Consider the following 57,671-nt stretch of genomic DNA (forward strand, 5'->3'; position numbering starts at 1 on the left):
GGCCAGCTTCGGCTATAAACTGCTGTGGGTGGTGGTGTGGGCCAATCTGATGGCGATGATGATCCAGGTGCTGTCGGCAAAACTGGGTATCGCTACCGGCAAAAACCTCGCGGAACAGATCCGCGACCATTATCCGCGTCCGCTGGTCTGGTTTTACTGGGTGCAGGCCGAGATTATCGCCATGGCGACCGATCTCGCGGAATTTATCGGTGCCGCGATCGGCTTTAAGCTGATCCTGGGCGTATCGCTGCTGCAGGGGGCGGTGTTGACGGGTATCGCCACCTTCCTGATCCTGATGCTGCAACGACGCGGGCAGAAGCCGCTGGAGAAAGTGATTGGCGGTCTGCTGCTGTTTGTGGCGGCGGCCTATATTGTTGAGCTGATCTTCTCCCAGCCAGACTTCGTACAGTTAGGCAAAGGGATGGCGATCCCGAGCCTGCCTACCACCGAAGCGGTCTTCCTGGCGGCCGGGGTGCTGGGGGCGACCATTATGCCGCACGTGATCTATCTGCACTCCTCCCTGACCCAGAACCTGCACGAGGGGTCGCGGCATGAACGCTACTCCGCAACGAAATGGGACGTGGCGATTGCCATGACCATCGCCGGGTTTGTCAATCTGGCGATGATGGCCACCGCCGCGGCGGCCTTCCACTTCAACGGCCATACCGGCATTGCCGATCTGGATCAGGCTTATCTGACCCTGGAACCTTTACTCAGCCATGCGGCGGCGACCATTTTTGGCCTGAGCCTGGTGGCGGCGGGTCTGTCGTCGACAGTGGTTGGTACCCTGGCCGGGCAGGTGGTGATGCAGGGCTTTGTGCGCTTCCATATTCCGCTGTGGGTGCGTCGTGCCGTCACCATGCTGCCGTCATTTATTGTGATCCTGATGGGGCTGGATCCGACCCGTATTCTGGTGATGAGTCAGGTGCTGCTGAGTTTTGGTATTGCGCTGGCGCTGGTGCCGCTGCTGGTGTTTACCAGCGACAAGAAGCTGATGGGCGATCTGGTCAACAGCGTGATGGTCAAACGGGCAGGGTGGGCGATAGTGGTGCTGGTGGTGGCGCTGAATCTGTGGCTGCTTATCGGCACGGCACTGGGGTTATAAAAAAAGGCGCCGCGAGGCGCCTTTTTCATATTAGTGACGATGACCGTGTCCGCCATGACCGTGACCTTTACGGCCGCGATGGTCATCACGATCGCGCCAGCCTTCGCGGTAGCCGCGCTCATAGGCGTTACGTTTATCCCAGCCACGATGGTAGCCGTTGTCATGTTTGTGCCAGCGTTTATCACGCCATTCATAATTACGATGCCAGTAGCCGCGGTCACGCCAGCCGCCACCGTCCCAGTAGTTACCGTAATTATCGCGATCGCCAATTTGTAATTTTACGGATGGCAACAGGGTGATTTCGCCAGCATTAGCGACCAGCGGGGCTGAAGCCATTAATACTGCTGCCAGAATCAGGGACCTGAACATTATTATTCTCCTTCACGATCGGAGCCGTAACCGGCTTGTTAATGCAATTTTAAGGGGCGGTAAAGCCCCGGATAATCGCTTTAACTCCTAATTCAGAAGGCGTAGCACTTTTTGCTAAAAGTGCTTTTAATCTGCGCGGGTCAGGATTGATTCTATTTCGTTCAGCTCGTCAGGCGTGAAGTGACGATTCGCCAGCATGCCTACGGCATCTTCGATTTGCGTTGTTTTGCTGGCGCCAATCAGCACCGAAGTGATGGCCTCGTGATGTAGTACCCAGGCCAGCGCCATCTGCGACAATTTCTGGTTCCGGCGTTCAGCCAGTGCATTGAGCCTGCGCACCTTGACCAGCTTCTCTTCGGTGATCTGATCCGGGTTCAGGAAGCGGCTGCCGCTGGCGGCGCGGGAATCTGGCGGAATGCCGTTCAGATAGCGGTCGGTGAGCTGGCCACCCGCGAGTGGCGAAAAGGCAATGCATCCCACCCCTTTCTGCTTCAGCACATCCAGCAATCCCTCTTCAGGCGTGCGTTCCAGCATCGAGAATTTTGGCTGGTGGATCAGGCAGGGGGTGCCCAAATCGTCGAGGATTTCGATGGCCTGTCGGGCCAGCTCTGCCGGGTAGTTGGACAGCCCGACGTACAGCGCCTTGCCCTGACGCACAACATGGTCGAGCGCTTTCATGGTTTCCTGCAACGGCGTTTCCGGATCCGGGCGGTGGTGATAGAAGATATCGACATACTCCAGCCCCATGCGTTTCAGGCTTTGATCGAGGCTGGCGATCAGGTATTTACGTGAGCCCCAGTCGCCGTACGGCCCGTCCCACATGGTATAGCCCGCTTTGCTCGAGACGATCAGTTCATCACGCAGGTTGCTGAAGTCTTCCTGCAGGATCCGCCCGAAGTTACGCTCTGCCGAACCCGGCGGCGGACCATAGTTGTTGGCAAGGTCGAAATGGGTAATGCCCAGATCGAAGGCACGATGTAAAAGTTGACGGCTGTTTTCAATCAAGGTGGCATCGCCAAAGTTGTGCCACAGCCCGAGGGAGATGGCAGGCAGCTTAAGACCGCTGTGCCCACATCGTTGATAATTCATTGACTGATAACGATTTTGATCTGCCTGGTAAACCATGAGTTATATCCCTCTGCGTCAGATAGTCATTCAGTGTATACGTTTACACCGCGACCGGGGCACACAGATTAGCGCGCAAAAATACGTAAAGCATGGTTTCCATGATCAGATTATCCCCATTCCTGGACAGCTATCACGCTTCTTCAATACTCAAAGTGAAGTCAACATTATAAGGATAATAGTCATGCTTACCCCCTACACCGTCGCCGATTACCTGCTGGACCGCCTTACAGATTGTGGTGCCGATCATCTGTTTGGTGTGCCAGGCGACTATAACTTACAGTTCCTCGATAACGTGATCGCCAGCCCGGATATTGGCTGGGTGGGTTGTGCCAATGAGTTGAACGCCGCCTACGCCGCGGATGGCTATGCGCGCTGCAAAGGGTTTGCCGCGCTGTTGACCACCTTTGGGGTGGGCGAGCTTAGCGCCATGAACGGCATCGCGGGCAGTTTTGCCGAGCATGTTCCGGTTCTGCATATCGTGGGTGCGCCGGGAAGCGCCTCGCAAAAAAGAGGGGAGTTGCTGCACCATACCCTCGGTGACGGCGAGTTTCGTCACTTCTACAAAATGAGTGAACCTGTTACCGTCGCGCAGGCGCATCTCACTGAACAGAATGCCTGCTATGAAATCGACCGGGTATTAACGGAAATGCTCCGGGAGCGCCGTCCCGGCTACATCATGCTGCCAGCCGACGTGGCAAAAAAACCTGCCAGCCCGCCTGTCAGCGCGCTTATGGATCGTCTTTATGAGAGCGACAGTTTCCGCCTCGATGCCTTCCGCCAGGCGGCGGAGAAAAGACTGGCTGCGAGCGAGCGCACCGCGCTGCTGGCCGATTTCCTCGTTCTCCGTTACGGTCTGCAAAAACCGCTCCAGCGCTGGGTGGAGCAGACGCCAATGGCGCACGCCACGCTGCTGATGGGGAAAGGGATTTTTGACGAGCGTAAACCGGGCTTCGCGGGCACCTACAGCGGTTCCGCCAGCGCCGGGGATGTCAACGAAGCCATTGAAGGTGCCGATACGGTGATCTGCGTGGGAACCCGCTTCACCGATACGCTCACCGCCGGTTTTACCCACAAGCTCACGCATCAGCAGACGATTGACGTTCAGCCGCACGCCTCGCGGATCGGGGATATCTGGTACACCGGGATCCCGATGAGCCAGGCGATTGAGGTGCTCGCCAGCCTGTGCCATCAGTACGTTAACCCCACCACAACACCCCGTCCGGCCCGGCAGCTGCATGCGGTGCATCCCGGCTCGTTGACGCAGGACAGCTTCTGGAAAACCCTGCAAACCTTTATTCGCCCGGGAGATATCATTCTGGCGGATCAGGGGACATCGGCCTTTGGCGCGGGCGCGCTGCGGTTACCCGAGGATGTGAACTTTATCGTTCAGCCGATCTGGGGCTCGATTGGCTATACCCTTGCCGCCGCCTATGGCGCGCAGACGGCCTGTCCGGATCGTCGCGTGATTGCGATCACCGGTGACGGCGCGGCGCAGCTCACCATTCAGGAGCTGGGATCGATGCTGCGGGACAAACAGTGCCCGGTGATTATGGTCCTGAACAACGAGGGTTACACGGTGGAGCGCGCCATTCATGGCCCAAATCAGCGCTATAACGACATCGCGCTGTGGAACTGGACGCAGATCCCGCAGGCCCTCAGCCTGGACTGTCAGGCCGAGTGTTGGCGGGTGAGTGAGACGGTGCAGCTGGAAGAGGTGCTGGAGAGAGTGGCGCACCCGGAACGGCTTTCGCTGATTGAAGTCATGCTGCCGAAAGCCGATGTGCCGCCGCTGCTGAGCGGCATCATCCAGGCGCTGGAAGCGCGTAAAAGCGCCTGATTATTTCTCCTCGCGAGAGGCTGCCATCATCGGTCTGCCCGCCAGCAACAGCCAGGCGGGCAGCATCACGATACACAGCAGCGGCAGCAGGGTGGTGTCGGGCACCACCACTGCCGCCATGAACAGGCTCAGCCAGGCATCCCGGGTGACAACCAGCACCAGCCCCAGAATCGAACAGGAGATGGTGATCGCCGCCGGCACGGCTTCGACATGCTCATGCAGCATCAACCCCAACGCGGCACCGACAAACACCGCCGGGAAGATCCGCCCACCGCGAAAACCACAGGCCGCTGCCACCACCAGCGCCGCCAGTTTGATCAGCGCAAAGAGCAGGTAATCTGAAACGCTGAACAGCTGACCGAAGGCCATCTGCTGCATCTCATCCAGCCCTTTAAACAGCGTAATGTTGCCCCCGATAGCCCCGAGGATCCCCAGAATCAGTCCACCCATACCGAGGATTAGCACCGGATGCTTCAGGCGATGCATCAGCCGGTGCAGACGAGGCAGACACCACACCGCTACCATCCCCAGCGCAATGGCGATGGCGACGACAATCGCCCCGCTAAAGATGTCCACCAGCTGCATCTGGCTGTAGTGGGCAATGGGTAGCGAGAAGTGGGGATGGAAAAAGAGGCTGGTGGTCAGGGCCCCCGCGGCCGCGGAGAGCAGCGGGGCGAACAGGCGGTCCCAGAGGGGGATCTCGGTGTTGCCGCTCAGGGTCTGGGAAAAGATCAGCGCCGCCGCGACGGGGGTGCCGAACAGCGCGCCGATGGTGCCCGCCGAGGCGAGAATGGTCCAGTCCAGGGCATTCACCCGGGGGAAAATACGCGAGCCTACGGCAACGGCGAGGGCGATATTCACCGCCATCACCGGATGCTCCGGCCCGAGGCTGACGCCGCCCGCCAGGCCGATAATCAGGGCGATAATCAACCCCGGCAGGGCTGTGGCATCCACCGGGGCCCCAATCAGCGGCTCGCTCGCCGGGTCCGGCCCGGCATGACCCGGGCTGTAGCGGATCACCAGCCCTACGGCAATACCGGTCAGGGTCAGGGTTAAAATTACCCAGGTCGGCGAACTGGCGCTGAGGCCAACCGTAGAAGGTAATGACGTCCAGAGTATCGACTGTAATACTGAGGCGACTTTCATAATTACAATCAGAATCAGGCTGGAGGCGACGCCAATAATCAGCGCGGGTGGGGCCAACAGCAGCATCGTTCTGGCTCGCGGATGGAGCATGATGATTTCCTTGTAAAAAATGGCGGTCTTTACTTTGCACGCTCAGACTGATGCTAATAGTGCAAATGGTGCTGAAACGGTAAAGTTATTCTGTGACGAAGATCGACTATCCTGGGGTGCTTTTATTCAGGTCGTTGTTGTTATCGGGCCTTGAATTTAGAGTGTGCCAAAGAGTTATTTTGACTTTAGCGGAGCAGTAGAAGAATGACAAAGTATGCTTTGGTAGGTGATGTAGGAGGCACTAACGCGCGTCTGGCGTTATGTGACGTCAATACGGGGGAGATCTCCCGCGCCAAAACCTATTCCGGGCTGGATTATCCCAGCCTTGAAGCGGTGGTTCGTGTCTATCTGACCGAGCATGATGTCAGCGTGGAGGATGGCAGTATCGCCATTGCCTGCCCGATTACCGGTGACTGGGTGGCGATGACCAACCACACCTGGGCGTTTTCCACGGCGGAGATGAAAGCCAACCTCGGCTTTGCGCATCTGGAAATTATTAACGACTTTACGGCAGTGTCGATGGCGATCCCGATGTTAAAGCCGGAGCATCTGATCCAGTTCGGCGGCACCCAGCCGGTGGAAGGTAAGCCGATCGCCGTTTATGGCGCCGGTACCGGTCTTGGCGTCTCGCATCTGGTGCACGTCGACAAGCGCTGGATTAGCCTGCCAGGCGAAGGCGGTCACGTGGATTTCGCGCCCAACAGCGAAGAAGAGGGCATTATCCTTGAAGAGCTGCGAGCAGAGCTGGGCCACGTCTCGGCGGAGCGCGTGCTCTCCGGCCCGGGGCTGGTGAATCTCTACCGGGCCATCGTCAAGTCCGACGGCCGTCTGCCGGAAAACCTGCAGCCGAAAGACGTCACCGAACGCGCGCTGGAAGATAGCTGCACCGACTGCCGTCGCGCGCTGTCGCTGTTCTGCGTCATCATGGGGCGTTTTGGCGGCAACCTGGCGCTGAATCTGAGCACCTTTGGCGGGGTCTATATTGCGGGTGGGATCGTGCCGCGCTTCCTTGAGTTCTTCAAATCCTCCGGTTTCCGCGGCGGCTTCGAAGACAAGGGCCGCTTCCGCGACTACGTTCGGGACATCCCGGTGTACCTGATTGTGCATGACAACCCGGGCCTGCTGGGCGCCGGGGCGCATCTGCGCCAGACCCTGGGCCAGGTACTGTAACCCTTTCTCCCGGTGAACGTCCGTTCACCGGGGATCTCCCTTACAGGTGCATCAGCTGGCGAAACTCTTTCACCTTGCTGCGACTCACCGGCACCTGAAAATCCAGATCCTTTAGCCGCAAAATGTAGGTGTTGTTGAACCAGGGCTCGATCTCGCGGATCTTGTGCAGGTTGACGCAGAACGAACGGTGACAGCGGAAAAAATGGCTCGTTGGCAGCTTGCTGCAAAATTCGGTGATGTTCATCGGCATGACGAACGACTCGCGACGGGTATAGACAAAGGTCATCTTCTCATGCGCTTCGGCGTAATAAATATCGTCTACCGGCGTCACAATGATGCGCTCGTCTTTAATCAAATTAATGGTGTCGTTTTCGCGCGTGACCGTTGAGGCGGCGGCCTGCCCGGTGCCAGACTGATGCTGCCAGGCTTGCTCCAGCTTTTGCAGCATGCTGACGATCCGCGACTCCTGATACGGTTTCAGAATATAGTCGAAGGCTTCCAGCTCAAAGGCCTCCACCGCATGCTCTTTCCAGGCGGTGACAAAGACGATAAAGGGCTTAGTGGCGAACTGGCTGATGTTTTGCGCCAGCAGCACCCCGTCCAGCGACGGAATATTGATATCCAGAAAAATGGCATCAACTCTGTTGTGCTGAAGGTATTTCAGCACGTCCAGCCCGTCCTCAAAGGTGCCGACGATCTCCATCTGGCTGTGCTCTTTGATCAGCCAGCTCAGCTCCTGTTGCGCGAGTATTTCATCTTCCACAATGATGACTTTCATGGGTCACTCTCTCTACGGCAATAACAACGTCTGCGCATGAACGGCGGCGCGTTCATTAGGAATATAAAAGGCGATCTCGGTACCCGGCTCGAGGCGGCGAATGTGTAGCCCTTCACCGTAGAGCAGCTTAACGCGGTGGTGAACATTCAGCAGGCCGATTTTATTGCCGGGCATCTCGTTCGACTCCACCCGTTCAATCACCTTCGGATCGATCCCGTGGCCGGTGTCGCGCACTGCTACCCGCACGCGGTTGCCGCACTCCGCCACGCTTATCGTCACCACGCCCTTGCCCTTGCGCGGCTGAATGCCGTGGACAATGGCATTCTCCACCAGCGGCTGGATCAGCAGGCTCGGGATCACGCAGTTCACCTCCTCATCAATGTCATAGATGACGGTGAGCTTATCGCCAAACCGCGCCTGCTCGATGGCGATGTAATCCTTAATCTGGTAGAGCTCTTTTTTGATGTCGATCTGCTCGTCATCTTTCAGCTCAATGTTATAGCGCAGGTAGCGCGACAGATTGAAGATCAGCTGACGGGCGGTGTCCGGATTAAGCCGGATCGACGAGGAGATGGCGTTCAGGGCGTTAAACAGGAAATGGGGATTAATTTTACTTTGCAGGGCGCGCAGCTCGGCTTTATTTGCCATCTCCCGCAGCTGCTCGGCACGGGACACCTCCAGCTGGGTAGAGATAATCTGTGACAGCCCGACCGCCATCTCCTGTAAGGACGAGGTGATCTGGTGCGCGTGGCAGTAATAAATTTTTAGCGTGCCGGTGACGACCCCTTTTTCCCACAGCGGGATCACCAGCATGGAGTGGATTTCCGGGGTGCGGTGAGCTTCGTCGTTATTTTTGATGATGATTTTGCCGTCGCTGATGGCCTGGCGGGTAGTGGGGCTGACGGTATCGTCATTATCCCGGTAGTTATGCTCGCCCACGCCCACGTAGGCCAGCACCCGGTCAATATTGGTAATGGCGACGGCATCGGCGTGGATATCGCTGCGGATGATGTCGCACACCTGACGCAGGGATTCGGTATTAATATCGCGAAACAGCGGCAGGGTTTTATTGGCAATATCCAGCGCCAGCTTGGCCTGCCGCGCGGCACTGGCCTCTTTTTCGCCCTCCACGCTCTGCACCAGCAGCACGATAAAGCCGATGCAGACGGTGCCGAGGATCATTGGGATACCGATTTTCGATACAATATCCAGTCCCAGTTCGACGGTCGGTGCCCAGGCCACCACCAGGATCATGGTCATGCTTTCACAGACCATCCCACCGATAATTCCCGCCCGCCAGTGCTGCTTTTTGGGGAATTTACGGTTAATCCAGCCCGACATCACGCCCGCGATGACGCAGGTGATCAGGCAGGGAACCGCCGTCACGCCGCCGATATCGATCAGGTAACGGTGGAGCCCGGCGATGACGCCGGTGATGATCCCCACCCAGGGGCCAAACAGGATCCCGCCGGACATCACGGCAATTATGCGCACGTTGACCAGGGAGCCTTCCACCGGCACCCCGGACCAGGTGCTGAACAGGGCAAACATCGAGAAGATGACGGTCACCGCCAGCAGCTCTCGCGGCGAGTGGGCTGATTTATGCAGCAGCTCGCGGAACAGGCGGATCCGGATCAGGAAGAAGAGGCAAATCAGCATTAATGCCGCGCGATCGAAGACCGCCAGCAGCATATTGAATATTTCGTGCACGGGTGAACCTGGGAAAACGGGAAACAACCATGATAAAAAACCTGACGCCCAATGACCAGTTATCCGTCAATTTTATGAAATGGGGAGAGACCATACTTTTCAAAGGGGATAGTCTCAGGTTGACCTGAACAGGGCGCCTGGAAAAAAGACCACCCGAAAGTCGTAAATGTATTGATATTAAAGTGTTAACAAAAAGGCATTATTGATGCCTCTTTTACATTTCACTTCCCGTTTTAGCTGCAGCAGTGTTCCCGTTTTAGCGCTACGTTTTTTTTTATTATTGCCTCTCGACAAGCGGATTTTTTTCAGGTTATTTTCTAAGCACGCCACACACCGTGGCGACGTCGCTCGGACGGGTCCGGGCGCTAACGTAATCTGAGGAATTTATGGCTGACTCCAGTCCTGAACGCCGTTTTTCGCGTATCGATCGTCTTCCCCCGTATGTATTTAATATTACCGCTGAACTGAAAATGGCTGCGCGTCGGCGCGGCGAAGACATTATTGATTTCAGTATGGGCAACCCGGACGGCGCAACACCGCCGCATATCGTGGAAAAACTCTGCACGGTCGCCCAGCGCCCGGATACGCATGGCTACTCCACCTCCAAAGGGATCCCGCGTTTACGCCGCGCCATCTCGCGCTGGTATCAGGACCGCTATCAGGTTGATATCGATCCTGAGAGCGAAGCTATCGTCACCATCGGCTCGAAAGAGGGGCTGGCGCATCTGATGCTGGCGACCCTGGACCATGGCGATACGGTGCTGGTGCCGAACCCCAGCTACCCGATCCATATCTACGGCGCGGTCATCGCCGGAGCGCAGGTACGCTCCGTGCCGCTGGTGGAGGGCGTCGACTTTTTCAACGAGCTGGAACGCGCTATTCGCGAAAGCTATCCGAAGCCGAAGATGATGATCCTCGGCTTCCCCTCCAACCCAACCGCCCAGTGTGTCGAACTCGACTTCTTTGAAAAGGTGGTGGCCCTGGCGAAGCGTTACGACGTGCTGGTGGTCCATGACCTGGCCTACGCCGATATCGTCTATGACGGCTGGAAAGCGCCGTCGATTATGCAGGTCCCGGGTGCGCGCGACGTGGCGGTAGAGTTCTTCACCCTGTCGAAAAGCTACAACATGGCGGGCTGGCGTATCGGCTTTATGGTCGGCAACAAGACGCTGGTAAACGCCCTGGCGCGCATTAAAAGCTATCACGACTACGGCACCTTTACCCCGCTGCAGGTGGCGGCCATTGCTGCCCTCGAAGGGGATCAGCAGTGCGTGAAGGATATCGCTGCTCAGTACAAACGCCGTCGCGATGTGCTGGTCAAAGGGCTGCATGAAGCGGGCTGGATGGTTGAACTGCCGAAAGCCTCGATGTACGTCTGGGCAAAAATCCCTGACGCCTACGCCGGAATGGGTTCGCTGGAGTTTGCCAAAAAGCTGCTGCAGGACGCGAAAGTCTGCGTTTCACCGGGCGTAGGCTTTGGTGAGTACGGCGATACGCACGTGCGTTTCGCGCTGATTGAGAACAGCGACCGTATTCGTCAGGCGGTGAGGGGCATCAAAAGTATGTTCCGTGCCGACGGGCTGTTGCCGCAGACGACAAAAACCTCGCCAGAGCAGGCCGGGCAGTAAGCACCAAAAAAAACAGGCGCCGGGGCGCCTGTTTTTTTGACTGCATTTTCTTTGCTCAGTTCATCATCAGGGCAAACGTACCGACCCAGGCGAACAAAATCACTGAAAAACCCATCAAGAAATATTTCACGTTCATCGCTCCGCGTATTTCGTGATACGCATAAAAAAACAGAGTCCAACTGATTATAGAGAGATGAAGTCAGGCCAGGGCGGAAATGAGAATTATCCCCGTTATGGCGTCAACTCCAGCTCAGAATTCTGTGCTTTCAGGCTGCCAGACGGCGCTAATGTACGCTTAAATTTTAGGGGTGACAAGAGGCATTTTTTTAAATAATTTCCACGACTTACGAGTGTCGTGGAACGGCGACAGTTTAATTTCATCGGGTAATAAATTGCCCCTGAGCAACATAGCCTGCTAAAGATAAACCGGCGTGATTACAGGTGATTGAAAAGGTTAGTTTCATCAGGAAGCTAACCTTTAGCGGAGAGTTAGCTATAGAGGGATGACTCGCCTTCCGGACGGGTTTTGAAACGGCGATGCACCCACAGATACTGCTCCGGCGCACGCATGATCTCGCTCTCGATCACCCGATTGATGTAAGCCGCCGCGGCGACTTCTTCCTGCGGATAGTTTTCCAGTTCCGGCATGATAAACAGGCGATAACCGCTGTTATCGGTTTTTCTCACCATCGTCACGGTCAGCATCGCGGCTTTGGACAGGCGGGAAATCACAAATGTCCCGTTGGTGGTGGCGACATCTTTCACCGCGAAGAACGGGGCGAAGCTGCTGCCGTTGCGGCCGTAATCCTGGTCGGGGGCAAACCATACCGCTTCCCCTTTTTTCAGGGCGCTGACCAGCCCGCGTAAATTATTACGGCTGATCATCGCCTTATTGGAACGCATACGACCGCGGGTCTGCACCCACTCCATCAGCGCGCTGTTGTGCGGTCGATAAGTTGCCATCATCGGCTGGCAAAGCCCCATCACGCGGCCGCCCAGCTCCAGCGACATAAAGTGCACGCCGATCACCATCACGCCGCGGTTTTTGGCCTGCGCGCGCTGTAAATTTTCCAGACCTTCCACATCGAACCACTTGCGCACCCGTTCGTCCGGCCAGAACCAGGCCATTCCTGTTTCCAGTAACGCCATGCCGATGGATTTGAAGTTTTCAGCGATCAGATGTTCGCGCTCTTCAGGCGACAAGGCCGGGAAACAGAGCTCGAGGTTTCTGCGGCCGATGGATTCCCGGCGTTTCAGGAAACGACGCGAGAGGCTACCGAGGGTGGCACCCAGCCAGAGCAGTGCCGGGTAGGGAAGTTGTACGAGCAGCCACAGGACACCCAGACCAAACCACGTAAACCAGTAACGCGGGTGTAAAAGGGCGAGGGTGAATTTGCATTGAGACAAGATAAAACAACCTTTATGAAGAGTGTGTTGGTAGCGTCAGACGGGCGATGCGCCGTACTGATTATATGACCCGTATTTATAGTAATGGTTCCGGGCTGTTACCGTACAGGTCGACTGGTCTGATAATGCGAATTGCCGTTGGGCGGCGTAATGTAGCACTGAATATATCTTAACGGCTATCACTACTTTGTGCATAAAAATACAGCAATAAACAGGCCTGTTTATTGTCCATGAAAAGACCTTATTTTTCACGCGTTTCATAGCCAAAATCAAAGCCCATCAACAGATTCTGGCGTAGGGCGTGGTTGAGCGGATAGCTGTAACTTTGCCCGATGCTCACCGCATGAATGACCCGCAACAGCGTACCGCCGCTCAGCGCCGACGGCTCCCCGGTAATCGCCACGTCCGCCCCCTGTAAACCCTGGCGCAAGGCGTGATAAGCCGGTGAGGCCGTGATGCCGTTATTCATCACGCTGAACATCCCCAGCAGGAGGCAAATTAGCAGCACCGGGAAGGTCAGCGGATGGCGGTTAAGCAGGCGAACCGGACGCCACGAGGTGATATAGAGCAGGGCCGCGCTCAGGGGGAGCAGCAGCAGATAGAGCAGTTTTGCCAGATGGGTGAGGGCGCCGAGCAGCGAGAACATCAGCGCAATCGGCGGCACAAGTACCGCCCGCGCCGCATCCTCTCCCCGTTTTTCATTTACGCCTCCCGGGCCGTAGCTCGCCAGCGCGCCCTGCAGGCGCGGGAGCTGCTGTTGCACGGCGTAATCAAGATGGGGAGCCTGTAGCGCCAGCGCAAACTGTTTCAGGGCGTCATCTTTGGGGTATTCAGGACGAATCGTGCTCTGGCGGGGGAGGGACAGCCTGTCACGCAGCGTGGTCTGCACTCCCTCCAGCATGAAAAATGCCTCCCAGTCGAGTCGGGCAGGGATGACCTCCCCGTGATAACGCGTCTCTTTCTGTGAAACCTGGGCGTAGTGGAGATAGTCCTGATAAATTTCCGCACGCGCCGCCAGCCAGGCTTTGTAATAGCCGAGGATCCCCCCTTCCTGCACGCTGATGCTATCACGCAGGTTCTGCGCCGCCTCGCGCTCGAGCAGCGCGTGATAGCGGCTGACGGAACTCATCAGCAGCGGCAGCATCGCCAGAAACGCTTTCCCCGAGGGGCTGGTCCAGGTCTGCCGCTGTCCGCCGTCGGGATCCAGCGGGATACCTTCCAGCGTCTGCTGTCCGTCGATTAAGGATTGCTGGTAGAGCTGCGCCAGCAGCGACTTCTGCCGGAATTCGCCGGTACTTTGCGCGACCTGCTGCTCAATTACCCGCTCCACCGTCTGCCAGGTCACCACTCCGGTCAGCAGGCAGAGCGAAAACACCATGCTTGCCACGTACAGCGGGGGAAAATCGATGCCGCGTCTTTTCAGCCGGGCGTTGCCCGCCAGCACCAGCTGTAGTACCAGCAGAGCCGCGGCGATGGCGGTTAACGCCCGCCCATAGCGTTCCATGCTGTGGATTTCGTCAGGGGTGGAGAGGCTTCCCACCAGATCCAGCAGGCGCGAGTTGAAGGCCAGCTCGCAGATGAGGTAGGTGAGAGTGATGATAATCACCAGGCCGTTCTGCCAGAGCGGCAGCGTCGGGCGCTTAATCGCCGGACGGCTGCCCAGTTCACCGATGACGCGTTCGGTCATGATTTCAGCTCCAGACTCGTCTGGCGGGTTATCGCCGGTTGCCAGATCTGCTCGGGCAACGAATTATCCAGCACGGGAACCGCCCCTGGCTGACGTTGTTCCGCAGCCTGAACCTGCGGCCGTTTTTTCGCTTTCACCGGCGGCGGCGCCTCTTCTGGCGCGGCTATGTACGGCTCCTGCACGCGCTGGACGGGCATCGCCGGGGGCTGAACGTACCCGGGGCGATAATATTTTTGCACCGGTCGCCCCCGGGTGGCGGCATTGTCATGGGAAGAACACCCGCTGACGCCCAGGAGTAGCATTAACAGCATAAGCTTTTGCAGTGGCACGCTCATCAGTTTGTCCTGACCCTGTATCACAGCGAGGGGTGTCTCCTTAACTGTAATCGGGAATTCTCATTCCGGCAGTTATCTCGCCTGAAAATCCCCCTGTGCGCCGCTCCGTTTGGGCGGCGACAAGGTCAGTATGTATTCACCACCAACATTCACTCCTCATGATTTTGTCGTATTCCTTCCCCGCTCCTCGTCCGGGGGCATGAGACCAAAGCGGTCATCCAGTGCCATCACCAGCCTGCATTCGCCCTCCACGCTGACGGCGCGCCAGCCCGCGCCGCTCTCGTCAATCACCATGCCCTGGGATTTCAGCTGGGCGATCAGATCGGCAAACTCAGCCTCGTTAACCGGGCGCGGCTGCCAGAAGGTGCGCTTATTGTCGGTAAAAATCGGCAGGAGCTGGATCTGCGGCACCGGGTGACCGAGCAGCAGGCGGACAACAAAACCGTAGGCGGGCATGCCGCGCGCCTGATACTCGCCGTTACTGTTAAATACGGCGTTACCGATGCTGTAGACCACCAGGCTCTCCCCCAGCCGGGCGGCGTCGCCAACCATATGCGGCCCGGACCCGACGATCAGGTCGGCTCCGGCCTCGCTCAGCCGTTTCGCCAGCGCCCGCTGTCCGGCGGTGGTCCAGCGGTAGTCCAGCCCCCAGTGGGCCAGCACGATGGTGGTGGCCGGACGGGGACTCGCTTTCTCCTGACGCAGCTGTTCAATCAGCCCGCCGCTCAGGCAGGCGACGCCCGCGCGGCGTGGGCGGGCGTAGAAGGCGCACTCCTGTTCCATGTAGCGTCGATACCAGTAGGCGCTGAAAATCTTGTACTGCCTGTCGCCCACCGTCAGCACCAGCGGGGCATGCGACTGCCGGGCATTGAGACCGGCTCCGATGCAGGCGATCCCGCTCTCGTGAAACGCCGCCAGGGTGCTGTGCAGACCCGGTAATCCGGCATCCATGGCGTGATTGTTGCCCAACGCCACCGCATCGATACCCTGCTTACGCAGGGCGGCAACCGAGGCGGCCGGATCCCCGGTCAGACAGAACGGCTTTCGACCCTCCAGGCTGGCGCTAAGGTCGGTGGTCAGGGCCGCTTCGACGTTGGCGAGGGTAAAGTCGCTGCCGCGCAGCAGCGGGGCGATCGCCGCGAAGCTGTGGTCGTAGCCGTAGCGCTGGAGGGCGTCATCAATTCCGCGCGCCTGTCGCCTGCGGGTGTACCACTCGCCAAAATAGGTGTCGCCCAGCAGGGTGAGGGTGGCGGCTGGCTTGTCGATCTGCCGTGTGACGGGCTCCGCCGCGGTCGGTCTGCCTTCGGTCCGGGCCAGCAGGGCATCCAGCAGATAGTCGAGATGAAAAGCGTCATCGGCCCCGGCGGCGCAGGCCAGCCACAGCTCGCCAGCAATCCACTGCAGCGCCACGCCCCACTTCCCCGTACCGAATTGCCCCCAGGCGCTGCCGTCGCTGTGCAGGTTGCTGCTCTTGCGGTACACCCGCTCGCCGATGACCGCCTCATGCTCTCCCAGCCACGGCAGCAGGTGCGGGTAGCGCTGGTGGAAATGGCGCACCAGCCGGGCGATGTCCCCCAGCGTGGTCCGCTGTCCGGGGCGAGGGCGGCCTGAGACGGTATTGAGATGGGTATGGCGCATCCCCAGAGTGGCGCTCAGCGCCCGGAGCTGTTGCAGCGCCTCTGCGCTGCTGCCCGCCAGCCGCTCCGCGAGGTGAATGGCGGCATCGCAGGCGTTATTGATCAGCATCCCCTGCACCAGCGATTTAACGGTAACTGTGCTGCCTCGCGGCAGGCCGAGCGCCGGGTTGCCCTCCAGGACGGTAGCGGCGATCTCGCGTACCTTAACCGGGGTTTCGAGGGTGATGTTTTTCGCCAGCAGACGCTCCGCCACGCAGACGGTCAGCATTAGCTGGCTGAGATAGCCCGGCGCAAAGGTGCTGTCGCTCAGCTCAGAGACCCGCTGTTCGCCGGTAGAGAGGTTGATCAGCAGGCGGGCAGTTTGCCCCTTCCCGAGGGCAGGGGGCGAGGCGAGCCGGGTTTTCAGCAGGCCGACGACCCGCTTAAAGTCGGAATTGCGCGCACTGCCTTTGACCAGCACGATATCGCCGTCGCGCAACGCGGGCGCGGCGGCCTCCACCAGCGCCTCTGCGGTGAGAAAGTAGCCGCCGCGCACATCCTCCGGCAGGGCATCGTGCAGAGCCAGCATCTCCTCACCGTGCAGAAATGCCCGCTGGCAGCTCGCCGCCAGCAGGGGTTCCGCCAGCGCGCGGTGGATCGCTCCGGCCTGTTCGCCGAGATTAACGATCCGCCCGAGCAGGGCCACGACCCGGCCACCGTCGGTCCGGGCGCGCTGGGCCGCCACCTCAAAGGCGTTGAGCATCGACAGGTATTCGGCGTTGTAGCTGTCATCAATCAGGGTGATGGCCCCGCCGCCCGGCAGCGGCAGCGCGGTCATGCCCATATGCTGCCCGTCGCCACGCCAGGCTTCGAGGCTGGCGACGATCTGCTCCACGCTTATCCCCAGCAGGCTGGCGGCAATCAGGGATGCCACCGAGTTGAGCGCAGCGCCCTTGCCGGGCACCGCCAGCCGGTAATTCAGGATCTGATTGCGAAAAGCGAGGGTAATCCGGCTCCCGCCCTCATCCGGGGTAAAGGCCGTGATGGGCACGTCCGCCGCGGGGTCGAATCCATAACTGATGATGCGGGCACCATCGCGGGTAACGCTCTCCGCCACGATGTCATACCCGGTCATATCGCGGTTTAAAATGGCGTAGCCGCCCGGTATCAAACCGTGGCTGATGCGCGCTTTAAAGCGTGCCACGTCTTCCACGGAGGTGACGCTCTTGCCCACCTGGGTTATGCCGGTTTCGGTTACGATAACGATATGCGGTTTGATCCGCGGGCCGATCCCGCCGTTGCGCATCCACAGGGCCGAGATCGCCACCTCCATCACCACCGCCTGCGGGTTACCGACCGCCCGCGCCAGCGTAACCGAGGCCCCCGTGCGGGTATTATGGTTACCGCGGCTCGCCAGCACCGACTTATGGGGGGCAAGAATGCATTCCAGCATCTCTTTGGTGGTGGTTTTTCCTACCGTACCGGTGATCGCCACCAGTTTGCCGTCCAGCCGCCGCCGCGCCTCTTCCGCCAGCCACTGCAGCGCCTGATAGCTGTTGCCGATGACCAGTTGCGGGAAGTCAGGAGGCAGATCCTCAAGGCGTCGCTGGACGATTGCTCCGCAGTAACGCGAGGCGTGACGCGAAAGTGACAGATGGGTATCGGTCCAGCCAGCGTAAATCCCGGTATTGCCGGACCCCTGCCGCCAGGTATCGGGGTCGATAGCGACAAACAGGCAGGGGAGAGAGAAGGGCGTATTGTCGTGCATAATGGCAATGTCCCCGGCACGCCAGTCAGCCTGCGGGCGATTATGCCAGACACTACCCGGCAGCTTTTCGAGGTCGGCGGCCGTCCATCCCGGTGCGTCAGCAGGGTATTGGCGGGGCGATGTCTGGCTCATGGTTATGTCCTTAGGGGGTTGAGGTATGCCCGCGCTGCGGACAACGCTGAATGGCGTTGATGGCGGCATTACCCAGCAGATCGTGGTACTCCGGCGGAGCGGCGGGGCGCTCGAGCAGCATCACCCGGTGGCCATGCTCGCGCAGCGCAGTGGCAAAGCGCGCCTGCAGATCGAACGGCGTATTGCGATCCTGCGGGTTGCCGATCACCAGGATCAACCGCAGGGGATCGGCAGCGATCCCGGCGATATGGTCGAGAGGATCCCAGGGGTGAGGCAGTCCGGTGCCGTCCAGCGCGGGGGCGGGGAGCTCATTACGCTGCTGGCGCAGGCGCTGCGCCCGTTCCAGTAGCCCCCAGGCACCGGAGGTCAGCACCGCGCAGTCGATATCCCGGCGGCCGGTGGTCAGCAGCGCCGAGGCCGCAGTCGCGCCGCCGCTGTGTCCGCTGAGGATAAAGCGCTGAATGCCGTAGCGGGCTTTGATGGCGTCGAGGGCGGCGGCGATCGCCTGAAACTCTTCCGCCTGGCGGCGACGGTAGTGATTGCCGCTGGAGCCGTAGGTGCCGGGACGGGCGATAATAATTGTCGGCAGGCCGGTCTGGCGCAGCATGGCCCTGGCTTGATGGCGCTGGGCGTCGGCGGTATTGCCGGGGATGGCGTCGGGGGATCGCTTAATCTGTGAGACCCGGTCGCCTTTCAATACTATCAGCGCCAGCGGGGCGTCGCGCAGCGTGCCCGCGCTGAAGTAGCGCATACAGGCCTCGCCGTTCGGGTACTGTACCCAGACGGCGTCGTTGCTGGTCGGGCAGTGGTGTCGGCTGGCCGGTTGATTCCACAGCAGCGGGGTCTCAGCCTGAGCGAAAACGCTTATCAGCAGCAGAACCCATAACGTACACCATCGACTCACAACATCGCCCCGGGGGAAACTATAGACATACAGAATACACAACTTGTCATACATAATGTTATCATCGTCTAAGAATTTTCTGACAGGGTTCCTCTGGCGTTATCAGGAGTTAACATGCCGCTCAGCGACTTACTTGCGCAAACCCGCCCGGCGATGGAGTTGCTGGACGTTGCGCCTAAACCAGCGATTTTCCCCGCCTGGGCACTCTTTTTTAGTGCCTCTGACAGTCAACACCGCGCGCACATTGTGCAGGGTCGCGGCGACACCTTTGAGCAGGCCTGGCAGCAGGGTGCTCAGGCGCTACAGCAGTGGCAACAGCAGAGCGGTACCGACGTCTGCTGGCTGCGGGTTGACCTTGTCGATAAGGTGGAGGCGCTGCGCTGGGAGACGCTGGAAGCCCGCTTAGCCAAAACCAAACGTAACTACTTTCGCTATGGCCTGAGCCTCGATCCGGCGTTTCGCTACGCCATGCTGGAGCAGGAAATCGCCGCCAACGCGCTGCTCTATCACGGGGACCACGGCGTCGCCACGCCAAATGCCAACAACCTGGCCCATTTCTCCCGCCGTCGCTTCGGGGCGGTGCTGAGCTGGCCCGAACAGCCTGACCAGACGCTCTGGCGCTTCACCACCCGGGCGCTGTTTTGCGACGGCGAGCAGCTGCTGCCCATCGAGTCGACCGGGCGCAACAGCGGCTACCGCCAGCTTCCCGACTGGCAGGCGACGGCGCTGGAGCCGATGATCGCCTCGGCCACCGACTATCTGGCCCGTCAGATCACCGCTTCCGGGCGCTACCAGTACGGCTGGTTCCCCTGCTTCGATCGCGCTATCCCAACCTATAACGCCCTGCGCCACGCCAGCTCCACCTATGCCCTACTAGAAGGCTGGGAAGTGACGCGAGAGCCTGCCCAGTTCGCGGCGATTGAGCGGGCGCTAAACGATCTCTGCGACAGCTTTATTCGCACGTACACTCTGCCGGACGGCAGCGAAGCCGATTTCCTGGTGGATACCGGCGATGAGATCAAGCTCGGCGGCAATGCGGTGTGCATCCTGGCGATGGCGAAATACAGCGAGCTGACCGACGATCCCCGCTACCTGGCGCAGATGGCGCGGCTGGCAAACGGGATCGGCTTTATGCAGGACCTTAAGACCGGCGGGTTTGTCCACGTGCTGAACGCCGGAGATCTCTCCCTCAAGGCGGCGCACCGCATTATCTATTACGACGGCGAAGCGGCCTTCGCGCTGATGCGTCTCTACGGCCTGACGAAGGCGCCGCGCTGGCTGGAGATGGTCGAACGGGCGATGGAGCACTTCATCGAACAGAAGCACTGGCAGGCCCACGATCACTGGCTCAGCTACTGCGTAAACGAATTGACGCTGTATCGGCCGCTGGAGCGCTACTACCAGTTTGGCCTGGATAACGTGCGCGACCATCTCGACTTTGTCCAGAACCGGGTGACTACCTATCCCACGCTGCTGGAGCTGATGATGGCGGCATCAAAGATGATCGCCCGGCTTGAGGACTCGCCGCATAAGCAGCTGCTGGCGGGCTTCGATATGGACGTGTTTAACCAGGCGCTGGAGACCCGCGCCCGCTATCTGGCCAACGGCTTTTTCTGGCCAGAGCTGGCGATGTTCTTTAAAAATCCGCCGCGTATCCTCGGCAGCTTTTTTATTCGTCACCACAGCTACCGGGTGCGGATCGACGATGTTGAGCACTATCTTTCTGGCTATGTCGCGTATCGCCAACGCTGGCGCGCCCGGTCAGGCGAGCAGTAAGCCGACCCTATGCGACCTCTTCGTTCCCTCCCCTCAGTACGTTGTCGACGCTGGCTGTCGCTCTGGCTGGTGGTACTGCTGGCTATTTCGCCCGGGCTTGGTGCCGGGTGGGATTTTAGCGCCATCAGCACCCGTACCGAACGGCTGTATGGTCCGGCCACTCCCGCCGCCCGCCAGCGGATCGATGAGTGGGCGGCCTTGCTTAACAAACCGTCGCAGGGCAGGATCCAGGATACGTTAAATCAGGTTAATCAGTTTTTTAACGCCAGAATGGCTTTTCGGGATGATATCGTCGTCTGGAAGCAGCAGGATTACTGGGCAACGCCGATTGAATTTCTGCGTAAAGGGGCAGGGGACTGCGAGGACTTTGCGTTAGCGAAATATTTCACCCTGCGCGAAATGGGCGTTCCCGCAAACCAGTTACGTATTACCTACGTAAAAGCACTCGAACTGAATCAGGCGCACATGGTGGTGACATGGTACTCCACCCCCACGGCGATCCCGCTGGTTCTGGATAATCTGAAAACCGCCATCCTGCCCGCTACCCAGCGTACTGACCTGCTTCCGGTCTACGCGTTTAACGGCGAAGGGCTCTGGCTGCCGCAGTCCGGCGGCAACAAACGCGTGGGCGACAGCAAACGGCTCTCCCGCTGGCAGGATCTTCTCACCCGAATGCGTGCAGAAGGATTTGTAATTAATGAATAGGATAGGGCCATGTCTCTTTATAAACAGCTACTGATCGGCATCTGTTTATTTACGTTCGTCATTTTCTGCGGAAACTTCGTGGTGACCCTCGAAAGCTCGCGGGAGCAGTACCGCAACCAGCTCAGCGCCCACGCACAGGATGCGGCGACGGCGCTGGGGTTGTCCCTGACCACCCATATCGACGACCCGACCATGACCGAGCTGATGGTGAACTCCATCTTCGACAGCGGCTACTTTTATCGCATTCGCGTGGTCGATATTAAGACCAATAAATCGATTATCGAGCGCAGCGATGTGCCCCAGAATACCCGCGTTCCCCAGTGGTTCGTGCGGCTGGTGCACCTCAGCCCCGGCGAAGGTGATGCCATTGTGATGCGCGGCTGGACGCAGGTCGCCCGGGTCGAGGTGGTCAGCCATCCGATGTTCGCCCTGGCCCGCCTGTGGAACAGCATGGTCGCCAGCTTTTTGTGGCTGACCGGCTGTAGCCTGTTGTTCCTGCTCGCCGCCACCCTGCTGTTACGCCGTACCCTGCGCCCGCTTAACTATATTGTCGGCCAGGCGATGGCCATCTGCCGCCGCGAGTTCCTGAATGTGTCGGCGCTGCCGAAGACCCCGGAGCTGCGCCGGGTAGTTGAGGCGACCAACATGATGGTGACCCAGCTTAAGGCGTTATTCGGCGAGCAGGCCCGGCGCACCGAATCCTTGCGTCAGGAGGCTTATCACGACAGCCTGACCGGGCTGAGCAACCGCCGCGCGTTTGACATGCAGCTGCAGTCGCGCCTGAGCGATGAAGAGAATGCTGGCGGACACATCCTGCTGCTGCGGGTCCAGGATTTGATGGGCCTCAACCAGCGTCTCGGCGGCGCAAAATCCGATCAGTTGCTGGTGGCGGTAGCGGATATTCTGACCGGCCTGCAGCGCAACTATTTTCACAACGAAGGCTTTGTCGCCCGCGTGCGCGGCGGGGAGTTCGCCATTATCGCCCCGCCGATCCTCGGGCAGGATCTCGATAACCTGAGTAATACCCTCAGCACCCAGCTGAAGGCGCTGTCGGAGACGGGCATGAGCGACCTTTCGCCGGTTGCCCACTTCGCGCTGGTCCCGTTTAACGTGGGCGATACCCCACAGGCGGTGCTGGCCCAGGCGGATCAGGCTCTGGCGAGAGCGGAAACCGAGATGCGCTTCTTTGCCAGCTCCGATTCCGTATCCGCCGGTGAGGGCGAAGAGGATCATCACAGCTGGTACACTCGCCTTGACGCGGTGCTGACCAACGGGGCCTTCGAGCTGTTCTCGCAGCCGGTGTATGCGTGCAACAACGCCCACGAGGTGCTGCATCACAAGATCCTCGCCCGGATTAAAACTCAGGAGGGGGAGCTGGTGCCGGCGGGGCGCTTTATGCCGTGGATCCACCGTCTCGATCTCAGCCGCCGCATGGATATCGTGATGCTCCAGCAGACCCTGCGTGAGCTGGCAAAATCACCGCGCCCGCTGGCGCTAAGCATCAGCGGTGCCAGCGTTGCCGACGATCAGAGCCTGAACGCTCTGCTGCAGCCGCTGAAAGGCGTACCGCAGCTGGCGGGTTTGCTGACCCTTGAACTTGATGAGAACGAGCTTCCGGACGTTGAACGTGTAAACGTGCTGGTCAGTCGCCTGAAGGCGTTGGGCTGCCGTCTGGGGATCCAGCATTTTGGGGGGCGTTTCCACCTTATTGGCAATTTACCGCAGTGGGGTCTGGCCTGGATTAAAGTTGATGGCAGTTATATTCGCGATATAGACAGTGAGGATGATAAAAAACTGTTTATTGAGGCTATTTACTGGGCGACCCGCCAGATTAATCTGCCGCTTATTGCCGAACGTGTGGAAACAGCGGGCGAGCTGGCGGTTCTGGAAAAAATTGGTCTGCATGGCGCGATGGGGCGCTATTTCGCTGATGCCAGTACGCTGGGTGGAAAATAACCGCATAGTTTGAATGGAGAATGAAAATGTATTACGTAGAAAGGGATACTGAAAGCCGAATTATTCGGGTGGAATTGACGCCTTTTTCCACAATGACGGAACAGCATGACCTCTGTACACCCGAGATTGACGAGTGGATGCGCCAGCGAGAGATCCGCGAAGCGACGCTGTATCAGCTACGGCAGAGCGACCTTGAGATGGTGCGTGTGCTGGAAGACCTGATTGAGGTGCTAATGAGCAAAGGCGTCATCACTATTACCGATCTGCCACCGGCCGCGCAGGCAAAACTCAACAGCCGCGCGCAGGCGCGCCGTTCGCTGAGTGGTCTGGAAGGATTAATCGCGGATGACGATGAAGGGCTTATTTAGCCACTTTCATTATCAGGCGGGGTTAATAATAACCGGGAGTTATAAATCTGGCGCTCTGTGGCGATAATACAGGCCGTTTTGATTTCAATTCATTCATGCCATCAATTAATATAAGGCCCTGACCCGGACCTGAATCAATAAAATTGTGACTGAAAGGCGTATCCTTATCAGTGTTGCACAGCAAATTACTAATAAAGATTTAATTCTCTTTTAGCATTCTAAGCCTGAGCAATGGATGAATTGGGCGTGAAAAGGATGAAGGAAACAATATATGAGCGGCGTATCCGGAATCGTCAAAGCAGTAATAGGGCAGGTATTCGCAGTCAGTCCTGATGGCAGCACGCGGTTGCTGACGGAAGGTGACAGGATCCTCGATGGGGAACAAATCCAGACGGGCGCGACTGGCGCGATAACGCTATCGCTGGCGGACGGCAAACAGCTCGATCTGGGCCGTGACAGCCACTGGGACAGTTCAGGGCACGTGACCACTGATACCACGGCGGCCCAACAGCAGGATGTTGCGGCTATTCAGCAGGCCATTGCGGACGGGCAGGACCCGACGCAAATTCTGGAAGCGCCAGCCGCAGGTCCGCAGGCCGCGAGTACTGGCGGTGAGCCTGGCGGCAGCGGCGGCGGGTCGCATACCCACGTCGTCCTCGATTTAACCGCTGAGATTGTTGACCCCAATGCGGGTTACCCGACGATCGGCCTGGATTTCCCCGACGATGAGCGGCCGGAAGAATTAACGCTGCTTGATACTGACGATTCGGATGCGGATTCCGATGCCGATGCCGATGCCGATGCCGATGCAGATGCAGATGCAGATGCAGATGCAGATGCAGATGCAGATGCAGACGCCGATGCCGATGCAGACGCTGATGCCGATGCAGACGCTGATGCCGATTCTGACGCTGATGCGGATGCGGATGCAGATTCCGACGCCGATGCAGATGCGGACGCTGATGCAGATTCTGACTCTGACTCTGACTCTGATGCAGACGCTGATGCGGATGCGGATGCTGATTCCGACGCCGATGCAGATTCCGACGCAGATGCGGACGCTGATGCCGATGCCGACGCAGATGCGGATGCTGATTCTGATGCCGATGCGGATGCGGATGCCGACGCAGATACTGATGCCGATGCGGACGCTGATGCCGATGCGGATGCCGACGCAGATGCGGATGCTGATTCTGACGCCGACGCGGATGCTGATGCGGACGCCGACGCAGACGCAGATGCGGATGCGGATTCTGATGCGGATGCTGATTCTGACGCCGACGCTGATGCGGATGCTGATGCGGATGCTGATTCCGATGCCGATGCAGATGCGGATGCTGATGCGGACGCTGATGCCGACGCGGACGCCGATGCAGATTCTGATGCTGATGCTGATGCTGATGCTGATGCCGATGCTGATGCCGATGCTGATGCTGATGCTGATGCTGATGCTGATGCTGATGCTGATGCAGATGCAGATGCAGATGCAGATGCCGACGCAGATGCTGATGCAGATGCCGATGCAGACGCCGATGCTGATGCTGACGCTGATGCAGATGCCGATGCCGATGCAGATGCGGATGCGGATGCCGACGCCGATGCGGATGCAGATGCCGACGCGGATGCTGATGCAGATGCCGATGCTGACGCTGACGCTGACGCTGATGCGGATGCGGATGCGGATGCTGATGCAGATTCCGACGCAGATGCCGATGCAGATGCTGATGCCGACGCCGACGCCGATGCGGATGCGGATGCGGACGCCGACGCCGACGCTGATGCCGATGCCGATGCGGATTCTGACGCAGACGCTGATGCCGACGCCGACGCCGACGCCGATGCGGATGCGGACGCCGACGCGGATGCAGATGCAGATGCTGACGCCGACGCCGACGCCGATGCTGACGCTGACGCCGACGCTGATGCTGACGCCGACGCCGACGCCGACGCCGATGCAGATTCTGACGCAGATGCAGATGCGGATGCTGATTCCGACGCCGATGCGGATGCCGATGCGGACGCCGATGCGGACGCCGATGCGGATGCGGATGCGGATGCGGATGCCGACGCCGATGCGGATGCCGATGCGGACGCCGACGCCGATGCGGATGGGGATGCCGATGCAGATGCCGACGCGGACGCAGATGCAGATGCAGATGCGGATGCGGATGCTGATTCCGATGCAGACGCTGATGCTGATGCTGATGCCGATGCAGACGCAGATGCTGATGCAGATGCTGATGCGGACGCTGATGCCGATGCCGATGCGGATGCGGATGCTGATTCCGACGCCGACGCCGATGCAGATTCTGACGCAGATGCAGATGCGGATGCTGATTCCGACGCCGATGCGGACGCGGATGCAGATGCGGACGCGGATGCTGATTCTGATGCCGATGCCGATGCGGATGCCGACGCCGACGCCGACGCCGATGCAGACGCCGATGCCGATGCTGATGCCGATGCGGACGCAGACGCCGATGCCGATGCTGATGCCGATGCGGACGCAGACGCAGACGCAGACGCCGACGCCGACGCGGATGCAGATGCGGATGCCGACGCAGATGCTGATGCAGATGCTGATGCAGATGCTGATGCAGATGCGGACGCTGATGCCGATGCCGATGCAGATGCGGATGCTGATTCCGACGCCGACGCCGACGCCGACGCCGATGCGGATGCAGATGCCGACGCGGATGCAGATGCCGACGCGGATGCTGATGCAGATGCCGACGCGGATGCTGATGCAGATGCCGATGCCGATGCGGATGCTGATGCCGATGCGGATGCTGATGCCGACGCAGATGCGGATGCTGATTCTGACGCCGACGCCGACGCCGATGCAGATGCAGATGCGGATGCTGATTCCGATGCAGACGCTGACGCTGATGCGGATGCGGATGCGGATGCGGATGCAGATTCCGATGCAGATGCTGATGCCGACGCCGACGCCGACGCCGACGCCGACGCCGATTCCGATTCCGACGTCAAACTGACCGTTACCGTTACCCCTGGCGATAAGACGACCGAGACGTCAGATGACAAGATCATCCACATTAACGGCGGTAGCGGCGATCCTAACGGGTACGATATCCAGAACGGCGTGATCGTGGCGATCGGCAGTAACGTGCACGTCTGGCTGACCCCGGATAGCCCGGACGGTAAGATTCAGGGCGATTTCGTGCCTAAGGCCGACAGCCCGGATCAGATCCACTACTACGACAGCCAGGGCAATGCCAACGGCAGCTCGTCGGGTCATACCGACATCTTCGTGGTGGGCGATCATACCGGCGGCTACTACCAGCAGGGTGACTGGTCAAACGACCACTATGAATTCAAACCGCTGAACGGCATTACCGGCAACCAGGGCGTGCCGGAAGGCGATGCGGGCAAGGACTATATCTTTGTCCAGGGCAATGCTGACGATTACACCGTAACGGGTGTCGATCATCCGCAGAACCACCAGAACAATGACATGGATAATATTCATGTCACCGATAAAGACGGTCATTCGCCGTTCCAGAATGCCAATGGTATTGAAGGGATTGTTTTTGGGGATGGGCCTTCTGAAACGCACGGCGGCAATACTACCGTTACTACAACGGCTACCCTGAACCTCGACGTCAATCTCGAAAGTTCAGACAGCAGCGACCACCTGAACAGCATTACCCTCGGCGGCATTCCTGAGAATGCGACCTTTACAGGCAACTACGCCAGCGTCACTTACGACGCGGAACACAAGGTCTACATCCTGACCTTTGATAATGATACCTCGCACTTTACCGGCCAGGTCAGCGTTGAGCTTCCGGACGGTAAGAGCGATTTCGGTGATATCTCGCTGGAAGTGGATTCTACCGCCTCCGATCAGCACGAAACCCACTTCACCTTTGATGGCGAAGAGGGCGGAACCATCGTCAGCGAAAGCCACGGTGGAGAAGAGTATGCCGATGACGCTACCGACGACGACCACTCTCTGATGGCCAGCCACAGCGTTGAGGACAATCATGCCGATCATAACGGCGAGGAGAGCGATAAGCAGACGCATTCCAGTAGCCTGGATGCTGACGATCACGCTACTTCGTTAATCGACGATGACAATCTGATGCTCAGCACTACGACCCCAGACAACAGCGAAGCGGGTAATACGCAGTTGGGCGACACCCAGAGTGAAACGCTCGCCACGCTACAGAGCGCCAGCCCGGGTCAGGACGAGCAGCTGAACTTCAGCGATCTCATTCACGACGACGAGCATCACGATCTCAGCAACCTGATCCAGGCAGGGCCGCAGAGCGACGCGGCGGACGCCCCGGCGGAGGTCGAACATGTTCCTGCTGAAGGCGGCGAGATAGCCGGAGCGGACGGTTACGATGCCGGTAACGAAGAGATGCTGGATAACCTGATCGCCAAACCGGAAGAGCATGTCTGATCGATCGCCGCGCAGGGGCAGTCTGCCTCTGCGCGGCAAACAGTAAGATGTTAATTCAAATCGGACGAGGGATGCCGTCTGACCACAAAATCGCAGGATGCATTTTTTCCCTCGGTCTAATGGGATTTTCTCTGGTGGGTATTGACCAACAATCAAGGGATATGAAGGAAAGACAGCAAGATGAAACAGTATAGTCAGATTATTATGGGTGCGGCGCTGGTGTTGAGCGCCACGCAGAGCCAGGCCACTACCCTGGAGCAGGCCGTAAAAGACAGCCTGCTCTGGCACCCGGAAGTTAACGCGTCGGTAAACAGCCGCTATTCCGCCGATCAGGATCTCCGCGCTGCCAAAGGCGGTTATCTGCCGTCGTTGGATCTCACCGCCGGTACCGGCTGGGAGCAAACCGATAACGCCAGCACCCGTGCGGCAGGCGATCATCTGCGTGATTTGCATCGCAGCGAGTCCGCCATCAACCTGCGCCAGAACGTCTTCAATGGGTTTGCGACCACCAGCGAAGTGGGCCGCCAGAAAGCGACCGTCAACTCGCGTGCCTGGACGGTGCTGAATACCAGCGAATCCACCGCTCTGCAGGCGATCCAGAGCTATCTCGACGTGCTGATGCGCCAGAAGATGGTGGCGCTGGCAGAAGATAACCTCAAGAATCACGAGCGGGTGTTTGATCAGATCCGCCTGCGTACCGAGCAGGGCGTGGGCCGTCAGGCTGACTTTGAGCAGGCGCAAGCCCGTCTGGCGCAGGCGCGCAACAACCTGCTGACCGAGCAAACTAACCTCGAAGACTCCCGTGCTAACTACCAGAGCATCACCGGCAAAGAGCCGGATACCCTGGTGATGCCCGCTAAAATCGCGGTGCCCGCCTCGCTGGACGCCGCGCGTTCGGTGATGATGGAAAACAACCCGCTGCTGAAGCAGGCGGATGCCGATGTGGAAGCCACCCGCCAGCAGTACGAGGCGGCAAAATCGCGCTTTTACCCGGATGTGAACGTTGAGGTCGGTCGCACCATGGATAACAACATTGATGGCACCCGCGGGCACAGCCAGGAGTGGCAGGCGATGCTGCGCATGCGCTACAACCTCTATAACGGCGGCAGCGACCAGGCCACGCTCACCTCTTACGCCTACAAAATGAAAGAGGCGCAGGATGTGAAAAATAACGCCCAGCGTCAGCTGAATGAAGATCTGCGTCTGGCCTGGAACGCCCTCAAAAACGCCAAACAGCAGGTGCCGATTGCCAAAGAGTATGCCGATCGCAGCGTGCAGGTGCGTAGCGCCTATCAGGAGCAGTTCAGCCTTGGTGACCGTACCCTGCTCGATATGCTCGACAGCGAAAACGAAGTGTTCAGCGCCCAGCGCCGCTACGTTGAGCTACAGTTCGTCGACATGTTTACCACTTACCGCATCAATGCCCGTACCGGCGAACTGCTTAAGAGCCTGAACATTCAGGCACCTTCGGCAGCGCAACCGATCGATCAGGCGCAGCGTTCACAGACCGAGCTGCCTGAAATAAAATAAGCCGCCCTTAAAAGCTGACGGGGTTATTGCTGGCAGAACGACCGGCAATATCCCTCTTTTTTATCCCTGCGACCGCCGTCCGCAGAACACTGAGGCAGAGAATGACGCCTGATAATGACTCCCCGGATCGCATCGAGATGACCCCGCAGGCGCAGGGCAGACAGGATCCGCGGCAAAGCCATGACGATCCGCTGCTGGATGCGCTGATGATCGTCTGTAAGTTGCATAACATCGCCACCAGCCGCAACGTCCTGACCACCGGTCTGCCGCTGGAAGCTCACACCCTGACGATAGAGAGCTTTCCCCGCGCTGCTGGCCGGGCGGGGCTAAAGGCGCGAGTGGTGCAGCGACCGCTGGAGAACATCACCGCGATGTCACTGCCGGCCATTCTGCTGCTGAAAAACAATCAGACCGCGGTGTTGATTGGCTGGGACGATCAACAGCGCGCGCGCCTGCTGCCCAGTGAAACCGAAGGCGGTGAGATTACCGTATCGCCCGAGACGCTGGCGGAGAACTACAGCGGCCGGGTGATCTTCATCTCCCCGAAACATGAGTTTGATGCCCAGCCGACGGCCACGCTGCCGCGCACCAAAGCCTGGTTCCAGGACACGCTCAAACTGTCGAAATTCCTCTACCTGGATGCGGTGGTCGCCAGCTTCCTCGTTAACCTGGTGGCCCTCGCCGCGCCGCTGTTTGTGATGAACGTCTATGACCGGGTGGTGCCCAATCAGGCCACGGCGACTCTGTGGGTGCTGGCCATCGGCATCAGCATCGCGTTTGTGTTCGACTTTGTGCTGAAGATCCTGCGGGGCATTTGCCTCGACCTGGCGGGGAAAAAGACCGACCTGGTGGTCTCCTCAGCGCTGTTCGAGCGGCTGCTGGGGATGAAGATGAAGCTGCGCCCGCAGCGGGTGGGTAGCTTCGCGCAGAACTTTCAGGAGTTCCAGTCGATCCGTGACTTCCTGTCGTCGCTGACCCTGACCGCCTTTATCGACCTGCCGTTTACCCTGCTGATCCTGCTGGTGATTGGTATCATCGGCGGCCCGCTGGTGTTTATCCCGCTGCTTTGCTACCCGCTGGCGCTGCTGGTGAACTGGCTGATCCAGCGCCCGCTGATGTCGCGGGTCAAGAAAACCTATCAGCTCTCCAACGAACGTCAGGCTATGCTGGTGGAGACGCTCACCGGCCTGGATGCCATCAAGATCAACAACGCCCAGAGCGAGCGCCAGTATCAGTGGGAACACCTCACCGGCCAGCTCAGCAAGCTGGAGCTGCGGGTGAAGTCGCTCTCCTACGTGGCGGTGAACTTTACCACCTGGCTGCAGCAGTTCAGCGGCGTGGCCATTATCGTAGCCGGGGTCTACATCATTATTGGTGGCAACCTGAGCATGGGCGGGCTGATCGCCTGCTACCTGCTGCACCGTCGCGCCATGATGCCCATCGGCCAGCTTTGCAGCCTGATCACCCGCTACCAGCGGGCGCGGATGACCAAAGCCACCATCGACCGGATGATGGGCCTGGAGCAGGAGGTGCAGGACGACGAGGTGCCGCTGAAGCGTGAAACCCTCTCCGGTGCCATTGAGCTGCGCGACGTGACCTTCGTCTACCCCGGCAACCAGTACGCCTCGCTCAGCAACGTCTCGCTGACCATCCAGCCCGGCGAGAAGGTGGGGATCATCGGCCGCAGCGGGTCGGGTAAAAGCTCGCTGGCGAAACTGCTGGTTGGTTTTTATCAGCCGGACAGCGGCAATGTGCTGATCGACGGGATTGATGCCCGCCAGATCGACGTCCACGATCTGCGCCATAACATCGGCTACGCCCCGCAGGATATCCACCTGTTCAGCGGAACCCTGCGGGAGAATCTGGTCTACGGGGCCAGCTACGTGGATGACGAAACCATGCTGCGGGTCGCCACCCTGACCGGGGTGCACGAGTTCGCCCGTCGCCATCCGTCCGGTTACAACATGCAGGTGGGCGAGCGGGGGATGAGTCTCTCCGGCGGCCAGCGGCAGGCGGTGGCGCTGGCGCGCGCGCTGCTTCTCGATCCCCCGGTGCTGCTGATGGATGAGCCCACCAGCTCCATGGATAACACCAGTGAAGATCTGATTAAAAAGGCGCTGATACCGGTCATCAGTAACAAAACGCTGCTGATGGTGACGCATCGTGCGTCGTTGCTGACCCTGGTGGATCGTCTGATTATCGTCGACAACGGCAAAATCATTGCCGACGGTCCGAAAGAGAGCGTCATGAGCGCGCTGAAGAAGGGACAAATTCATGCGAATCGTTGAGTCGCTTAGCCGCCTGATGCGCTGGCTGTCAGGCGATAAACAGCCCGCGCCATTCACCACCAATGAGGTGAACAAAGCCTTGCTGGATGATGCCCCGCGGGTGGTGCGCGTCACGCTATGGGCGATCTTCGCCTTCTTTATCGCCATGATCCTCTGGGCATCGCTGGCGAATATTGATGAGGTGACGCGCGGGGAAGGGCGGGCCATTCCCTCCTCCCGCCTGCAAAAAGTGCAGAACCTCGAAGGGGGGATCGTCGCTGAGGTCTTTGTGCATGAAGGCGAGGTGGTGAAAGCCGGAGCACCGCTGCTGCGTCTGGACGATACCCAGTTTCGCTCCAACGCCGGGGAGTCCGATGCCGATCGGCTGGCGCTGCAGGCGCGGATCCAGCGTCTGACCGCCCAGCTTGACGATGCGAAAACCCTGACCCTGGCGCCGGAGATTGTGCAGAAGGCGCCGGATATTGCCAGCGGCGAACTGGAGCTGTTCGCCAGCGTGAACAAACGTATCCAGAGCGAGCTGGACGGTCTCAACGAACAGCTGGTGCAGAAGAAGCAGGAGCTGCTCGACTTCCAGGGCAAGGTCAGCCAGTACCGCCGTAGCCTGGGGCTGCAGCAGCAGGAGGTCAGCATGTCTGAACCGCTGGTGGCCAAAGGGGCAATTTCAAAAGTAGAGGTGCTGCGTCTGCGGCGCGGGGTGGTAGAAACTCAGGGGCAGCTGGACTCGGTGCTGCTCGCCATTCCCCGGGCGGAAGCGGCCATCAAGGAGATTGAGAGCAAGGTGAGCGAAACGCGGGGGCGTTACCGCAGCGAGGCGCTGGGGCAGCTCAACGAGGCGCGAACCGATCTCAGCAAAATTGAGGCCTCGGGCAAGGCAATTTCCGACCGGGTGAACCGCACCCTGGTGACATCGCCGGTGCGCGGCGTCGTCCAGCAGCTGCTGGTCAACACCATCGGCGGCGTGATCCAGCCGGGTAATGACCTGGTGGAGATTGTTCCGCTGGACGACACGCTGCTGGTGGAAGCGAAGATTCGTCCGCAGGACATCGCGTTTTTACGTCCGGGCCAGGAGGCGACGGTGAAGTTCACCGCTTACGATTACACCATCTATGGCGGACTGAAGGGTACCCTGGAGCAGATCAGCCCCGATACGGTGACCGACAAAGACGGGAAGAGTTTTTACATTATTCGTCTGCGCACCGACAAAAACCATCTCGGCACGGATGAGAAACCGCTGTTGATTATTCCGGGGATGGTGGCTTCGGTGGATATCATTACCGGCAAGAAGACGGTAATGGCCTATCTCCTGAAACCTATTCTGCGCGCCAGAGCAGAGGCGTTCCACGAGCGTTAAGGATGGATACAGCCCCCCTCCGGGGGAGGGGGGCTGGAAGGGTTACCACATCAAATCGTCTGGTACGACAAAATCGGCGTACGGATCGTCCTCGTCCTTCGCTTCCTGCGTCAGCTCGCTGCTTAACACGATATAGCTCGCATCACGCTGGGAAATTTTCTCGGCAACGATGGCGGGGATAATCGCATATTCGCTCTCACGGCCCGCGTCGGCAACCAGACGGGCAATGGCGAGACGGCCATTGATCAGCTGTGCCTGGGTAGTCTTATCGACGTAGATCTTTTTAATCAGGTTATTATCGGTGAAGTTAAAGCCGATATCGCCTTTTGCCACCACAATCCGGTTCATCTCAATTAACTGCTTAATCTGCGCTTTGTACTCTTTCGCCAGCGTGGCCTGCTTCTGCTGCTCGCTCAACTCTTTGTCGCGTTCAATTTGCGCCTGCTTGTTCACTTCCACCGCTTCGCGCGCTTCCCGCGCCTGAACGCGGGATTTTTTGGCGGTACGCTGCACTTTCGCCATTTTCTTGCTGGAGACTAAGCCAGCTTTAAGCATCTGTTCCTGGAGTGTGAGTTTGGTCATGTTCGTTTCTGAAGTCTGTCAAATGATGGGCAGATTATACCCTGGAGCGCAGAGCTCAGTGGACGTTTAATTCCTCTGTGGCGATAACCTGAGCAAAACCGGCCCCGAGCAGCGCCAGAGTGACATCATGAATAGCTTTCGCGCTGAGCTGAGATTTTTCCAGCTCAAAGCTGAGCACCGCATCGTTTATCACCGTCATTTTTAATCCAAGGTCGGCACCCATTCTGACGGTGGAGTTAACGCAAAATCCTGCCACGGCACCGATAACCACTATCTCTGAAATAGCGGCCTCCCGGAGATGCGCCAGTAATCCCGTGGAACTGAATGCAGAGGAGGTGTGTTTGATAAATACCGGTTCGCCAGGGCGCTCTTCAAATGATTCCAGGGGCTGGCTTGCTGGCGAGCTGTGATGAAGAGGCGAACCCTGCTCAGGCGTCTGATGGCGCACATGGATGACCGGGCGGCCAGATGCTCTGAATTGTTCAATGACCGAAGCCATGTTTTCGATGCCGGTAGGAGGGAAGTGATCCACGCCCTGTTGAATTCTCTCTTTTACAAAATTCTGCATATCGATGATGAGTAGCGCTTTTGACATATTACCCTCCTTAAACCGTGCCAGTGGCAGGGTTATTCGCCGTTCATGGACGTCGTCGTCACCCCGGATTGCACTAACATATCCGGAAAAACGTACGGCACCCCCCTACTAAATTTGGTTAAGATCCAAATAAATCATCAACTAACCAAGATTACGGCCGATAACCTCTCCAGACAAACCTGTACCGGTATATCGGAATGTTAAGCCTAAAAACGAATTTAATAGCGTTAACGATTCAGGGAAGATCCGCAAAAAATACGTCTGCCCTTGACCAGGCCATCCGCAATCTCTCCTCTGGCCTGCGGATCAACAGTGCGAAGGATAATGCGGCCAATCAGGCGATTGCTAACCGCATGACCAGCCAGCAGAATGCGCTGCAACAGGCGCAACGTAACGCCGGGGATGGATTATCTCTGGTGCAGACTGCCGAAAGCGCAATGAGTGAAATTAACAACCGATTGCAGCGCGTTCGTGAGCTCACGGTACAGGGGCTCAGTGAGTCATATACCCTGCTGGATGCCGATGCCATTCAGGCCGAAATCAATTTAAACCTGAAAGAGATAGATCGACTGAATACCGCTGTCGACTTCAACGGTATTAACCTCCTGGACGGCAGCGCGGGTACGGTCGGTTTTCAGGTTGGCACCCGTGATAATGAAAAGATCTTCCTCGATTTATCTAAAAATTTCAGCGTGGATAATATCGGCCTGAAAGATTTCGTGCTTCGCGGGATCAGCGGAACGGTTTCAGATATAAACCAGGTCGCGGGCAGCGCCAGTAATATCGATCTTACCAGCGGCAATGTCAGCGTCACGTATTCGCCGTCAGGCACCTTAAATTCGCCGCAGCTGGTGCGTAATGCTTCTAACAATCTCTATTACATTCAGGACACGGGAAGCGACGGCAAGCCGGTTTATTATCAGGCCACGTATAGTGCAAGCTGGGATACCGCCAGCGGAACCGGAAGCGTAAATATCAGCGCTACCAATGGAACGCCAGTCTACAGCGGCGTCACCCAGCTCAATGGGCGGTCGATTCCTTCCGTAAATTATCTCGACACCAGCGGCGGGGCATTAAGCAACAGCCCCGTGCCCACACTGCGAGAATCCAACGGCCAGTATTATATTGAGCAGGACGATTTCTATTATCCCGCCACGCTAACCTACGGTGCGACCGGTGCCATCACCGCGCAAATGACCAGTGCCAGTGGACTCCTGGAGACGGATTTTGCCGTTATTCCTGCAGTCGCAACATCGACACCCAATATAGATACCACTACCGCAGCGCTGACGTTTAACGATGCCAGTAATAATCCCGTTTCTGGCGCGAATGCCAGGCTGCTGAAATCGGGTAGCCAGTACATTATGGAAGTGGACGACGGCAGCGGTCATTTCAGCTATTACAATGCCTCGGTGTCGGCGACGACCGATGGCACAACCCATTCCCTTGTTGTCACGGCGAATAACGCTACCAGCCTGAATAATTTCTCTGACGTTACTCGCGTTAGTGGGTCATCACGCGTGACGATGGATCCTGCGAAGGTCAATGTCCGCTATACCGATGCTGACGGCAATACGTCGAACGATGTGCTGCGCCTGGATGCGGACGGCAACTACTACATGGATGTGGTAAATGGCGTGGAGACAAAAAGAGTCACCCTGGTTTTACCCGATGATAATTCAGGCCAGATCATGCTTAAGACGCAGAACGGCGTGGGCGATCTGGTGCTTTATTATAATGCGTCTATTGGATCATCCACGGATGCCGCAACCAACTACACCACTCTGAATATCGCTGAAGTCGGGAATGAAATACGGCTGAAAAACCCGGTTAATCCCCTGGCGGCGATCGACAATGCCATTAAGCAGATTGATGAAAGACGCAGTACGCTGGGTGCCGTGGCTAACCGTCTGGAGTCCACGCAAAATCTTCAGGGGAAAATGACTGTTGCCGTTAACGCTTCTCGCTCACGTATTGAAGACGCTGATTATGCGCTTGAAGTGACCAATATGGCGCGTGCGCAGATGTTCCAGGAGTCGATGGCGTCGTTATTGACGAAAGCCAATCAGACGTCGCAGGTGGTGTTGTCGTTACTGAATGATTCGATGAAGTAAAGCTCCGGTACTCCGGAGCTCAATAAATCTTAGCGAACCACGTTACCGTGCTGTACGCAGCGGCCATCGTTGCAGTTAACCGCATCCACTGTGGCGGCGCGGCGGTTTCGTGCCTGAGCGGTAACCGTCGCGGCAGCTACCGGGTGGTCGGAGTTTGCTACCACCGCAGCGCGCTCAACCGGGTGAAAGATAACGCCGGCAAACGCAGAGCACGGGGCGAGGAGTGCCATCGCGATCAGGATTCTTTTCATGCCATTTCTCCGTTGTTTTTTCTGAGAGGTGAATTCGTTTTAACGGCGCGAGAGTACATCACAGCGATACATAAAGTTGTGTGTATGGGTGCTATTGGCTGGGAAGCGTCGGATAGAAAGCAGGTAAGGAGAGTGGGCAAATGTCCCCTGCAGGAATCGAACCTGCAACTAGCCCTTAGGAGGGGCTCGTTATATCCATTTAACTAAGGGGACGAAGCGGCACGAGTATAACGCCATTTATACAAGGCGTTAAGCTCGTCACCGCCTGACTGCTTAAAGTGTCGCCATTCAGGCCGATTTTTTCCCTTCTTCCGCTTCCTGCCGCTGGGCCTTCTCTCTGGCTTTCATCTCGGCTTTACGCTTATTCGACATATCGTTACGGATTTGCGCATGGCTCAGCAGGGCAAAAATAAAGGTGCCGCCGCAGATATTGCCTGCCAGAGTAGGGATCGCAAAGGGCCAGAAAAACTCGCTCCAGTGGATGGTGCCGTTAAAGACCAGATATAAAATCTCTACCGTGCCCACCACAATATGGGTGGTATCGGCCAGCGCGATAAGCCAGGTCATCAGAATGATAACCACGATTTTGGCCGAGCCGGCAGACGGGAACATCCACACCATGGTGGCGACGATCCAGCCGGAGATAATGGCGTTGGAGAACATCTCGAGCGGGCTGTTTTCCATCACCCCAGTCCCGATTTTTACAAAGGCATCGCGGGTGGCCTCGTCAAAAATCGGCATATATTCAAACGCCCATGCCGCGACGCCGGTGCCGATAATATTCCCGAATAATACCACGCTCCACAGGCGCATCAGCAGGCCGAAATTGCCCCATGTCGGGCTCTGCATCACCGGCAGCACCGCGGTAACGGTATTCTCGGTAAACAGCTGCTGGCGCGCCATAATCACAATGATAAAGCCAAAGGTATACCCGAGGTTTTCCAGCACCAGCCCGCCGGGGATGCCTTCAAACTGGACGTGAAATATCCCTTTTGCCAGAAAGGAGGCGCTCATCGATAGCCCGGCGGCGATGGCCGACCACAGCAGGGCCATGGCGTCACGCTCCAGCTCTTTTTCACCGTCCTGGCGAATATGTTCGTGGATGGCCATCGCGCGCGAGGGGAGCTGGTCCTCATCGACCTCAATCTCCTTTCCCCGGCGTTTCTCCTCGCTTTCAACTTCCAGTTCTTCAGTATGTTTGTCTATTTTCTCTTCTTTGAGTTCGTCCATTATGGTGCTCCAGATGTGGCTGATACCTTTAAGCGTAGCGGTTTTTGCCCCAACGCCCGTGGGTATGCTCTTAAATTCCTGATATGGCAATAAAGGCGATACATCCCCGGCAAAGGCCGTATAAAATTGCCAGCCTAACGAAAACCTAAAGCCAGGCTATTCTGAGATCATAAAGAGGGTGTTTTGTTGCCCCGATTTGTGGTCGTAGACATCAGTAAGCGTGCTGATACAATCACTTGCATGTTTACAGACGGAGCGCGAAAGCTCCAGTACGGATGGCTTTCAATGATAGCCATACTTAACAGGGAGAAAGATATGAAACTTCGGCTTTCGGTGGTTGCGCTGGGCACCACGTTGCTGATGGGTTGCGCCAGTTCTTCTGGCGAGCAGCAGGGGCGCTCCGATCCTCTGGAAGGATTTAACCGCACCATGTACAGCTTCAACTATAACGTGCTGGATCCTTATCTGGTGCGTCCGGTTGCGGTGGCATGGCGTGATTATGTTCCTCAACCTGCCCGTAACGGGCTGAGCAACTTCACCAGCAACCTTGAAGAGCCTGCGGTGATGGCGAACTTCTTCCTGCAGGGCGATCCCTATCAGGGGATGGTCCACTTCACCCGCTTCTTCCTGAATACCCTGTTAGGGATGGGTGGCTTTATTGACGTTGCCGGAATGGCGAATCCGAAGCTGCAACGCGAGCAGCCGCACCGTTTCGGTAGTACTCTGGGTCATTACAATGTGGGTTACGGCCCGTATGTTCATTTACCGTTCTACGGCAGCTTCACCCTGCGTGATGATGGCGGTGATGCGGTGGATACCCTCTATCCGGTGCTGTCGTGGCTGACATGGCCGCTGTCGGTGGGTAAATGGACGCTGGAAGGTGTGGAGTCGCGCGCACAGCTGCTGGATTCAGACGGTCTGCTGCGTCAGTCCTCCGATCCGTACATCATGGTGCGTGAAGCCTACTTCCAGAACCATGACTTCATTGCCAACGGCGGCAAGCTGAAACCGGAAGATAACCCGAACGCGAAAGCGATCGAGAATGAACTCTCTGAGATTGATGCGGAATAAAAAAGAAAAGGTGAGCGCGAGGCTCACCTTTTTTTATTGCTACGTAATTAGAACGCGTAGTTAAAGTTGGTTCCGAACAGCCACGCCTTGCCTTCAGAAGTGAAGTTATACGCAGCCGGGCCTTCGCCCTCGGTGAAGCTGACCTTCTGGCCATGCATATAAGATGCGCCCACGTCGATAGAGGCATCATCATTGAAGGCGTAGGTCATACCGGCGCTCAGCCACAGACGGTCCTGATCCGGGATGGAGATGGAGCGCTTGTCGGCCGGAACCGGGCTGTCATCAAAGGCGATACCGGTGCGGAAGGTCCAGTTCTTATCGTAGTAGTAGGTAGTACCCAGCGCGATACGGTACGCATCTTTAAAGCTTTCATCTTTATAGAACAGGGTTTGACCGTTGTTGCCGGTGGCCTTCAGCTCCTGGAACTGGCTCCAGCTGGTGTAGGTCAGGCTATAGTGAACAGCCCACTGCGGTGCCACGAGGTTATACCCGGAGACTTCCCACATTTCTGGCAGATGCAGCGACAGAGAACCGTTCTCGGTATTGCCGCCGGTTCCCGCCGGAAGACCGGCCAGACCCATACTGCCAAAGATGGCACTCAGGTTAGGGTTGATGGAGCTCTTATAGTCGCCGTCGAAGTCGATCTTCACTTCTGAACGGTAGGTCAGACCCCAGCGGTTGTTTTTATCCAGCTCATACAGAATACCGGCGTTCCAGCCAAAGCCCCACTCGTCACCTTTCAGGTAGGCAATCTGGTCGTCAGGCTCGTTGATCCCACCCAGATAGGATGGTGGCACACGGCCGGTCAGCTGACGCGTCAGCAGTGGACCCAGTGAGCCCGCATAACGCTCAATTTTAGCTTTCGCGTAAACGGCATCAAAGCCCAGGCCAAAGCTCCAGTTGCTATTCAGACGATACGCACCGCTCAGATTCAGGTTGAGGGTTTCCAGATCGGTTTTACCGCCGTAGATCCCCGCCGCGTAGCTGTCGTTAAATTCGGTTGCCAGACCATAGTTGGAGGTGACAGACGCACCCCAGCCGAACTGATCGTTGATTGGCATAACAAAGTGCACGTTTGGCACCCAGGCGGTTGGGGCGATATTGTCCTGGTCTGCACTCTGTCCTGTTAAGGCGGAGTTACCCGTGACGTTCACATCAGGATCGATATAAACGGCACCGATAGAGAAGGTCGGGCGATCAAACATGGTGATCAGCGCCGGGTTACGGCTCGCATTCCCTGCGTCATCAGCGATAGCACCTTCCCCGGAATAGGCGCGGCCCAGACCTGAGGAAGAGAACTCATTCAGCTGAAAGCCCGCAGACCAGGCGGAGGTGGAGACGATTGCCACTGCGATTGCGAGCGCAGTTTTTTTGAACAGGGTTTTCTGGCTCATGACCATAACCTCATTGAGTTATTTTTATTCAATATTTGTTACACACCGTAACAGGAGCGCGAAGTGTAGGGTCTGTGGTAACACTTAGAAATCAGACCAGTGGCGAGAGTATAGGTCTGACCAGATGGAATGTTGCAAGTCTGTTTATTAATTTTTACCGAGATGTTTTACGAAACGGGATCTGGTTGGCAAAATTGTGACCAGTTCAGTTACTCCGAATGGGTGATTTTTGTTTTAGATCATTTTTACGTGTGATATTGCTCACTTACCGCCTTTTACGCCATTAACGACTGGAGCCGCTTTCGGGCGGGGCGTAAAATATCAGCATCGTATCTATTTCGCGCCGTGCGCGACGACAGAGGAAATCTACTATGAGTAAATGCAGTGCTGATGAAACCCCGGTTTGCTGCTGTATGGATGTCGGTACCATCGTGGATAACACGGATTGCACCGCCTCTTACAGCCGTGTGTTCGCCAGTCGTGCCGACGCCGAAGAGACGCTGGCTGCACTGACCGCCAAAGCCCGCGGCGTTGAGTCTGAACCTTGCGATATTACCTCCACCTTCACCGAAGTGGACGGCGGAGTACGTCTGGACATCGATTTCGTATTCAGCTGCGAAGCGGAGTCCCTGATCTTCCAGCTCGGTCTGCGTTAATTTCCCTTCAACGCCCCCTTTCATGGGGGCGTTTCATTTGTGCTCTGTGGCTTCGCTCGCAATTTTTCTTCTCCCCGATTGGCTAATGTAAAAATTTGGTTAAGACTGTTATCAGGTCAGACCACTTTGCGCATTTGTTATTCACAGGGGAGCGTTATGAGTCAGGCATTACCGCTAATCACCCGTCAGGGCGATCGCATTGCCATTGTCAGTGGATTACGTACGCCATTTGCCCGTCAGGCGACGGCGTTTCATGGCATACCTGCCGTCGATCTGGGAAAAATGGTGGTGGGGGAGTTGCTGGCTCGCAGCGAAATACCGCCGGAGGTGATTGAACAGCTGGTCTTCGGCCAGGTGGTACAGATGCCGGAAGCGCCCAACATCGCCCGTGAGATCGTGCTGGGCACCGGCATGAACGTCCATACCGACGCTTACAGCGTTAGCCGCGCCTGCGCCACCAGCTTTCAGGCGGTGGCGAACGTGGCAGAAAGCCTGATTACGGGCACCATTCGTGCCGGGATCGCCGGGGGGGCCGACTCCTCATCCGTATTACCGATTGGCGTCAGCAAAAAGCTCGCCCGCGTGCTGGTGGACGTCAACAAAGCCCGCACCACCGGACAGCGCTTATCCCTCTTCTCGCGCCTGCGGTTGCGCGATCTGCTTCCCGTCCCGCCTGCGGTCGCGGAATACTCCACCGGCCTGCGGATGGGCGATACCGCCGAACAGATGGCGAAAACCTACGGCATCACCCGCGAACAGCAGGATGCCCTGGCGCACCGCTCGCACCAGCGTGCGGCGCAGGCCTGGGCGGAAGGCAAGCTGGCGGAGGAGGTGATGACGGCCTACACCCCGCCATTCCGCGAGCCCTTAACCGAAGATAACAATATCCGCGGCACCTCGACGCTGGCGGATTACGCGAAACTACGTCCGGCATTCGACCGTAAGCACGGCACCGTCACTGCCGCCAACAGCACGCCATTAACCGATGGCGCGGCGGCGGTGATCCTGATGACCGAATCGCGGGCCAAAGAGTTGGGCCTGATTCCGCTCGGCTACCTGCGCAGCTATGCCTTTACCGCCATTGATGTCTGGCAGGACATGCTGCTCGGCCCGGCCTGGTCCACGCCGCTGGCGCTGGAGCGTGCCGGGCTGACGATGGCTGACCTGACGCTCATCGACATGCACGAAGCCTTCGCCGCCCAGACCCTGGCTAACCTGCAGCTGCTGGCAAGCGATCGCTTTGCCCGCGACGTGTTAGGCCGCGCCCAGGCTACAGGCGAGGTTGATGAAAGCAAATTTAACGTGCTGGGAGGCTCCATTGCCTACGGCCACCCCTTTGCGGCGACCGGGGCGAGGATGATCACCCAGACGCTGCACGAGTTGCGCCGTCGCGGCGGCGGTTTTGGCCTGGTGACCGCCTGCGCGGCGGGTGGACTGGGTGCCGCAATGGTTCTGGAGGCTGAATAATGGAGATGACAACGGCGTTTACCCTCAATGTGCGTCCGGACAACGTGGCAGTGGTGACCATCGATGCGCCAGACGAAAAGATGAATACCCTGAAAGCCGAGTTTGGCGGTCAGGTCCGCGCGATCCTGAAGCAGGTGCGCGAAAACAAAACCCTGCGCGGGCTGGTGTTCATCTCGGCCAAGCCGGACAATTTTATTGCCGGGGCTGATATCAACATGATTGCCCGCGCCAGCAGCGCCCAGGAAGCGGAAGCGCTGGCCCGTCAGGGGCAGCAGATCATGACCGACATTCATGCCCTGCCGATCCCGGTGATTGCGGCGATCCATGGCGCCTGCCTTGGCGGCGGTCTGGAGCTGGCGCTGGCCTGCCACGGGCGAATCTGTACCGACGATAGCAAAACGGTGCTGGGCCTGCCGGAAGTGCAGCTCGGCTTGCTGCCCGGCTCGGGCGGCACCCAGCGTCTGCCGCGGCTGGTGGGCGTCAGCACGGCGCTGGAGATGATCCTCACCGGCAAACAGCTGCGTCCACGTCAGGCCCTGAAGGTCGGGCTGGTGGATGAGGTGGTTCCGCATGCCATTCTGCTGGAGGCCGCGGTGGCGCTGGCGCTGAAAGATAGACCGGCTGGTCGTCAATTACCGGTGCGCGAGCGCGTGCTGGCAGGTCCGCTGGGCCGTACGCTGCTGTTCAAAATGGTAGCGAACAAAACCGAACAAAAAACCCACGGCAATTACCCGGCGGCAAAACGCATTCTTGAGGTTATCCATACCGGTCTGACGCAGGGCAGCAGCAGCGGCTATGCCGCAGAAGCCAAAGCCTTTGGCGAGCTGGCGATGACTCCGCAGTCCCGGGCGCTGCGCAGCCTTTTCTTTGCCACCACGGAGATGAAAAAAGATCCCGGCAGCGAGGCAGAGCCTGCGCCGCTCGACGCCATCGGCGTGCTGGGGGGCGGGCTGATGGGAGGCGGTATCGCCTTTGTGAGCGCCAGCAAAGGCAAATTACCGGTGCGGATCAAAGACATCAATCCAAAAGGGATCAACCACGCCCTGCAGTACAGCTGGCAGCTGCTTGATAAGAAGGTCAAGCGCCGCCATATCAAAGCCAGTGAGCGCGATCGCCAGCTGGCGCTGATCTCCGGGACCACCGATTACAGCGGCTTCCGCCATCGCGACGTAGTGATTGAGGCGGTATTTGAAGATCTGGCGCTGAAGCAGCAGATGGTGGCCGAAGTGGAAACGCACTGCGCGCCGCACACCATTTTTGCCTCCAACACCTCGTCGCTGCCGATTGGCGATATTGCGGCGCAGGCGGCGCGTCCTGAACAGGTGATCGGCCTGCATTTCTTTAGTCCGGTCGAGAAAATGCCGCTGGTGGAGGTGATCCCTCACGCCAGCACCAGCCCGCAGACCGTCGCCACCATTGTAAAACTGGCAAAAATGCAGGGCAAAACGCCGGTGGTAGTGGCCGATAAAGCCGGATTCTACGTCAACCGCATCCTGGCACCCTATATCAATGAAGCTATGCGCCTGCTGACCGAAGGGGAGAAGGTGGATCACATTGATAACGCGCTGGTGAAGTTTGGTTTCCCGGTCGGCCCGATCCAACTTTTGGATGAGGTGGGAATCGATACCGGCACTAAAATTATACCTGTGCTGGAAAGTGCTTACGGGGAACGATTTAGCGCCCCTGCAAACATTGTTTCTGCAATTTTGAATGACGATCGCAAAGGCAGAAAAAATGGACGCGGTTTCTATCTTTACGATCCAAAAGGGCGTAAAAGCAAGAAGCAGGTAGACCCGGCAATATATGGGCTTATTAAGCCCACCGGCGAGGGTAAACTCTCTGCCACACAGTGTGCAGAACGCTGCGTGATGATGATGCTCAACGAGGCGGCGCGCTGCTTTGGTGAGCAGGTGATTAGAAACGCGCGCGACGGCGATATTGGCGCGGTGTTTGGCATTGGTTTTCCACCTTTCCTGGGTGGCCCGTTCCGCTATATGGATAGCATTGGTGCGGGTGAAGTTGTTGCGATTTTACAACGACTGGCTGTGCAATATGGGCCGCGGTTTACACCGTGTGACACATTATTGCAGATGGCGGATCAGGGGCTGCGATTTTGGCCAGCAAAGGAAACTGACCCGGTAAATTAAGGTCAAATAAGAGTAAATCCGCCGTTGAAGGGTCTGGTCCTGTCTAATTTATAAACTGACATTGACTATACTTACGCCGTTGAGGTAAAAAACAGCGTTTCATTCAACGGATGGATCAGGCACAATGCCCGGCCATCGGGTTTTCTCCCTCGTGATGTATTCACGCGGGGTGTTAACGCCGGTGATCCTGGTCAACAAAAGCGGTGCAATATGCAAGTTTTTATCATGCGTCACGGTGACGCGGCACTCGATGCTGCCAGTGACTCTGTTCGTCCTCTGACGCCTTGCGGCTGTGACGAGTCCCGTCAAATGGCAACCTGGCTGAAAGGGCAAAAAGTGGATATTGAACGTGTCCTCGTCAGCCCGTTCCTGCGTGCTGAACAGACACTGGAAGTGGTAGGGGAGTGTATGAACCTGCCTGCCGGCGTCGATGTTCTGCCCGAGCTTACCCCCTGTGGCGATGTGGGGCTGGTCAGTGGCTATCTCCAGGCCCTGAGCAATGAAGGCGTTGCCTCTGCGCTGGTGATTTCCCATCTGCCGCTAGTCGGCTACCTGGTGTCCGAACTCTGCCCGGGTGAAACCCCGCCGATGTTCAGTACCTCTGCCATTGCCAACGTTACCCTCGATGAAAAGGGCGTCGGCGTGTTCAACTGGCAAATGAGTCCCTGCAATCTGAAGATGGCGAAAGCTATCTGACGTAAAGCCCATCCAGGCGGGTAGCCTCAGCCACCCGCCTGCCTGTCAGGGCAGCTCAGGCGGTTGCCACTCTTCTACTTCAATCAGCACCAGCAAGGCGGCATCACCGCCGTACTCTTTCGGTGCCTGATGAAAAGCCATCACGTGCGGATGCTGGGCAAGCCACAACGGGGTTTGCTGCTTGAGGATATGCTTTCCGTGGCCGTGCATCACGCAGGCGCAGAACAGATGTTCCCGGCGGCAGGCCGCAATCAGCGCGCCCAGCTCCTGTTTGGCCTGCATCTGGGTTAACCCGTGCAGATCGAGAAACAGCTCCGGCGAATAATCTCCCCGACGTAATTTTTTCAGCTCGAAATGGCTGACGTCCGCGCGCACATATTTTACCGCGCCCTCGGTGTTCAGCAGCGGCTGAAACTCATCGGAAAAATAGTGGCTGGCATCGGCCTGCTCCTGAATCAGCCGTTTTACCGGCACTTCACTCACTTTTTTGCGTAACGGAGGGTGGACGATGGTGTCCTGCTTGATTTTACGCGTGCCGGTCATCAGCTGACGAAACAGCGTTTGATCCTCCTCGCTCAGCGATGTTTTCTTTTTCATGGGTCCGTCTCATCTCTTATTTCCGACAGTGTACCTGACTCGCCGCACGGCAAAACGCATTTTTTACCCGCAAGGCGTTAGCGACAGTGCTGATTTATCGCCGTCTTCGTGGCACACTAGCCGCCGAAAATTTAGCGAGCATGCCCTGGAGAATATAATGGATAAAATTTTTGTCGATGAAGCGGTGAATGAGCTGCAAACCATTCAGGACATGTTGCGTTGGGCGGTCAGCCGTTTCAGCGCGGCCAATATCTGGTACGGTCACGGCACCGATAACCCGTGGGACGAAGCGGTGCAGCTGGTCCTGCCGTCCCTCTATCTGCCGCTGGATATCCCGGAAGACATGCGCTCTGCGCGTCTGACCTCCAGCGAGAAACACCGCATCGTTGAGCGCGTGATCCGCCGCGTTAACGAGCGTATCCCGGTGGCCTACCTCACCAATAAAGCCTGGTTCTGCGGCCATGAGTTCTTCGTTGATGAACGCGTGCTGGTGCCGCGCTCGCCGATCGGGGAACTGATCAATAACCACTTCGCCGGTCTGATTGACCATCAGCCGGAGCACATTCTGGACATGTGTACCGGCAGCGCCTGCATCGCCATTGCCTGTGCCTACTCGTTCCCGGATGCGGAAGTGGACGCGGTCGACATCTCCCCGGATGCGCTGGCGGTAGCGGAACACAATATTGAAGAGCACGGCCTGATCCATCACGTAACGCCGATCCGCTCCGATCTGTTCCGCGATCTGCCGAAAGTGCAGTACGACCTGATCGTTACCAATCCGCCGTACGTTGATGCAGAAGATATGTCCGATCTGCCGAACGAGTATCGCCACGAACCTGAATTGGGTCTGGCCTCCGGCTCTGACGGTCTGAAGCTCACCCGTCGCATCCTCGCCTGCGCCCCGGATTATCTGACCGATGACGGCATTCTGATTTGTGAAGTGGGTAACAGCATGGTACATCTGATGGAGCAATATCCGGATGTGCCGTTCACCTGGCTTGAGTTCGACAACGGTGGCGACGGCGTCTTCATGCTGACCAAAGCGCAGCTTCTCGCCGCGCGCGAGCACTTCAGCATCTACAAAGATTAATCCAACGGGCTTCGGCCCGTTTCACATTGCGCAAACACAGAAAGCTCAAACACAGAACAACGAAAACGGAGCCGTGATGGCAGGAAACAGTATTGGACAATTATTCCGCGTGACCACCTTTGGTGAGTCGCATGGTCTGGCGCTGGGTTGCATCGTTGATGGCGTACCGCCAGGCATCGAACTGACTGAAGCCGATTTACAACACGATCTCGACAGACGCCGCCCGGGGACATCGCGCTACACCACCCAGCGTCGCGAGCCGGATCAGGTCAAAATCCTGTCAGGCGTCTTTGAAGGACGCACCACCGGCACCAGTATTGGCCTGCTGATTGAGAATACCGATCAGCGTTCACAGGACTACGGCGCCATCAAGGACGTGTTCCGTCCGGGTCATGCCGACTATACCTACGAACAAAAATACGGCTTCCGCGACTATCGCGGCGGCGGACGCTCCTCCGCCCGTGAAACCGCCATGCGCGTCGCCGCTGGCGCTATCGCCAAAAAATACCTGGCGCAGAAATTTGGCATCGTTATTCGCGGCTGTCTGACCCAGATGGGCGATATTCCGCTGGCGATCGCTGACTGGGATCAGGTTGAGCAGAACCCGTTCTTCTGCGCGGATGCCTCAAAGCTGGAGGCGCTGGACGAACTGATGCGCGGCCTGAAGAAAGAGGGCGACTCCATCGGGGCCAAAGTCACGGTGGTGGCTGATGGCGTCCCGCCGGGCTGGGGTGAGCCGGTCTTTGACCGTCTCGACGCCGACATCGCCCATGCGATGATGAGCATCAACGCGGTGAAAGGGGTCGAGATTGGCGACGGTTTTGACGTGGTAGCCCTGCGCGGCAGCCAGAACCGGGATGAAATTACCAAAGAGGGCTTCCAGAGCAACCACGCGGGCGGCGTGCTCGGCGGGATCAGCAGCGGGCAGCAGATTGTCACCCATATTGCGCTGAAACCGACCTCCAGCATTACCGTGCCGGGGCGTACCCTGAACCGTGCGGGCGAAGAAGTCGAAATGATCACCAAAGGACGTCACGATCCCTGCGTCGGGATCCGCGCGGTGCCGATCGCAGAAGCGATGCTGGCGATCGTGCTGATGGATCACTTCCTGCGCCAGCGTGCGCAGAATGCGGATGTGACGACCCCACTTCCACGCTGGTAACCATGAAAAAAACCGCAATTGCTCTGCTGGCGCTGCTGGCCAGCGGGGCCTCGCTGGCGGCAACGCCGTGGCAGAAAATCACCCAACCGGTCGCGGGTAGCGCCCAGTCGATTGGCGCGTTTTCCAATGGTTGTATCGTCGGTGCCCAGGCGCTGCCGCTGCAGTCCGACACCTGGCAGGTGATGCGCACCGATCAGCGCCGCTACTTCGGCCACCCGGATCTGGTGCTGTTTATCCAGCGGCTGGGCAATCAGGTGCATAACCTGGGGCTGGGCACGATGCTGATTGGCGATATGGGGATGCCGGCAGGCGGACGCTTCAACGGCGGCCACGCCAGTCATCAGACCGGGCTGGACGTCGATATTTTCCTCCAGCTGCCGAAAACGCGCTGGACATCTTCCCAACTGCTGAAGCCGCAGGCGCTCGATCTGGTCGCCAGCGATGGCAAGCGCGTAGTGCCGTCGCTCTGGTCGCAGGACGTCTCCAGCATGATCAAACTGGCGGCGAAAGATAACGAGGTGACGCGCATCTTCGTGAATCCGGCCATCAAGCAGCAGCTCTGCCAGGATGCCGGTACCGACCGCGACTGGCTGCGCAAAGTGCGGCCCTGGTTCCAGCATCGCGCGCACATGCACGTGCGCCTGCGCTGCCCGGCGAACAGCCTCGAGTGTGAAGATCAACCGTTACCGCCGCCAGGCGATGGCTGCGGCGCGGAATTACAAAGCTGGTTTGAGCCAGCGAAACCTGGACCTAAGCCTGAGAAGAAGACACCGCCTCCGTTGCCGCCTTCCTGCCAGGCGCTACTGGATGAACATGCCCTGTGATGGACCAATTTACTGAGTTGTTTATGGTGTCGCCGCTGCTGCTGGCGGCGCTGTTTTTTATCGCCATGCTGGCCGGATTTATTGATGCTCTGGCCGGTGGCGGCGGATTGCTGACCGTTCCGGCGCTGCTGGCGGCAGGGATGAGCCCGGCCCAGGCGCTGGCCACCAACAAGCTGCAGGCCTGCGGTGGGTCATTATCCGCGTCCATCTACTTTATTCGCCGCAAGGTGGTGAGCCTGGCCGATCAGAAGCTCAATATTCTGATGACCTTTATCGGCTCAACCAGCGGCGCGCTGCTGGTTCAGCACGTGCAGTCCGATATTTTGCGCCAGATTTTGCCGATCCTTGTCATCTGTATTGGTCTCTACTTTTTGCTGATGCCAAAGCTCGGGGAAGAGGATCGTCAGCGCCGCCTGCACGGTCTGCCGTTTGCCCTCGTCGCTGGCGGCTGCGTCGGCTTCTATGACGGCTTTTTCGGCCCCGGTGCCGGGTCGTTTTACGCCCTGGCCTTTGTCACCCTGGCCGGGTTTAATCTCGCCAAATCCACCGCTCACGCCAAGGTACTGAATGCCACCTCGAATCTGGGCGGCCTGCTGCTGTTTATCATCGGCGGGAAGGTGATCTGGGCGACCGGCTTTGTGATGATGGCCGGACAATTTCTGGGCGCACGGGTTGGATCGCGCCTGGTGTTAAGTAAAGGGCAACAGCTCATCCGTCCGATGATTGTCATTGTTTCGGCCGTCATGAGTGCCAAACTTCTTTATGACAGCCACGGACAGGAGATCCTCCACTGGTTGGGGATGAACTAATGAACAGTACGCATAAGTATGAACAGCTGATCGCCATTTTCGACGGCTGTTTTGCCGATGATTTTAATACCCGTCTGATTAAAGGCGACGACGAACCGATCTATCTTCCTGCAGATGCTGAGATTCCGTATAACCGGATCGTCTTCGCGCACGGCTTTTATGCCAGCGGTTTGCATGAGATATCGCACTGGTGCATTGCCGGAAAAGCGCGTCGCGAGCTGGTGGACTTTGGCTACTGGTACTGCCCGGACGGGCGTGACGCGGCGACCCAGGGGCAGTTTGAAGATGTGGAAGTGAAACCCCAGGCGCTGGAGTGGCTGTTCTGCGTGGCGGCAGGATTTCCGTTCAACGTCAGCTGCGACAACCTCGAAGGCGACTTCGAGCCAGACCGTATTGTCTTCCAGCGCCGCGTTCACGCGCAGGTGATGGAGTATCTTGAGAAAGGCATCCCGGAACGTCCGGCGCGCCTGATCAAGGCTTTACAGAATTATTACCACACGCCGGAGATCACGGCGGAATGCTTCCCGTGGCCGGAAGATTTATAACTGAGGAAAGAAGATGATCGCAGAATTTGAATCACGCATTCTGGCGTTAATTGATGACATGGTAGAACACGCCAGTGACGATGAGCTGTTCGCCAGCGGTTATCTGCGTGGACACCTGACGCTGGCCGTCGCCGAGCTGGAAGCCGGGGACGACCATTCGCCGCAAGCGGTACACACAGAAGTGTCCCGCAGTCTGGAAAAAGCCATTCTGGCGGGCGAACTCTCCCCGCGCGACCAGTCGCTCGTGCTGGGGATGTGGGAGACGCTGTTTCAGAAAGCCAGCCTGAACTGATCGGGCATCGCCCGGTGGCGCGACGCTTACCGGGCCTACGCTTTTACCATCTTCCCCTTCAACAACTTCCTCACCCATAACCGGTTCGGATTCAGGGCCGCCAGCGTATGTGCATCCAGCGGGATCGGCTCATGGCTCATCTGCGCGGCAAGCACTTCTGCGGTCAGCGGTGCGGTACAGAGTCCGCGTGAACCCAGCCCGCCCAGCATAAACAGATTGCGGAATTCCGGGGCACTCACTGCCTGATCCTTGTTGTTGGCTAAATCCTGATACGCCACCAGGGTGGCCTCATAGTCCGGGACCGCCCCGGTCATCGGCAGATGATCCCGGGTGGCGCAGCGAATACCGTTGCGCGCCTCGCCGGCGCTAATGTCAACCTCACGCGCCCATGCCGCCTGGGGTAAACAGTCGATCAACCGCTGGCGGTTATGCTGCTGATCCCCGTCGCTGTACTGCGGCTCCGTCTGCCCACGGTGATAGCTTGCCCCGATACAGTGCTGGCCGTTGGCCGGGTTTTGCGGGGTCAGATACCCGTCGTAGCACAGCACCTGGCGCAGCTGGCTTAGCTGCGGTGCTGCCGGGATATGGCTTACCTGGCCGCCCACCGGATAAACCGGCAGCGGGGCGGTCTGGCTGAACTGGTTGATGCCGTGCCCGTTCGCCAGCACCACGCTGCCGTGCCGGGCATGCTCGCCCTCCGCGAAGTGCAGCGTCCAGTGCGCGTCGCTCTGCTCGAGGGAGGTCACCCTGCGGCCGTAGTGCACCTGCAGGCCAAGGGCTTGCGCCTGGGCAATTACCGCCGCGGTAAGCTGGGCCGGGCACAGCCAGCCGCCGAGCGGATACTGGATCCCGCCGCAGCCGGTTGGCACCCCAATGCTCTCTTCCACCTGGTGGGCATCGACCGCCACCGCGATCTGCTCGGGCAGGCCCAGAGCGAGCATATGGTTAATTTTCTGCTGGCTCTTCTCATCCCAGCCAAGCTGGGTCACGCCGCACCAGGCGTGATCAAAGGCGACCGGCAGGGCATCGTACAGGCGACGGGCGAAGGTAAAAGCCGTCGGGAAAAACTGGCTCAGCGCCGCATCATGCGCGCTCAACAGGGGGTAAAGCGCCCCCTGACGATTGCCGGAGGCACCGGTGGCCGGGGCGTCGTCAGCACAGTAGAGCGCCACCTGCCAGCCGCGGCGCAGCAGCGCCAGCGACAGCAGAGCGCTGGCGATCCCGCCGCCCACCACGGCGGTTTCTCGCCCGTCGCTGGCGCTGCGGGCAAACCACGGCGTGCGGGCAGGGGTGGGGCGATCCTGCTCCATCACCCCGACGAGCATTTCGCGCTTGCGGCCAAAGCCTTTGGTTTTTTTCATGGTGAAGCCCGCTTCCTGCAGGCCGCGACGGACAAATCCGGCGCAGGTGAAGGTGGCAAGCGTCGCCCCAGGCCGTGCAAGGCGGGCCATCGCGGCAAACAGCGTCGGGCTCCACATGTCCGGGTTTTTGGCGGGAGCAAAGCCGTCGAGGAACCAGGCGTCAACCTGCTGGTTGAGCGAATCGTCCAGTCTGTCAGTGAGGTCGTTGATGTCTCCCAGCCAGATATCGAGAGTGACGCGCCCGTCGTCCAGCAGCAGACGATGGCAGCCCGCGATGGGCAGCGGCCACTGGGCCTGAAGCTGCTCTGCCCAGGGGGCTAATTCCGGCCAGCGCTGATGCGCCAGGCGCAGGTCGTCGGCGGCCAGCGGGAATTTCTCAAAACTGATGAAATGTAACCTTTGCAGCGTAGCCTCAGGGTGAGCCACCCGGAAGCGATCGAACGCCTGCCAGAGGGTAAGGAAATTCAACCCGGTGCCAAATCCACTCTCCGCCACCACGAACAGATCGCGGGGATGCGCCGGAAAACGGGCATTCAGCTGGTTTCCGTCGAGGAAAACATAACGTGTCTCTTCCAGTCCGTTATCATTAGAGAAGTAGACATCATCAAAATCTCGGGAAACAGGTGTACCCTCAGCGTTGAATTCGAGGTTGGCAGGTTGTATGGCGTTTTGTTTCACGTAAGTTACTCGTCTGACAGGCTGTGCCGCGATCTTAACGATGTGCGTCTGATGGTGCAAATTTCCGCAGAAATTGGCTGATCGGACTTGTTCGGCGTACAAGTGTACGCTATTGTGCGACTCGAAACTTAAAATAGTGCGACTTACAGAGGTATTGAATGAAACGTGCAGTGATTACTGGCTTGGGCATCGTTTCCAGCATCGGTAATAACCAGCAGGAAGTCCTGGCATCTCTGCGTGAAGGACGCTCCGGGATCACCTTCTCTGAAGAGTTTAAAGATTCAGGTATGCGCAGCCACGTCTGGGGTAATGTCAAACTGGACACCACGGGCATGATCGATCGCAAAGTGGTCCGTTTCATGAACGATGCCTCTATCTACGCCTACCTCTCCATGCAGGAAGCGATTGCTGATGCGGGCCTGAGCGAAGAGGTTTATCAGAACAACCCACGCGTGGGCCTGATCGCCGGTTCCGGCGGTTCATCAAAAGCACAGGTGTTCGGTGCTGACGCCATGCGTAGCCCGCGCGGCCTGAAAGCGGTGGGTCCATACGTGGTGACCAAAGCGATGGGCTCAGCGGTATCCGCGTGCCTGGCGACCCCGTTCAAAATTCACGGCGTAAACTACTCCATCAGCTCCGCCTGTGCGACTTCCGCTCACTGTATCGGTAACGCGGTAGAGCAGATCCAGCTGGGCAAACAGGACATCGTGTTTGCTGGCGGCGGCGAAGAGCTGGGCTGGGAAATGGCCTGTGAGTTCGACGCGATGGGCGCTCTGTCCACCAAATACAACGAAACGCCAGAAAAAGCCTCCCGTACTTATGATGCAAGCCGTGACGGCTTCGTTATCGCAGGCGGCGGCGGTATGGTGGTGGTTGAAGAGCTGGAACACGCTCTGGCCCGTGGCGCACACATCTATGCTGAGATCGTTGGCTACGGCGCAACCTCCGACGGCGCAGACATGGTTGCTCCATCCGGTGAAGGCGCGGTGCGCTGCATGAAGATGGCGATGCACGGCGTTGATACCCCAATCGACTACCTGAACTCCCACGGGACCTCTACTCCGGTAGGCGACGTGAAAGAGCTGGGTGCAATCCGCGAAGTGTTCGGCGACAACAGCCCGGCGATCTCCGCGACCAAAGCCATGACCGGTCACTCGCTGGGTGCGGCTGGCGTGCAGGAAGCCATCTACTCCCTGCTGATGCTGGAACACGGCTTCATCGCCCCAAGCATCAACGTGGAACAGCTGGATGAGCAGGCTGCTGGCCTGAACATCGTTACTGCACCAACCGAGCGTGAGCTGAACACCGTGATGTCCAACAGCTTCGGTTTCGGCGGCACCAACGCCACGCTGGTAATGCGTAAGCTGAAAGCATAAGCGTTTGAATGTATAGTAGAAGGGAGCCTGATGGCTCCCTTTTTTTATGCCTGAACATGGAGTTATGCATGACGGCCGTTACCTCAGATAAAAACGCCTCCTCCGGAAACGTCTCGCTGTTCCGTATCGCCTTTGCGGTATTCCTCACCTATATGACCGTTGGTCTGCCGTTACCAGTGATCCCGCTGTTTGTTCACCAGGAGCTGGGCTATGGCAACACCATGGTCGGCATCGCCGTGGGTATTCAGTTTTTAGCCACGGTGTTAACCCGCGGCTACGCCGGACGGCTGGCGGATCAACACGGCGCAAAGCGCTCGGCGCTACAGGGCATGCTCGCCTGCGGGCTGGCGGGCGGCGCATGGCTACTGGCCGCGCTGCTGCCGGTAGAGGCTGCGTATAAATTTGCGCTGCTGGTGGTGGGGCGCTTGATTCTCGGTTTTGGTGAAAGCCAGCTGCTGACCGGCACCCTGACCTGGGGGATGGGGCTGGTCGGGCCCGCGCGTTCCGGCAAAGTGATGTCCTGGAACGGAATGGCGATCTATGGCGCGCTGGCCGCTGGTGCACCGCTGGGTCTGTTCATTCACAGCCATTTTGGTTTTGCGGTACTGGCGGCTACCACCATGGCGCTGCCGCTGCTGGCATGGGCGTTTAACGGCACGGTGCGTAAAGTGCCGGCTCATAAAGGCGAGCGTCCTTCTCTGTGGAGCGTGGTGGGGCAAATCTGGCAGCCAGGTCTGGGCCTTGCCCTGCAGGGCGTAGGTTTTGCGGTGATTGGGACCTTCGTCTCACTGTACTTTATGAGCCGTGGCTGGACGATGGCCGGCTTTACGCTTACCGCGTTTGGCGGCGCGTTTGTCCTGATGCGGGTGCTGTTCGGCTGGATGCCGGATCGCTATGGCGGTGTGAAGGTGGCGGTGGCGTCGCTGGTGATTGAAACCATTGGCCTTGTGCTGCTCTGGCAGGCCCCAACCGCGCCGGTTGCACTGCTGGGCGCAGCCCTGACCGGTTGTGGCTGTTCGCTGATCTTCCCTGCACTCGGTGTTGAAGTCGTCAAACGCGTTGCTCCCCAGGTGCGCGGCACGGCGCTGGGCGGGTATGCCGCGTTTCAGGATATCTCTTACGGGGTCACCGCGCCGCTGGCAGGGCTGTTAGCCACCTCGTTCGGCTATCCGTCGGTCTTCCTGGCGGGGGCGGTCTCTGCGGTGGTGGGGATAGTGGTAACGCTGGTGGCGTTTCGCCGGGGTTAGCCTTTGCCCGGTGGCGCTACGCTTACCGGGCCTACAAGGACCGTAGGCCGGGTAAGGCGAAGCCGCCACCCGGCAAAATATCACACGACCAGCCAGAAAATCGCCAGCGCAATGAGTAACGCAACCAACATCAGCCCCGGACGGGCAGAGAGGGTTCTGAAGGTTTCCACTACCGGGGCAAACAGCGGGCTGTAGATCGGCTGGATATTGCGCACTTCCGTCACGCCAGCTTCACGCTCGGTGCGGCGGGTAAAGATTTCATTAAGCAGATCCTGAACCTGGGCGGTGGTCAGCACCGTCTGCGGCGTCGCCTGCCAGTTCTGGCGGGCATAGTCCTGAATAGTGTTCCACTCCTGGGGTTCCAGCGGCTGTTTCAGCGCCGCCTGCAGGCTGTGCAGCGTCGGCGCGCTCTGGGTGCTCAGGGTCTGACGTGCCTGCAGCCAGGTGGCAAGATGGGTAAACTGCCTGGCCGGGATCAATTCTCCCGCCTTCACTCCTGACAGCTCCAGCATCGACTGCCAGATCAGCTTGGTCGGCTCGCCCGTGGCGGCGGCCAGCTTGGTCACCATCTGCTTGAGCGTGTTGTGTTCGGCAGGCAGCAGCGGGCGTTCGGTGGCCGGACGCTGCTGCGGCTGCGGAATGGCGAGCTGGTTATTTTGCAGCAGCGTCAATACCGTCTTAAGCTGCTCGGGCGTCAACTGGTTGAGTGCCGTCTGGCCGTACTGCTGGCGAATAAAATCGCTGGCCGCCTGACGGTTATTCCCCTGGCTTAACAGCTCCGTCAGTTGCGAGACCATCTGCCGGGTGGTGTGGTTAAGCTGCGCGGTGTTCAGGCGCTGGTTCAGGTTTTGCTCTGCAGCAGGGAAGTGGCGCGACAGCATAGGCGTATCGCTCTTCAGGCCCAGATCGTGTTTGACCCCGGCCCACACTTCCGCACTCTGCTGCGACGTCAGGGCAATCAGCCGGGTGATCAGGCGTTCCAGTACGGTGCGCTGCTGGGTGGAGAGGGGCTGTTCGCCTGCGACGTGAGACGGACGCGGGCCGTCACCCGGAGGTTGCGGCGGCGTACCTGAAATGGGCTGCATCGTCAAAAAATCCTTAAAGTCGTTACTCAGCGTAAACCAGGTTACGTATATGCCTGGCGGCCAGATTATGGCACACTTGGCCGGTTAACTTCCTCTCAAACAGGTACTCAGACGTGAAAATCCTCGTTGATGAAAATATGCCTTACGCCCGCGAGCTGTTCAGCCGCCTGGGTGAGGTTAAGGCCGTTCCCGGACGCCCGATCCCGCTCGCTGAGCTGGATGATGCCGACGCGCTGATGGTGCGCTCAGTGACCAAAGTGAATGAGGCGCTGTTGTCTGGCAAAGGGGTGAAGTTTGTCGGTACGGCAACCGCGGGAACCGATCATGTGGATGATGCCTGGCTGAAGCAGGCGGGGATCGGGTTTTCCGCCGCGCCGGGCTGTAACGCCATCGCGGTCGTGGAGTATGTTTTCTCTTCCCTGCTGATGCTGGCCGAGCGTGACGGGTTCACCCTGGCCGATCGTACCGTCGGTATTGTCGGGGTCGGTAACGTAGGCAGTCGCCTGCAAAAGCGCCTTGAGGCGTTAGGCATCCGCACGCTGCTGTGCGATCCCCCGCGCGCCGACCGTGGCGACGAGGGCGATTTCCAGAGCCTGGACGCCCTGGTGGCGGAATGTGACGTGCTCACCTTCCATACCCCGCTGTTTAAAGACGGGCCTTATAAATCCCTGCATCTGGCCGATGAGGCGGTGATTAGCCGCCTGAAGCCGGGCACTATCCTGATCAATGCCTGTCGTGGCCCGGTGGTGGATAACGCCGCGCTGCTGAAGCGTCTGGACGCCGGTCAGGATCTCAGCGTGGTGCTGGACGTCTGGGAGCCGGAGCCGGATCTCAACGTGGCGCTGCTGGAGAAAGTGGATATTGGCACCGCGCACATCGCCGGTTACACCCTGGAAGGCAAAGCGCGTGGCACCACCCAGGTGTTTGAGGCCTTCAGCACCTTCATTGGCAAATCGCAGCAGGTGGCGCTGGATACCCTGCTGCCGACGCCGGAATTTGGCCGCATTACCCTCCATGGCCCGCTGGATCAGGCAACGCTGAAAAGGCTGGTGCATTTAGTGTATGATGTGCGCCGCGATGACGCGCTGCTGCGAAAAGTAGCGGGTATGCCGGGTGAATTCGACAAGCTGCGCAAGCACTATGTGGAACGCCGGGAGTGGTCTTCCCTGTATGTCATGTGTGATGACGCTGC

At 58.4% G+C, this 57,671-nt stretch carries 47 protein-coding genes, 1 tRNA gene and 1 pseudogene (2 of these 49 only partly in view); 29 read left to right on the top strand and 20 right to left on the bottom strand.

Annotated features, from left to right (window positions below; translation table 11 throughout):
* Positions 1–1,105: the 3' portion of an Nramp family divalent metal transporter gene (locus WFO70_RS00805; protein WP_337014091.1), read on the top strand. The gene continues 137 nt to the left of window position 1, outside the view; only the last 1,105 of its 1,242 coding nucleotides appear in the window; its start codon lies off the left edge, out of view; its stop codon occupies positions 1,103–1,105.
* 30 nt (positions 1,106–1,135) lie between these two features.
* Here WFO70_RS00805 and ypeC read toward each other — a convergent pair whose 3' ends face one another.
* Together ypeC and WFO70_RS00815 are read right to left on the bottom strand one after the other, a co-directional pair.
* Complete coding sequence (ypeC, locus tag WFO70_RS00810) at positions 1,136–1,474, bottom strand: DUF2502 domain-containing protein YpeC (protein WP_337014092.1); 339 nt, start codon at positions 1,472–1,474, stop codon at positions 1,136–1,138.
* Between the two features lie 126 nt (positions 1,475–1,600).
* Positions 1,601–2,599 carry an aldo/keto reductase gene (locus WFO70_RS00815; protein ID WP_337014094.1) on the bottom strand — a complete coding sequence of 333 codons (999 nt, stop codon included), beginning with the start codon at positions 2,597–2,599 and terminating at the stop codon, positions 1,601–1,603.
* 184 nt (positions 2,600–2,783) lie between these two features.
* Between WFO70_RS00815 and ipdC the strand changes: the two genes are divergently transcribed.
* Positions 2,784–4,439 (top strand): indolepyruvate decarboxylase, encoded by a 1,656-nt coding sequence (gene ipdC, locus WFO70_RS00820; RefSeq protein ID WP_337014095.1) that lies wholly within the window; start codon positions 2,784–2,786, stop codon positions 4,437–4,439.
* On the opposite strand, the gene WFO70_RS00825 is transcribed toward ipdC, so the two are convergent.
* Positions 4,440–5,675 carry an ion channel protein gene (locus WFO70_RS00825; protein ID WP_337014098.1) on the bottom strand — a complete coding sequence of 412 codons (1,236 nt, stop codon included), beginning with the start codon at positions 5,673–5,675 and terminating at the stop codon, positions 4,440–4,442.
* A gap of 204 nt (positions 5,676–5,879) precedes the next feature.
* On the opposite strand from WFO70_RS00825, the gene glk reads away from it, so the two are divergent.
* A complete protein-coding gene (glk, locus tag WFO70_RS00830) occupies positions 5,880–6,845 on the top strand; it encodes a glucokinase (RefSeq protein WP_333848712.1) in 966 nt (321 codons plus the stop codon).
* 40 nt (positions 6,846–6,885) lie between these two features.
* On the opposite strand, the gene WFO70_RS00835 is transcribed toward glk, so the two are convergent.
* Together WFO70_RS00835 and WFO70_RS00840 are read right to left on the bottom strand one after the other, a co-directional pair.
* Positions 6,886–7,623 (bottom strand): LytR/AlgR family response regulator transcription factor, encoded by a 738-nt coding sequence (locus tag WFO70_RS00835; protein WP_337014102.1) that lies wholly within the window; start codon positions 7,621–7,623, stop codon positions 6,886–6,888.
* A 12-nt stretch (positions 7,624–7,635) separates the two neighbouring features.
* On the bottom strand, positions 7,636–9,333 hold the full coding sequence (locus WFO70_RS00840) for a sensor histidine kinase (protein ID WP_337014104.1): 1,698 nt from the start codon (positions 9,331–9,333) through the stop codon (positions 7,636–7,638).
* A gap of 386 nt (positions 9,334–9,719) precedes the next feature.
* Here WFO70_RS00840 and alaC point away from each other — a divergent pair, with 386 nt between their 5' ends.
* Positions 9,720–10,961, top strand: coding sequence for an alanine transaminase (alaC, locus tag WFO70_RS00845; RefSeq protein WP_337014106.1), 1,242 nt, complete (start codon positions 9,720–9,722; stop codon positions 10,959–10,961).
* Positions 10,962–11,016: 55 nt separating this feature from the next.
* On the opposite strand, the gene ypdK is transcribed toward alaC, so the two are convergent.
* The 6 genes from ypdK to WFO70_RS00870 form a co-directional block, all read right to left on the bottom strand.
* Positions 11,017–11,097: a membrane protein YpdK gene (gene ypdK / locus WFO70_RS22445; RefSeq protein WP_353620503.1), complete on the bottom strand. Its 81-nt coding sequence runs from the start codon at positions 11,095–11,097 to the stop codon at positions 11,017–11,019.
* A gap of 353 nt (positions 11,098–11,450) precedes the next feature.
* Positions 11,451–12,371 (bottom strand): kdo(2)-lipid IV(A) palmitoleoyltransferase, encoded by a 921-nt coding sequence (lpxP, locus tag WFO70_RS00850; RefSeq protein ID WP_337016549.1) that lies wholly within the window; start codon positions 12,369–12,371, stop codon positions 11,451–11,453.
* Positions 12,372–12,609: 238 nt separating this feature from the next.
* Positions 12,610–14,055 (bottom strand): hypothetical protein, encoded by a 1,446-nt coding sequence (locus tag WFO70_RS00855; RefSeq protein ID WP_337014108.1) that lies wholly within the window; start codon positions 14,053–14,055, stop codon positions 12,610–12,612.
* Positions 14,052–14,390, bottom strand: coding sequence for a hypothetical protein (locus WFO70_RS00860; protein WP_337014109.1), 339 nt, complete (start codon positions 14,388–14,390; stop codon positions 14,052–14,054). The genes WFO70_RS00855 and WFO70_RS00860 overlap by 4 nt, the downstream gene beginning before the upstream one ends.
* Positions 14,391–14,546: 156 nt before the next feature.
* Entirely contained in the window at positions 14,547–17,906 is a 3,360-nt protein-coding gene (locus WFO70_RS00865; RefSeq protein WP_337014111.1) for a CapA family protein, read from the bottom strand.
* Between the two features lie 10 nt (positions 17,907–17,916).
* The gene (locus WFO70_RS00870; protein ID WP_337014113.1) at positions 17,917–18,810 is read right to left on the bottom strand and encodes an alpha/beta hydrolase family protein; all 894 of its coding nucleotides are present in this window, start codon (positions 18,808–18,810) and stop codon (positions 17,917–17,919) included.
* A 114-nt stretch (positions 18,811–18,924) separates the two neighbouring features.
* Here WFO70_RS00870 and WFO70_RS00875 point away from each other — a divergent pair, with 114 nt between their 5' ends.
* The 10 genes and pseudogenes from WFO70_RS00875 to WFO70_RS00920 all read left to right on the top strand — a co-directional run bounded on the left by WFO70_RS00875 (position 18,925) and on the right by WFO70_RS00920 (position 33,210).
* Entirely contained in the window at positions 18,925–20,586 is a 1,662-nt protein-coding gene (locus WFO70_RS00875; RefSeq protein WP_442913340.1) for a Mur ligase, read from the top strand.
* A gap of 9 nt (positions 20,587–20,595) precedes the next feature.
* Complete coding sequence (gene lapG, locus WFO70_RS00880; RefSeq protein ID WP_337014114.1) at positions 20,596–21,291, top strand: cysteine protease LapG; 696 nt, start codon at positions 20,596–20,598, stop codon at positions 21,289–21,291.
* A gap of 9 nt (positions 21,292–21,300) precedes the next feature.
* Positions 21,301–23,247, top strand: a complete 1,947-nt coding sequence (gene lapD, locus WFO70_RS00885; RefSeq protein WP_337014115.1) for a cyclic di-GMP receptor LapD — start codon at positions 21,301–21,303, stop codon at positions 23,245–23,247.
* Positions 23,248–23,273: 26 nt separating this feature from the next.
* Entirely contained in the window at positions 23,274–23,615 is a 342-nt protein-coding gene (locus tag WFO70_RS00890) for a tryptophan synthase subunit beta (RefSeq protein ID WP_337014116.1), read from the top strand.
* Positions 23,616–23,886: 271 nt separating this feature from the next.
* Positions 23,887–24,261 (top strand): annotated as a pseudogene (locus WFO70_RS22450) (retention module-containing protein); the annotation flags it as partial.
* A 124-nt stretch (positions 24,262–24,385) separates the two neighbouring features.
* Entirely contained in the window at positions 24,386–26,611 is a 2,226-nt protein-coding gene (locus WFO70_RS00900) for a hypothetical protein (protein ID WP_337014119.1), read from the top strand.
* A 113-nt stretch (positions 26,612–26,724) separates the two neighbouring features.
* The gene (locus tag WFO70_RS00905) at positions 26,725–28,041 is read left to right on the top strand and encodes a hypothetical protein (RefSeq protein ID WP_337014121.1); all 1,317 of its coding nucleotides are present in this window, start codon (positions 26,725–26,727) and stop codon (positions 28,039–28,041) included.
* A gap of 180 nt (positions 28,042–28,221) precedes the next feature.
* Positions 28,222–29,571, top strand: a complete 1,350-nt coding sequence (locus WFO70_RS00910; RefSeq protein WP_337014123.1) for a TolC family outer membrane protein — start codon at positions 28,222–28,224, stop codon at positions 29,569–29,571.
* Between the two features lie 101 nt (positions 29,572–29,672).
* Positions 29,673–31,859, top strand: coding sequence for a type I secretion system permease/ATPase (locus tag WFO70_RS00915; RefSeq protein ID WP_442913341.1), 2,187 nt, complete (start codon positions 29,673–29,675; stop codon positions 31,857–31,859).
* Positions 31,846–33,210, top strand: coding sequence for an HlyD family type I secretion periplasmic adaptor subunit (locus WFO70_RS00920; RefSeq protein ID WP_337014125.1), 1,365 nt, complete (start codon positions 31,846–31,848; stop codon positions 33,208–33,210). Before WFO70_RS00915 ends, WFO70_RS00920 begins: the two co-directional genes overlap by 14 nt.
* 42 nt (positions 33,211–33,252) lie before the next feature.
* Here WFO70_RS00920 and WFO70_RS00925 read toward each other — a convergent pair whose 3' ends face one another.
* Both WFO70_RS00925 and WFO70_RS00930 read right to left on the bottom strand, forming a co-directional pair.
* Positions 33,253–33,792, bottom strand: coding sequence for a DUF2058 domain-containing protein (locus tag WFO70_RS00925; RefSeq protein WP_337014127.1), 540 nt, complete (start codon positions 33,790–33,792; stop codon positions 33,253–33,255).
* Between the two features lie 55 nt (positions 33,793–33,847).
* On the bottom strand, positions 33,848–34,387 hold the full coding sequence (locus WFO70_RS00930; RefSeq protein WP_337014130.1) for an isochorismatase family protein: 540 nt from the start codon (positions 34,385–34,387) through the stop codon (positions 33,848–33,850).
* A 197-nt stretch (positions 34,388–34,584) separates the two neighbouring features.
* Between WFO70_RS00930 and WFO70_RS00935 the strand changes: the two genes are divergently transcribed.
* The gene (locus WFO70_RS00935) at positions 34,585–36,501 is read left to right on the top strand and encodes a flagellin N-terminal helical domain-containing protein (protein ID WP_337014132.1); all 1,917 of its coding nucleotides are present in this window, start codon (positions 34,585–34,587) and stop codon (positions 36,499–36,501) included.
* 29 nt (positions 36,502–36,530) lie between these two features.
* On the opposite strand, the gene WFO70_RS00940 is transcribed toward WFO70_RS00935, so the two are convergent.
* The 3 genes from WFO70_RS00940 to WFO70_RS00950 all read right to left on the bottom strand — a co-directional run bounded on the left by WFO70_RS00940 (position 36,531) and on the right by WFO70_RS00950 (position 37,982).
* Positions 36,531–36,752, bottom strand: coding sequence for a hypothetical protein (locus tag WFO70_RS00940; protein WP_337014134.1), 222 nt, complete (start codon positions 36,750–36,752; stop codon positions 36,531–36,533).
* A gap of 141 nt (positions 36,753–36,893) precedes the next feature.
* A tRNA-Arg gene (locus WFO70_RS00945) sits at positions 36,894–36,965 on the bottom strand.
* Between the two features lie 75 nt (positions 36,966–37,040).
* The gene (locus WFO70_RS00950) at positions 37,041–37,982 is read right to left on the bottom strand and encodes a formate/nitrite transporter family protein (protein ID WP_337014136.1); all 942 of its coding nucleotides are present in this window, start codon (positions 37,980–37,982) and stop codon (positions 37,041–37,043) included.
* Between the two features lie 315 nt (positions 37,983–38,297).
* Between WFO70_RS00950 and mlaA the strand changes: the two genes are divergently transcribed.
* Complete coding sequence (gene mlaA / locus WFO70_RS00955; RefSeq protein WP_337014138.1) at positions 38,298–39,053, top strand: phospholipid-binding lipoprotein MlaA; 756 nt, start codon at positions 38,298–38,300, stop codon at positions 39,051–39,053.
* A 47-nt stretch (positions 39,054–39,100) separates the two neighbouring features.
* On the opposite strand, the gene fadL is transcribed toward mlaA, so the two are convergent.
* Positions 39,101–40,447: a long-chain fatty acid transporter FadL gene (gene fadL, locus WFO70_RS00960; RefSeq protein ID WP_337014140.1), complete on the bottom strand. Its 1,347-nt coding sequence runs from the start codon at positions 40,445–40,447 to the stop codon at positions 39,101–39,103.
* A gap of 371 nt (positions 40,448–40,818) precedes the next feature.
* On the opposite strand from fadL, the gene WFO70_RS00965 reads away from it, so the two are divergent.
* The 4 genes from WFO70_RS00965 to sixA all read left to right on the top strand — a co-directional run bounded on the left by WFO70_RS00965 (position 40,819) and on the right by sixA (position 45,413).
* Positions 40,819–41,103, top strand: a complete 285-nt coding sequence (locus WFO70_RS00965; protein ID WP_337014142.1) for a YfcZ/YiiS family protein — start codon at positions 40,819–40,821, stop codon at positions 41,101–41,103.
* A gap of 156 nt (positions 41,104–41,259) precedes the next feature.
* A complete protein-coding gene (gene fadI, locus WFO70_RS00970) occupies positions 41,260–42,570 on the top strand; it encodes an acetyl-CoA C-acyltransferase FadI (protein WP_337014143.1) in 1,311 nt (436 codons plus the stop codon).
* Positions 42,570–44,717, top strand: coding sequence for a fatty acid oxidation complex subunit alpha FadJ (gene fadJ, locus WFO70_RS00975; protein WP_337014145.1), 2,148 nt, complete (start codon positions 42,570–42,572; stop codon positions 44,715–44,717). The genes fadI and fadJ overlap by 1 nt, the downstream gene beginning before the upstream one ends.
* Positions 44,718–44,927: 210 nt before the next feature.
* Positions 44,928–45,413, top strand: coding sequence for a phosphohistidine phosphatase SixA (sixA, locus tag WFO70_RS00980; protein ID WP_337014146.1), 486 nt, complete (start codon positions 44,928–44,930; stop codon positions 45,411–45,413).
* A 45-nt stretch (positions 45,414–45,458) separates the two neighbouring features.
* Here sixA and smrB read toward each other — a convergent pair whose 3' ends face one another.
* Positions 45,459–46,010, bottom strand: coding sequence for an endonuclease SmrB (gene smrB, locus WFO70_RS00985; RefSeq protein ID WP_337014147.1), 552 nt, complete (start codon positions 46,008–46,010; stop codon positions 45,459–45,461).
* Positions 46,011–46,167: 157 nt separating this feature from the next.
* Here smrB and prmB point away from each other — a divergent pair, with 157 nt between their 5' ends.
* The 6 genes from prmB to WFO70_RS01015 all read left to right on the top strand — a co-directional run bounded on the left by prmB (position 46,168) and on the right by WFO70_RS01015 (position 50,732).
* Entirely contained in the window at positions 46,168–47,100 is a 933-nt protein-coding gene (prmB, locus tag WFO70_RS00990) for a 50S ribosomal protein L3 N(5)-glutamine methyltransferase (RefSeq protein ID WP_337014149.1), read from the top strand.
* 76 nt (positions 47,101–47,176) lie between these two features.
* Positions 47,177–48,262, top strand: coding sequence for a chorismate synthase (gene aroC, locus WFO70_RS00995; protein WP_337014151.1), 1,086 nt, complete (start codon positions 47,177–47,179; stop codon positions 48,260–48,262).
* Between the two features lie 2 nt (positions 48,263–48,264).
* Entirely contained in the window at positions 48,265–49,086 is an 822-nt protein-coding gene (mepA, locus tag WFO70_RS01000) for a penicillin-insensitive murein endopeptidase (protein WP_337014153.1), read from the top strand.
* Entirely contained in the window at positions 49,086–49,895 is an 810-nt protein-coding gene (locus tag WFO70_RS01005; protein ID WP_337014155.1) for a sulfite exporter TauE/SafE family protein, read from the top strand. Before mepA ends, WFO70_RS01005 begins: the two co-directional genes overlap by 1 nt.
* Positions 49,895–50,440, top strand: coding sequence for an elongation factor P hydroxylase (locus WFO70_RS01010; RefSeq protein ID WP_337014157.1), 546 nt, complete (start codon positions 49,895–49,897; stop codon positions 50,438–50,440). Before WFO70_RS01005 ends, WFO70_RS01010 begins: the two co-directional genes overlap by 1 nt.
* A gap of 13 nt (positions 50,441–50,453) precedes the next feature.
* Positions 50,454–50,732, top strand: a complete 279-nt coding sequence (locus WFO70_RS01015; RefSeq protein WP_337014159.1) for a YfcL family protein — start codon at positions 50,454–50,456, stop codon at positions 50,730–50,732.
* 35 nt (positions 50,733–50,767) lie between these two features.
* Here the strand turns inward: WFO70_RS01015 and mnmC are convergent, their stop codons facing one another.
* Positions 50,768–52,771: a bifunctional tRNA (5-methylaminomethyl-2-thiouridine)(34)-methyltransferase MnmD/FAD-dependent 5-carboxymethylaminomethyl-2-thiouridine(34) oxidoreductase MnmC gene (mnmC, locus tag WFO70_RS01020; RefSeq protein ID WP_337014161.1), complete on the bottom strand. Its 2,004-nt coding sequence runs from the start codon at positions 52,769–52,771 to the stop codon at positions 50,768–50,770.
* 158 nt (positions 52,772–52,929) lie between these two features.
* Between mnmC and fabB the strand changes: the two genes are divergently transcribed.
* Positions 52,930–54,147 (top strand): beta-ketoacyl-ACP synthase I, encoded by a 1,218-nt coding sequence (gene fabB, locus WFO70_RS01025; RefSeq protein ID WP_337014163.1) that lies wholly within the window; start codon positions 52,930–52,932, stop codon positions 54,145–54,147.
* 68 nt (positions 54,148–54,215) lie between these two features.
* Entirely contained in the window at positions 54,216–55,394 is a 1,179-nt protein-coding gene (locus WFO70_RS01030; protein ID WP_337014165.1) for an MFS transporter, read from the top strand.
* An 80-nt stretch (positions 55,395–55,474) separates the two neighbouring features.
* Here WFO70_RS01030 and flk read toward each other — a convergent pair whose 3' ends face one another.
* Positions 55,475–56,479 carry a flagella biosynthesis regulator Flk gene (flk, locus tag WFO70_RS01035; protein ID WP_337014167.1) on the bottom strand — a complete coding sequence of 335 codons (1,005 nt, stop codon included), beginning with the start codon at positions 56,477–56,479 and terminating at the stop codon, positions 55,475–55,477.
* A 113-nt stretch (positions 56,480–56,592) separates the two neighbouring features.
* Between flk and pdxB the strand changes: the two genes are divergently transcribed.
* A protein-coding gene (gene pdxB, locus WFO70_RS01040; RefSeq protein ID WP_337014168.1) for a 4-phosphoerythronate dehydrogenase PdxB crosses the window boundary here: on the top strand, positions 56,593–57,671 show its 5' portion. Its footprint extends 58 nt past the window's final position; only the first 1,079 of its 1,137 coding nucleotides appear in the window; it begins with the start codon at positions 56,593–56,595; its stop codon lies beyond the right edge, outside the window.

Origin of the sequence: Leclercia sp. AS011 (assembly GCF_037152535.1) — a bacterium.
Classification (GTDB): Bacteria; Pseudomonadota; Gammaproteobacteria; order Enterobacterales; family Enterobacteriaceae; genus Enterobacter.

Bases quoted from the DNA above. Each gene is read 5' to 3' on its own strand.
- ypeC (WP_337014092.1), bottom strand. From the start codon at position 1,474: ATGTTCAGGTCCCTGATTCTGGCAGCAGTATTAATGGCTTCAGCCCCG.
- WFO70_RS00815 (WP_337014094.1), bottom strand. From the start codon at position 2,599: ATGGTTTACCAGGCAGATCAAAATCGTTATCAGTCAATGAATTATCAA.
- ipdC (WP_337014095.1), top strand. From the start codon at position 2,784: ATGCTTACCCCCTACACCGTCGCCGATTACCTGCTGGACCGCCTTACA.
- WFO70_RS00825 (WP_337014098.1), bottom strand. From the start codon at position 5,675: ATGCTCCATCCGCGAGCCAGAACGATGCTGCTGTTGGCCCCACCCGCG.
- glk (WP_333848712.1), top strand. From the start codon at position 5,880: ATGACAAAGTATGCTTTGGTAGGTGATGTAGGAGGCACTAACGCGCGT.
- WFO70_RS00835 (WP_337014102.1), bottom strand. From the start codon at position 7,623: ATGAAAGTCATCATTGTGGAAGATGAAATACTCGCGCAACAGGAGCTG.
- alaC (WP_337014106.1), top strand. From the start codon at position 9,720: ATGGCTGACTCCAGTCCTGAACGCCGTTTTTCGCGTATCGATCGTCTT.
- ypdK (WP_353620503.1), bottom strand. From the start codon at position 11,097: ATGAACGTGAAATATTTCTTGATGGGTTTTTCAGTGATTTTGTTCGCC.
- WFO70_RS00855 (WP_337014108.1), bottom strand. From the start codon at position 14,055: ATGACCGAACGCGTCATCGGTGAACTGGGCAGCCGTCCGGCGATTAAG.
- WFO70_RS00860 (WP_337014109.1), bottom strand. From the start codon at position 14,390: ATGAGCGTGCCACTGCAAAAGCTTATGCTGTTAATGCTACTCCTGGGC.
- WFO70_RS00865 (WP_337014111.1), bottom strand. From the start codon at position 17,906: ATGAGCCAGACATCGCCCCGCCAATACCCTGCTGACGCACCGGGATGG.
- WFO70_RS00875 (WP_442913340.1), top strand. From the start codon at position 18,925: ATGCCGCTCAGCGACTTACTTGCGCAAACCCGCCCGGCGATGGAGTTG.
- lapG (WP_337014114.1), top strand. From the start codon at position 20,596: ATGCGACCTCTTCGTTCCCTCCCCTCAGTACGTTGTCGACGCTGGCTG.
- lapD (WP_337014115.1), top strand. From the start codon at position 21,301: ATGTCTCTTTATAAACAGCTACTGATCGGCATCTGTTTATTTACGTTC.
- WFO70_RS00890 (WP_337014116.1), top strand. From the start codon at position 23,274: ATGTATTACGTAGAAAGGGATACTGAAAGCCGAATTATTCGGGTGGAA.
- WFO70_RS00900 (WP_337014119.1), top strand. From the start codon at position 24,386: ATGCGGATTCCGATGCCGATGCCGATGCCGATGCCGATGCAGATGCAG.
- WFO70_RS00910 (WP_337014123.1), top strand. From the start codon at position 28,222: ATGAAACAGTATAGTCAGATTATTATGGGTGCGGCGCTGGTGTTGAGC.
- WFO70_RS00915 (WP_442913341.1), top strand. From the start codon at position 29,673: ATGACGCCTGATAATGACTCCCCGGATCGCATCGAGATGACCCCGCAG.
- WFO70_RS00920 (WP_337014125.1), top strand. From the start codon at position 31,846: ATGCGAATCGTTGAGTCGCTTAGCCGCCTGATGCGCTGGCTGTCAGGC.
- WFO70_RS00925 (WP_337014127.1), bottom strand. From the start codon at position 33,792: ATGACCAAACTCACACTCCAGGAACAGATGCTTAAAGCTGGCTTAGTC.
- WFO70_RS00930 (WP_337014130.1), bottom strand. From the start codon at position 34,387: ATGTCAAAAGCGCTACTCATCATCGATATGCAGAATTTTGTAAAAGAG.
- WFO70_RS00935 (WP_337014132.1), top strand. From the start codon at position 34,585: ATGTTAAGCCTAAAAACGAATTTAATAGCGTTAACGATTCAGGGAAGA.
- WFO70_RS00940 (WP_337014134.1), bottom strand. From the start codon at position 36,752: ATGAAAAGAATCCTGATCGCGATGGCACTCCTCGCCCCGTGCTCTGCG.
- WFO70_RS00950 (WP_337014136.1), bottom strand. From the start codon at position 37,982: ATGGACGAACTCAAAGAAGAGAAAATAGACAAACATACTGAAGAACTG.
- mlaA (WP_337014138.1), top strand. From the start codon at position 38,298: ATGAAACTTCGGCTTTCGGTGGTTGCGCTGGGCACCACGTTGCTGATG.
- fadL (WP_337014140.1), bottom strand. From the start codon at position 40,447: ATGAGCCAGAAAACCCTGTTCAAAAAAACTGCGCTCGCAATCGCAGTG.
- WFO70_RS00965 (WP_337014142.1), top strand. From the start codon at position 40,819: ATGAGTAAATGCAGTGCTGATGAAACCCCGGTTTGCTGCTGTATGGAT.
- fadI (WP_337014143.1), top strand. From the start codon at position 41,260: ATGAGTCAGGCATTACCGCTAATCACCCGTCAGGGCGATCGCATTGCC.
- fadJ (WP_337014145.1), top strand. From the start codon at position 42,570: ATGGAGATGACAACGGCGTTTACCCTCAATGTGCGTCCGGACAACGTG.
- sixA (WP_337014146.1), top strand. From the start codon at position 44,928: ATGCAAGTTTTTATCATGCGTCACGGTGACGCGGCACTCGATGCTGCC.
- smrB (WP_337014147.1), bottom strand. From the start codon at position 46,010: ATGAAAAAGAAAACATCGCTGAGCGAGGAGGATCAAACGCTGTTTCGT.
- prmB (WP_337014149.1), top strand. From the start codon at position 46,168: ATGGATAAAATTTTTGTCGATGAAGCGGTGAATGAGCTGCAAACCATT.
- aroC (WP_337014151.1), top strand. From the start codon at position 47,177: ATGGCAGGAAACAGTATTGGACAATTATTCCGCGTGACCACCTTTGGT.
- mepA (WP_337014153.1), top strand. From the start codon at position 48,265: ATGAAAAAAACCGCAATTGCTCTGCTGGCGCTGCTGGCCAGCGGGGCC.
- WFO70_RS01005 (WP_337014155.1), top strand. From the start codon at position 49,086: ATGGACCAATTTACTGAGTTGTTTATGGTGTCGCCGCTGCTGCTGGCG.
- WFO70_RS01010 (WP_337014157.1), top strand. From the start codon at position 49,895: ATGAACAGTACGCATAAGTATGAACAGCTGATCGCCATTTTCGACGGC.
- WFO70_RS01015 (WP_337014159.1), top strand. From the start codon at position 50,454: ATGATCGCAGAATTTGAATCACGCATTCTGGCGTTAATTGATGACATG.
- fabB (WP_337014163.1), top strand. From the start codon at position 52,930: ATGAAACGTGCAGTGATTACTGGCTTGGGCATCGTTTCCAGCATCGGT.
- WFO70_RS01030 (WP_337014165.1), top strand. From the start codon at position 54,216: ATGACGGCCGTTACCTCAGATAAAAACGCCTCCTCCGGAAACGTCTCG.
- flk (WP_337014167.1), bottom strand. From the start codon at position 56,479: ATGCAGCCCATTTCAGGTACGCCGCCGCAACCTCCGGGTGACGGCCCG.